Here is a 57,671-nt window from a genome sequence, read left to right as displayed (position 1 = left end):
GTTGTCTCACGAGGATTCGAACCTCGACAGACAGAACCAAAAACTGTAGTGCTACCATTACACCATGAGACAATCCGATTGCTTTACTAAAGCGATGCAAAGGTAAGAATAAAATCTTACCTTGCAAATTTTTTGATTATTTTTTTACTTTGCGATCAACAAATAATAATTTTTCTTACCTCTTTGAACCAATAAATACTTATCGTCAAGCAGTGAAGAACAATCAATTACAGTGTCAACCTCCGCTAGTTTCTCTTTGTTAAAACTTACACCACCACTTTGTACCAATTTACGCATCTCACCTTTTGAAGGGAAGATAGCGGCTTTTTCAGTACACAAATCAACAGCCTTGATTCCTGCGGCCAATTCATCACGGGAGATATCGAAATGAGGAACACCCTCGAATACGGCTAGTAATGTGTCCTCATCCAATTTCAACAAAGCCTCGTGCGTGGAGTTACCAAACAAGATATTGGAAGCCTCGACAGCGGCCTCATAATCTTCCAAAGAGTGAACCATAACAGTCACCTCTTTCGCCAAACGTTTCTGCAACGGACGCAAATGAGGAGCGGCTTCTTGCTCCGCTTCCAAAGCGGCGATCTCTTCTTGGTTTAAATCCGTGAAGATCTTGATATACTTGGCGGCGTCAGCGTCGCTTACGTTCAACCAGAATTGATAGAATTTATACGGAGAAGTATAGCGACGATCCAACCAGATATTACCGGATTCCGTCTTTCCGAACTTACCACCGTCAGCCTTCGTGATTAACGGGCAAGTCAAGGCATAAGCCTCCCCTCCCAACGTACGGCGGATCAATTCCGTACCAGTCGTGATATTACCCCATTGATCAGTACCACCCATCTGTAGGCGGCAACCCTCATGCTCATACAAATACAAATAATCGTAGCCTTGTAGCAATTGATAAGAAAACTCGGTGAAAGACATACCTACACTAGATTCGCGACTCAAACGTTTCTTCACTGAATCCTTAGCCATCATGTAGTTCACGGTAATATGCTTACCGATATCACGGATAAAATTCAAGAAAGAATAACCCTTCATCCAGTCATAGTTGTTCACCAACTTAGCGGCATTAGGAGCGTCGGAGTCAAAATCAAGGAACTTAGCCAATTGTTTCTTGATGCAATCCTGATTGTGACGAAGAGTAGCCTCGTCCAGCAAATTACGCTCGGCAGACTTCATAGACGGGTCACCGATCATACCGGTAGCGCCACCCACTAAAGCGATAGGACGATGACCGGCACGTTGGAAATGCTTCAGCATCATCACACTTACTAAGTGTCCGATATGCAAAGAGTCTGCCGTTGGATCGATCCCCACATAGGCCGATGTCAACTCTTTCTGCAATTGCTCTTCCGTCCCGGGCATCATATCAGCGATCATGCCCCTCCATCTTAATTCTTCTACAAAATTCATCGTATTAATTTATATCGTATTACATTAATATATTTGTCACTTTATCTCATACGAGGCAAAGGTACGACTTTTTAATTGAGAATCGAAAATTGATAATTGATAATTATCCGTTTAGGTGGAAGATAGAAACGTTTTTAGCGATTTGAATCCGCAGCTTTTCTTCCGGAATATCCAACGCTTCCGCTACATTTTGGTAGACCCCGCGGATATCAATCGATTTATCATCGGTCTCCAAGAAAAGGAAATCAGGCCATGCGGCACGCAAAGCCGATGGATTAAAACGATCTCCAAAGGAGAGATAAAACCCCAAGCGAACCAATTGGGAGGCAAGTTCACCATTACCTCGAAAGCCATGGATAATCCAAGGCATCTCCGGTTTCACGGCCTTTTTACAGGCAATGAGATCCGCCCACGCTTTTACGCAATGGATAATTAATGGCTTATGTGTTTCCTCCGCTAAATTGGCTTGTGCCAGAAACACCTCTTTTTGCAAATCCATTGGAGATTCGGCCAGTGTATCAAGTCCAGCCTCTCCGATCGCCACGACTCCCGAACCAGACACCAATACCCTAAGTAGGTCCATCTGCTCCTTTACATTATATATATACCACGGATGGATACCATATGAGCGAATAACCGTATCAAGAAGTGGACCCGGCTGCATATCACCCATTGGACTCACGATCCTATTTATAATCGCGATATCCTCCTTATGGAAAGGCATCTGATGCGTATGTATATCATAATAACCCATGGCGTTACGGAACCGGATCATAACCGCTCCCACCCCAAGGATGGCAACGAAGTATTCGTTTAACCGCAAGATACAATCCTTTCACAGGACCATATTTCTTCAAGGCTTGCACCGCATATTCGGAACAAGTGGGCGTATACCTGCACGAAGCCGGTGTCATAGGAGAGATACAATATTTGTAGAAATAAACCGGCAATAAGAGTAATGTGGTAAAAAAGCGTCTCATTATTCTTTATCCCGAAGGATATGGATCGCTTTCTTCATTGCCTTTTCCATCACAGCGTACGGATGGATCTCTTTATCGAGGTACAGGAAAGCGATTAACATGCCCTTATTCTTCGCTTCCAACGGTTCCAGTAAATCATATTTACGAACCCGGTAAGCCTCACGTACCTGTCGTTTGATCAAGTTACGCTTTACGGCTCTCTTAAATTTTTTCTTCGGTACACTCACTAAGAAGGAAGCACGGGCAGGCATCTCTTCCTCCATCGGTAAATAAACGACCCGCAGTGGAAACGCCACGAACGATTGTCCTTTTTCGAATAATAGGTCAATGTAACGTTTCCACGACAGGCGTTCTTCTTTTGAAAGGGTATACCTTTTTGTCGTCATTATTTTTTACCGTCTTGCTGTTTTTTCAGATATAAATCCAAAGCAGCAGTCATAGAAGGGGCTTCCACCGTGGGAGCCTCAACGTCCAAACGCAGACCCGCATCTTTAACAGCCTTTGCCGTAGTAGGGCCAAAGCAGCCGATCTTTATATCGTCTTGCTTGAAATCCGGGAAGTTCTTCAATAAGGAAGAGATACCCGACGGACTAAAGAAAACCAACATATCATAATCGAATTTCTCGTCCTTCGCGAAATCATTGCTCACCGTACGGAACATCACCGCTTTCGTATAGTTGATTTTCTTCGCGTCTAACAAAGCGAATAGATCATCTTTATGTACATCGGAAACAGGTACTAGGTATTTCTCCTTCGCATGTTTGGCGATAACAGTCACCAAATCATCTGCCTTACCGGTCTGACCATAAAAAATCTTACGTTTTCTATAAACGATATACTTCTGGAGATAAACAGCGATCGCCTCTGTCATACAGAAATACTTCATCGTTTCCGGGATAGCCACACGCAATTCCTCGCATAAATGAAAGAAATGATCGATAGCCGTACGAGCCGTAAAAATAACGGCGGTATGATCCAAAACCGAGATTCGTTGCTGCCTGAACTCCTTGGAAGATAAAGGTTCAACCTTGATGAACGGGCGGAAATCTATTTCCACACCGTATTTTTCTGCAATATCGAAATATGGTGATTTCTCCGATGCAGGCTTCGGTTGTGATACCAATAATTTTTTAATATTCAATGCCATAGAGTACTTGACTCGATAAAGTTATACAAATAAATAATGCCTTCATACAGAAAAACTAAAGGCAATATTTCTTGGCCGCAAAGGTACAAACTAATATATAAAAAACTGCTATTTTTCCTGTGAAATATCCGTATGGTCTTATAAATTATCACAAAACGACACAGAATATAGAAAAATACAAACAACAAAACAGGAATCTGTATACTGCTCCCCACGAATACCAACCAAAGTGCCGGAATGTATAAACAAATCCCCCACGCTCCTATAATAGCGTTATAATTAGTCTTCCAAAACTTGTATTTCGGAGCGTCCGTAAAAACAACCCCCAATAAATAATAGAAACAGCGCTTACACCAATAAAACAGTATCAATACCATCATTATCAACCCAATAGATATCAACACCGTATTTTCTAGCAAATGGTTGAAATACCCATATGCCCTAGCGATAGCAAAAAGGCAAACGCTACAAAGAAACAAGGCTTGAAACGTCATGAAATTCCGGAAGAGCCATTCGCTCCCCCTCGTTACCTCAAATAAATTTTGACGTTCTTTCACATATACCACATCACGCATCATCTTCAGGAATAAACGATAATTGGTACGGAACACCAACGCAAAACACATAAATAAGACGAACAAAAGGCTAAAGACCACATCGTCCACCAATTGTCCGTCCCACAAACGAATCCCTACATATCCTTCAAATGTACCCATGTGCCGCTATTATCGGCACAAAGGTACATAATTATTTCAATAAAGCGCTTCCTTAATAATCTCTCCTACCGTAGGATGCGGGAACACAAACGACTTTAACTCATCCGATTTCATCCCCTCCTCAATAGCGATTCCGGCGATCACGATCAACTCCGAGGCCGGATTACCCAACATATGGGCACCGATCAACGTCTCATCCTCCGACAAGATCAACTTACAAACACCATTCCCCATCTCATTCTCCGCGACAAAACGCCCAGAGAATGCCATCGGTATTTTTTTCACGGTATACGAAATACCTTCTGCCTGCAACTCCTCCTCTGTCTTCCCGACACCGGCGATCTCCGGATTCGTATAAACGACACCCGGAATAGCCTTATAACTCATCGGGCGCGATTTGCCCAAGAGATGATCCACGGCCACCTCCGCCTCGCTAACTGCCGTATGCGCCAGTAAGGAAAAAGCGGTAATATCACCACAAGCATATACATTTGGCAGGGAAGTCTGCATGTACTCATTCACCTTCACCCCATTACGAAAAGTCTCCGGAGCCAGTGTCTCCAAGCCAAAACCTTTCGTAACCGGACGACGCCCTACACTCAAAAGGACCTTATCGCCATGTAACGTGAATGTCTCCCCGTCTTTCTCTACAGAAACCTCGGTTCCATGCACCCCGGTCACTTTATGACTTAGATAGAACTTAATCCCCCGTTTAGCGTATTCCGCTTGCAACATTTCGGACAGCTCACGATCCATCGGGCCTAATATCTTATCCAACATCTCCACGACATGTACCTCTACCCCAAGGCTATTGAAGAAAGAAGCGAACTCCATACCGATCACGCCTCCACCGATTATCACCAAAGAGGCCGGAAGCTCCTTCGATTGCAACGCCTCCCGGCTCGTCCAATATTCCGTCTCCGCCAATCCGGGTATAGGAGGAATTACCGTTTCCGATCCCGTACAGATCAAAAGGTTCGCAGCCTCGTATAGCTCTTCTCCGGCGGCGATCGTAATCGTCCCGTCGGCCGCACGTCCTTGGATACAAGCTTCCGCCGTAACCATCACCACGCCATGCTCCGTCATTTTCATACGGATACCGGCTGTCAGCTTTTTCACGACCTTATTCTTACGGGCGATGATTTTCGGGAGATCAAAAGAAGGATTCTCCGCTTTCACCGCATACTTGGAAGCATGCTTGATATTATCATACGTCTTAGCGGAATAAAGAAGCGTCTTTGTCGGCACGCATCCCTCATTCAAACAAACCCCGCCCAATGCGTTTTTCTCAAAAAGAATCGTGGAAAGCCCACCCTGCGCCGCTCTCTCCGCGGCAGTATAACCGGCAGGACCTCCACCGATTATAGCGACATCGTATTTCATACTATTAGATCTATTTAAGTTGTATATTAGGATTAATCTTTCTCAATTGTTTGATAAAATCAGCCCGGTTGGTCGGAGATATGAGCATCCAAGGTTTCCCATTGCTCCATATGATCAGCCGATCCAACGAAAGGGCGTAGCTTGACACCGGCATCACGGTAGATTCCAACGCCTCTATATCAGCGATAGCGATCTTCTTCTCCGGGAAAATACTACAATGCGCTATCAACATATCATCTTCCGTTATCCGGTAATACGTATTAAAGAAAACATGAAGCACCCCCAACGCAGCGACCATCATACCCACTATAGCCGATATATTGGTACGCAAAAATGCAGCCACGCAACCGATTACCACCATGATAATCACCAGATGATACCACCATCCCACTTTTGATTTATATTCTCTTTCCATTTTCCGAAATTTGCCGCAAGTTAACGAAAAACGTCAAACAAAAAGAAAATTGCCCAATCTTTCCCATAAAAGAAAATACGCTGTCACTTCTCAGCAACAGCGTATCCACTTAAACCGGTTAATACAAATCATAAGATTGTAGTCGCCTTTTTTATTTTAATTCTTCCAATACCGTATAGGATTGTAATACGTTATTCTTATCATATTGTTCCGTACGCACTAAGCCTACATTCGGGCTGTACCACTCATACCCATACCCAGTGATTGTCTCCTTTGATTTAGGGGAACGTGTAGCGATATTATATTTTACCTTAGCGCAATCGAACGTACCGGCAGGAGTTGTTATGCTTTCCGTTTTAATAAACTCACGGTCCTTAATGGCCATATCCTTACGATTCTTCCGATTCTTCTTATCGTAGATCTTTACGGAAGCCTCGTCGAAATACACGTTATTCTTATCGAAATTAGCCGCATACGGATTTGGGTAATTTATAAAGTTCTCCGTGATATCCACATTCGTATTCATTTCCGATACCACTCCCGGATAAGAGAGTGTCTCTTTCGAGTCGAGGAAAAATTCTCCATTCTGGCAGTATGCCTTGATATCTCCTTTGTTCACGATCGTACCGGAGGGATTAGTATATACGTAGTCCGCTTCCACCTCTTGGCCGGAAGGCAATGTTTCCACCTCATCCACTTGATAACTCATAACAGATTGTAAGTTTCCCTTTGCGTCATATCCTTTACGGACCCATACCGTTCCCTCTGTTTGCGGAAAGAAGAACGTACAATCTTGCGCCATCGCTCCTCCCGCGATCAATGAGATTAAAGCCGTGTATAATATTTTCACCTTCATAATTTTGACGTTTAATTAATTCACTACTAAATACATGCCGGATATCCAATGCTTTGTTAAAACAGAGTGAACCCCTAAATGTTCAGAAGGTAAAAATTAAAAATAGCCAAAATATCTTTCTTGACAATACATTTAACCATAACTATGAAGTAATCTATTACATATTTACATGAAATATACCAGTTTATAAAGGATATGTTGTAATTTTGTAATTAATATAGACATTAAACAAGCATAATGGAACTGGAAGAAAATAAGATATCAATCTCTACAATCAAACAATACCTACAATTAATAATACATGATTTGGGTAAATTTACTCATCTAGAGTTTCTGACCTTGAAAGGATGGTTACTATATTCACTTTCTTTAGTGACTATCCTTTGTATACCTTGTATGGCTATTCTAATTATTACAGGTCTCATATCCGGAAATATTCCATTGGACCTACTGATCGCAATCTCATTGATTCCCTTCATATTTATTTTACCTCTGACATTGACATTGACTTTTATCAACAATTATAAGAGACCAAAGACATTAAGAAAATACATACTTCAAGGATTGGGACTCTATCTTTGGGATAGTCCACCCAAAAAGGTCAGCCAAACAGCATTCGAATGCATAAAAGAGGGAAAACTTTTCAGAATTGAGGTTTGCCTTTTAAAGAATGAAGGAAAAGAAGATTGGTTCACTTGCATGATTATTCCTTATTATATACCTAAATCAATAAAAGACAAAGAACAGCATATCGAAAATGTGAATCGCTATCTGAGCGAGAAATGTATTTTTGAGATAAAGCAAGACATGGCTTTTTTCACCATACCAGTCAAAGTCTTTCCGAAGTTAGACCTAAATAAAAGTATTGAAGAACTTTTGTACGCTATGAGACGTTTTGATTTGCGTACATCCACATTCTATAATCCCACCGCAATATTAAATAAAGTACCAAACACCCTCGAGATACTTGCCATGACAGTATTTGATATGGAAATTGATGAAAAATGGATAACCTGGTCTAAAAATATGATAAAAGCAGACTTTGTCAACAAGAACATGCAAGACTTCGCTTCTCAGATACCTTGTATAGATAATCAAAAGGATCTAAGGAAAAGAATGGATATTCTTATATGTGAGTTCAATTTAGATATTAACAAAGAATACATACTTTTGAACTATCTTCGATTTCTCTTATTTGAAAATTATCACAAAAGAAGAACTGTCTTAGAAGTAATCCAATGCTTAAGTCAACTATATATACATTCCAAAATATCTTTACTGCGTGACTTCGATTTATTGTATAGGGCTAAAAAAGAAATTGATGAAACAGGAAAGCAAGTTTCTTGGACAAGGGATACCCTAGAACCTAAAAACATTGATAGTTATATAATAAACTATTTGGATACATTGTCAAAAACAGGGATTCTATCCATGTAAGCATTTGTATACGACTTACCAATCCAACCCGCCTTTGGATATCCCCTAATTATAAAGGAAATTCATATATCTTTTTACCATCCAAACTATAGATGAAAAACTTTTCACCTACCCTAAACATCTTGGATGAGGTATGTAAATAAGCTTTCTTTTCACCCTTTGAATTAACCCACAATGTTTTGTCTCCCAAGAATATCAAATTATCCCCATTTGGTAAATCCCTGAATGGACGTAACCTAGACAAAGGATAAGTTTGTAAAACATTCAGTTGTTGGTCTAGCTCAACCATTTCATTCTTATCTGTAACCAAACAATAAATCGAATCCGGGCGTTTATATCGCTGATAAGATGTACTATCCTCAAAATCCTGCAAGAAATAAGAAGAATTGGTAAGATATAATAACTTCCCGTTTACTTCGGTATTCCATGATACCTCACTCAATAAGGAATCCCCAGATAACGAGTATTTCCGGATATGATCGGAAAACAACACCATCAGAGCATCCTCTTCCCAATTTATATCAAACTCCTCCACCATCTCTTTCTTATCCGAGAGCTGGCGAAACCAAACCTTCTCCCCCTTTCGTTTATCGAAGCAGGCGATAAACGGCCAGCCAACCTTCAGTCTTAAGTATTCGTGAGCATAAGCCTCAGAAGTATCAAAAATAGTATTTCGATACCCTGTTCCCATATTAATCATATAAAGGCTATCTCCTCTCGCAAACAAATGAGAGCGAGATCCCATTCCATCAGGTATCGGATACCCCCATTTAGGTTGCAACTGCCGATCCAGACAAAACAAATTCTCCCGGCTTGCCACGTAAAAAACCGTGTCGTCCGATAAAACATTCGATACCAGTTCCATCACCTTCTTCGGCCCGGTAGGCACTGCTGCAAAACCGGTTAAGACACCCGTCACCACACCGAGCGCACCAAGAGCGACGGCCTCTTTATAATCACTTGCCCCAGTCGGCATGGCATAACTCGGCCCTTCCCCATTTCCCATGTGAACCAGATGAATCCCATCCGAGACAATCAATCGAGTAGAGTCATCCAGTAAACCACTCTCATTCCATCCATATACATGGCTCATTTTCCGGCTCCACATCTTTTCTCCCGTCGCAAGGCTATGGCCTTCCAACTCGTTAGACACCCCGTTCATATAACTGCCTTTATAAGCCAAAAACATCCGGTTCTTAGCGTCCACACAATAAGGAATCATTTTCTTTTTCTTCCAAACCTCATTACCTGTTTTCAAATCCAGCAACGATGTAGCCTTCCCCATTGTCACGAACAAAACTCCCTCTGAAGTCAACTTTGGATCTTGATTAAAATAATTGACAGGACGTTGCCATAGCATCCTCTGATCAGCCAAGGAGTAAACGGATATTCCCCCCTTATTTTTCAAGGAAGTCTCATTTTTCGACAAATTCCGATACCGGATAAAAAGCAAATTATCCGTCGAATCCACATCCACTCCAAGAATCCAGCCGGGTAAAGCCAAACTTTTAGCAATGATAACAGAGCCATCCTCATTGATACCCAATGTGTCCGACAAAAATGTTTGAGATTGTACATCTAATGAAATACAACAAACAAACAGCAAGAAAATTTTGATGACCCTCATATCTCCACAATAATTATTTGATACAATTTCACTTTTGATATTTTTCTAACGAAATACAAGTCACATTATTATAATTAGGTTGATCCATCATGACGAAACGTAAACAACTTTCCTGATCGTATTCTATCAATAGTGGGTTGTAAATCATGAGTTACCCGCACTTTGAACCGGCATCATCATCACCCTACTCGCCGAACCTGCGGCGGCTCCACCGATAAGCCTTCTATGATGATAGATATATCAACAGATTGTATAGTGTAACTACACTTATTAAAGTTCAGAAATAAGCTCGGCATCAGTACATATACAAAACTCAAACAAAAAAATAGGCTGTCTCATTTTCTATCACGAAACAGCCTATTTTTTAATATAGACTCAAAAACACCAAAATTTAATGTTACATTATTTTCTGGTATTACCTCGTTACGGCATAAATTCAAAAGCCATTCTACTATCTATTCTTTCATATTATTTATATTCACTGTTTCTTTTCATAACTATCCATTCCCTTGACATTTACGCATATACCTTCCATTTCTCAACCTATCAATTATAGAAACATAAGACATTACATCACCTTGTTCTAAATCCTTATACTTTTCCGTAAGTTTACCTACAAACAAAGGAGGTTCATTAATGTGCCATACATACCAATTCTCCGAAGGACTGACAAACTCAAGTTCTTTGTTTGGAAGAACTCGGACATCACTAGCTGTTCCAAATAGAACATCCTTATGACCTTCACCTATCTCTTTTGAGTTGCCAACTTTGTACCAAGCCCCATAAACTATCCCTGCACGTAAAACCGTATGGGCATAGAACTCTACCTCATCCATCACAATCTCCTCTATAATCGGCCTATAATCCATGGGATAATGGGTCTTGAAAACTCGTATTACAGAGCTATTCAAAGCTTCTATATCATTAATGATATATTGAAAAAATCTTTTATAACCATTATCTATTTCTACACAAAAAATATCTCCCATTTTTGTCACTATTCGTTTTGCCATATTATCACAAGTTTCTTTTTTGCAGTAAAGATAATATTTTTATAAATTAATACTTACCTATTCCATGCTTATCCCAAAACTTAGGTTTTATCTCATTTCTTAAATTATATAAAGAACCTCCATTCTTCTGCATTCCATATCGATTTATCAATTTCTGCTCCATTATTCTAGCATCTAACTTATTTAAGTTCCCAGTTCCTTGTATCGGTCTATAATCAAGTGTAGCCCTATTCGTCCCTGAATTCAAATGCTCTGAGAATCTAACTTCTGGCTTTCTGCTAGTAATCCCTATATAACGTACATCTCCATTTGCATCAACTCCTTGATAAACAGTATAAGTATTATGATCATTAGCCACAGATATTTTATCTCCTGTAGCAGTTAGATTTGGTCGCTCTACATTTACTGAAGGAGTAGATGCCTCCATCAACCTCATCTCCGGTGCCGGTCTTGTCGCCGTGTTCTTGAACGAGAAGATCGTCCGTCCGAATTTAACGTCCTTACCTGTCCAGAAGTTATTACCTTTCAAGGCGGCAACCATACCGTTTCCGATTCCACCTGTCAAGGCACCACCCAAAATACCCAAGCCATAATCCTTCAAGCTCATAAACTGGTCCCCGAAATACAACGAGTTACCCGCACTTTGGACAGGCATCATCACCGCCGTACTCGCCGAACCTGCGGCGGCTCCAGCCAAAAAGCCTCCGATTCCCCCGGCGGCACCTCCAGCAGCGGCAAAGGCCAACCCACCAGTCGCAGCCCCCAAACCTCCGGCGGCGGCTCCAATACCAAATGCGGCAAATCCATCCTTGAAACTATGAAGTTGACCCGATACAGCCTTATAGATCAAATTTGCTGTTCCTCCGATAACCGCACCTATTATAATATGGATAAACTCTCCATCCTCGTCCACATACCTCAACGGGTTGTTCATGGCATAGCTGTAACGATTGAAGTTCTGGGACAAGTCCGGCATCTGGACAAACGGATCAGGAGCGAGGAAACGACCCAGAGCCGGGTCATACAGGCGGGCGTTCATATTTACCAGACCAAACTCCTTAAGATGTTCATGGCCACTGTAGCCACGACCAAGGAACAACTCTACCTCCTGCCCCGAAGGGATGTAAACGTGACTGGATGAGTTACGTTGGCGACCCCATGCGTCAAAATTATAACTCGCGTATTTCGTCCCTGCCTCGGTGATGATATCCGTGATACTTCCCAGATAATCACGACCTATATAATAAAGTTTCCAGCTATTCGTATGATCCTTCACCAATACCGCCGAAGCGTCGTAGTAATTCTCTCCCGCCAAATACAGCTTCTCCTTATTACCCGAGGGAGTCTCATCGATCTCATAGCAATCCCCCAAATAATAGCGGGTCAACAAACGGCTACCCCCTTTAGCCACCTGCATCTTCACACGCTGCTGATTGCCGTTATAGGTAAACGAGGCCACGTTACCATCTTGCGTAATAGCGTTCGGACGCTTGAAAGAGGTATAGCTAATAACCTGTGTGGCGGAAGACATAATACCATTTGCCACGCTAGAGGAAGATATGGCGTAAGGCTTGCCACTTGTATTATATGCGAATGTACCACTGACATCCCCTTTGGTTAAGATATTTCCTTTCGCGTCATAAGTTGCCATAAGCCCTTTGTAGGAAGTCAGACGATTAAGATTATCATAAGAGAATTTCTCTTCTTGGGATACATTAATGTCTTTCCGGTAAGTCAAGTTCCGTTTAACAGGATCGAAAACATACTCCATATTCTGGAGGAATGTGGTCACCCCTGTTTTCTGTATCTTCCTGGAAGTAGGGAATCCATAACTGTCATATCCATAGGTACGAGATAAGGCACCGGAGCGTACCTCGGTAGGTAACCCCATGTCATTCTCTTTCGTGAGCTTAAATATGGATGTTTGGTTATTCAGCTTGGTCTCAACTAAATGACCATTCGCATAATTATAATTCTCGGTTGTCAAAACTCCGGATTGAGACGTATACTTAATAGAGCTTACATTTCCTCCGTTATAGGTATAATCCTTTCGTAAATATTTATTGTCTACCGCCGTCTCTGTCTGGCTCGACAGACGACCCAACGCATCATATACATAATCAATGGAAGTTCCGACAGAAGAAGAGACCTTCGTCAACTCATCGTAGCCATTATAAGTATATGTAGTCGTAAACTCTGGTAAAGTCGCCGTTTTAAGGCGATTATACGTATCATATGTGTAATTGATAACCTTATTATTTGCGTTCGTCTCTTTCAATAGGTTGCCGGATGCGTCATAAGCATAAGTTGTCGTACCAGAGCTAGGATCGCCCAAGCTAGTCCGACGGCCGAAACCATCATAACCAAATGAAGTAGTCACGTTACCCGGTGCGACGATAGAAGAAGGTTGTCCATCCGGACGCAGATTATAGGTAATCGTTCCTGCTGGGTCTACCACAGATATAAGATTGCCCAACGCATCATACGTCCGCTTGACAGAGATTCCATCCTCCACCGTTGTTATACTATTGCCGCTATAACCATGAGTCGTTTTTCTTCCGGAAGGTTCCGATATAGCGGTTAAGCGATCATACGTATCATAACTATAGATATTCCAAGCCGTAGCCGAACTACCGGCAAACGGACGAGAGACTTTTTGCACCCTTCCATAACTATCATAAATTTTATCCGTTTTTAGAAAACTGCCATTAAAACGAGTCTCGGCCGTTCTTACCTCTCTATTCAACGCATCATATACACTTTTAGTAGTAGGTTTACCCGTCACAGAACGGGTTATGGCATACAAAGCGTTTGTCCCTTCCTCCGACCATCCGTAAGATACAGTAGCGGTAGTATTATCAGGGAACGTGACACTTGTCTCCCGACCAAATGGATCATACGTATGCGCCGTAGACTTTCCCCGGTGGTCCTTCTCAGAAGACATACGCCCCTCCGTATTATAAGAAAACTCATTTGCAAGTCCTAATGGGTTTGTCACCTTTTTCAATCGACCGTTCGTATCATAAGCATATTCGGTCTTCAGCCCTTTATCCGAACCATACAAGAATAGCGTCTCTTTTGTGATATTACCCGGAGTATCATAAACATACTCGTAAGTTTTCGCTTTATTTCCATTCTTATAGAACACCTTGCTATTCGCATAGCCGTTCGTATGCGAAGGAATATTCATTCGCTCGGTATAAGTACTGCTATTACGAGTAGTAGTCACGCTCTGATCGGTCAAGAAACCAATAAGATATCCACTCTCTGCCGTATTGTTATAAAATGTGTTCGCCTTTTTTACCGTAATACCCCCAGTGTAAGTGATAGTCTCTTGCGTCGCATTTCCATAAGTATCATATACAAAAGCGGTAGTAGCAGTAATACCCTTAAGCAAGTCCTGCTCTGTCTTATTGCTTAAACGTATCTTGACCGTTTTATTGGCTTGAACATTAACGGCAAAATTATAGGTCGATTTCGCCTCAGGTGAAACCTCACTCTTCAATATGCCATATTTATAAGGATCAAAATATTGCTCCGTAAGCTGCCCTTTCAAATTCGTACGGAATATACTCTCAAATCCCCTAAACCCCAATCCTTGGCGGTGAATAACACCACCTCGGTACGTGAAAGTGAAATTATCAACCCGGTTACCTTTCATATAAGTACTGGAAAAGGCTATGACAGGAATAGACTCTTGAATGTCCACATACGGGAAAACAGCGTTCGCACCCTTAGCATAAGTACCGGAAGATATGGCCTCCTCATTCATCAACAGGTATGTGTTCTTTTCGACCACTCCCAAACTATTCGCCATACCCGTGGCCAAAACGCCTTTATTGTCATTCCTCTTGAATGAATATTTTGTAACCACTCCATTCTTCAAGCTGACCAATTGACTAAAATAATTATGACTGTTTATATTAGTCGGGATCAAGATTGATTTCGATGTATAATTTTGGGCACATTCAACCGAACCCACGTTATTTTTCTTAGCGAGGTAAGTGAAGAAACCGGAGCTATGATACCGGATCAAGTCTGTCATACCATCCCCGTTTACATCTTGTAGCAAAAAGCCATCCGTAGAAATCCCCGAGTTTTGAGTACCGGCAAACGTGGATTTATAAAATTGTCCATCTCCCATCGAGTTATAAGCGGCCCACGTATAGACTGGATCCTTTTTTTTCGGAGATACCAGCAAATCCATAAGCCCATCTCCGTTGATCTCCCCCAGCAACAGCGAGCGATCTTTTAGATCCACCTTTTTTAATCCGGTATAAGTAGAGACTTTTCGGCCCGTCCAAGTACTACCGGAAACATCAAAAGTATATATATTTACCCCGGAGTCATTAATAAGAGCGATGTCACTTTTCCCGTCTCCATCATAATCTAATACCAGAAGTCTATCTGTTTTCTGAAATGCGTCCTCAGGATCAGGCTGCTCCGTGCCTACAAAATTAACGTTATAGGGAAACAAGTAACTCTGATATAAGACCTTACCACTTTCCAAATCAAATATATAGCATTTAGAGGTCTTACTGGTCTCTCCAAAAGGATGATGGCAAGAGACCGCTAGTACTTCCTGTTTTCCATCCCCATTGAAATCCCCTGTATAATAAAACTTAGGATGTATGCTCTTTGCCCCATCCGCATCGGTCAATACGGTCGGGAAATTAAAAGTCCGTGTATATTTAGATACCAATCCCACAGTCAAACTGGCCCTATATACACGGAAAGTCACTTGATCATTATCACCGGAAACGCCATTGTTTACTTTTATGATATGCTCTTCTTGCTTTCCCTCCAAATCCGCACAAAAGATATCGATAAAATTAGCTCCGGTCGTAAGATTGGGCATGGGGGAAGCGTACTCGCTATTCAATCCGGCATAAAGATAGATTTTCTCTTCTCCGGTGAATTTATTGTCATATCTATTCTGGGAATGCTGAAAAGCCGTCGAATGTCTGTAATGCTCCCAATAGGGATTCTCATTAGGCAAAGAGATCAAACCATCTGCCCCCGACGCATAATCATACCTTCCTTTCACTACCTTGATACGAGCAGGATCCGTTGATTCATACCAATTATATAGCTGTGTGACAGAACCATTATCATAAGACCCATCTGTTATGCCTTCTCCATAGTAAAGCTTTATAGGGTTCAGAGATTGCCCGGAGGCGGAATAATCTATCTGGCTTAAAACTGAGCTATTGTTCTGGTTTTTATAGCTCAAGCTATACGTACAAAGCGCAGTAGAGCCTAATTTACTGATGATTTTAGCCAGCAAGTAGCTTTCCCCTGTCTTAAGCCCCCCTATAAAAGAGACCAAGGGGTCCGGTCGTGAGGCTTGATACTGAAATTCCACAGAGGCACCATTATAAGCAACTTTTGTCAATCTGTAATGGTTTTCTTGCTCGACATAAGTATATAGGATCTGATTATTTCGCAAGTCAGACAAAGAAACTATCGGATAAAAGATCTTATTGCTTGTATTTGAGGCATATCCAAATATGCCCTTGGTTCCATTAGGATAAAATACCTCAAAATATTTCACGACATCGCCGGACAAAAAAGCTTTTACTTTTATATTGCCTTGCTCGGACTCATAATTAATAGTTGTCGCATTCTCTGAGATCTTTATAAGACGCATCCCGTCTAACACGAACGCATCCGCTTTCGTACGTAAAGCTCCTTGGGGCTTACCATCATAATAAATATTCCTACTCGTACGCATGATCGATTGCACACCGCCAATACCCCATCCAATACCAACGATGCCATTTCCTTGCTGGCTATTATAAGCCAATGATAATTGGGGTTCAAATCCATTTATACCCGGATAAACCTGTATGGGAACCGTATAGGTTTTAGCTCCAGTCGGGGAAACACCTGTTTGTATCGGTATCTCTCCTACAGCTTTCGATTTATCTATTGTAACTGTAGTCGGAACGTAAGTATTATCAGATATGGCTTTAGGAACAAAAGCCTGAGGTTGCTGTGAAAACCTTTCCGGATTTTCTGCAGTTTTCGCTATAACCGGAGGATATAAAGCCTTCAATAAAGAATCCTCATAAGCCTTGTAATCACTTTCCTTCCAATCGAAAAATTGATTATTCTCAGCAACTCCTTGGGCACATAAATAAGAAGATGGGGACATAAACATGATAAATATCCCTATCGTATATAAATATATTAATTTCATCTATAAGTATACTTAAATTATATTTTGATCAATCCTCCTCTTGGTCTACGGGAACGGCCTCCAAAGATGAAGCCATCGCACTAAATTGCCGTGTTGTTCTATTTCCTGACGCATCATAAGTATAAGTAAATATCATTTGTTGGGATTGCCTAATATTCAAAATTCCGCCAGACTTTACCTCAAAAGGCCCATTAATCGTAATTTGCGCCGGAGCGGAAAGAGATAAATTACCATTACTTGCCACGGTTACATTTTGGACAGCCAACGTATTACAGCCCAAAACTGATACACTTGATGAAACTGTCTGATTTGTATAAGTACTCACACAGCTTCTCGTGTCAACCTCTTGTGATGATAACGGGGAAAATAAGCAAGTCAATACGATACATGTAAAAAAGACGATTCTCTCTTTCATATCAAAGAATTTATGATTCTGTTATTTCTATTTTTAATTCCTTGAGATTACAGACTTACATACTTCTTCAAAGTATCCGCTTTCTTCCCATCCACAAACAACGTATAAATAAACGTTCCATAACCAAGTTCCGAACGGCTTACTTCTACCACATTACTACTTCCATTATCCAACTTAATAACTTTCACGGGTTTACCTGTGACATCAAATATCTGTAGACTAGCAGACACAAACGTCGCCGGTAAGGTATAAGAGACAGATGCACCTTCCCTATTATATAATTTTGCGCCATCCACAGCACTTATATTACTTGTGGAAGTCGTGTTCGAACGTAATTGAGATTGTACCTCCGGCGATAGTAGAGCTTGCAAATTATCAATCACCTCATTCTGTTGTTGGATCGTTTGTTGCATCTCCTTGATACTTTCTACGATAAGCGGAATAAAACCTATATAATCTATAGACATCATCCCGTTTTCATCCGTTTGTACAAGTTCGGGTAATACCTTTTGTATGTCTTGAGCCAAAAAACCAATTCGTTTACGACTAGCCTCCGCTGCCTCTCTTCGATCTATCTCTGCTTGGATTTGTTTGTCTCTATTTATCTTTGCGATAGTAGCGGCATCCATAATCTCCTCTGAATCGGAGGAACTTCCCGATATCCCATTATCCAATGTGGCAGAGAACTTAGACTCATCCTGCTCCCTATTCTCCTCAAGTGTAGAGAGGTTGTATGAATAAGAGACCCCATTCACTTGCTCTAAAAGAGCTAATGGATTTTGCAGCGACTCTACATTTTCCTTCAAGCGAGCGTCTGAAGTTATATTCACTCCATTCACACGAAGATTCGTATTGAACACGAAATTAGTATTACTAGCCGGATTGTAATACGCCACGACATTGTTAGCATAACCATTTGTAGTCATATAAATACCCAATTTCCCATGCAACCAAAGTTGATCCGTATCCGTGGTTCCATATTCTCCAGCAAACACATTCCAACCTTGATTTGCATATTGTCCAAAATCACCAAATGTTAATTTCGAACCTGCGCGTGCATCCCCTATCCGACCATATATCTGCATAGAGGTTACATTTCCTAAGTCCTCATTATTGTCTTTTAAAAGGCCTGCTTGTACTCGTCCATTTGAAAGAACCCGGAGTTGAGCATTTGCGTTTGATACTAAACTAATTAAAATTAAGAAAGAAAAAAGTCTTGTTGTTTTCATATAAGTTGTTCTAAAATATAAATAGATAAACATTCAAATAATACTTCTAAGGAACCCAGTACCATATCCAAACAATTGCGTAAAAGAGGCTATTACGGATAGCGATCCTACACGTAAATCACATTTATTGCGGAACATTGCGTCTACAAACAATAAAAGGGCATAAATAATAAGAGGCACCAGAAACAAGCGGCAAAAGAATGAACTGATAACCAATAGACAGACTGAAAACGTGAATAATGCCGGTAAGCAATGTACCAGCTTCAATGAGCCGGGATGTTTCCGGTTCAACGCGATCCGGGCCTCCCCCGAATGACGCACCTGACGGAAGAACTGCATGAGATCCGTCCGCCTTTTATGATAAACCCATGCCGAAGGAAATAGCCGGGTCCGATAACCAGCCTCCATGATCCGTATGCTAAAATCAATGTCCTCACCATATCGCATGCCGGAAAAACCGCCCAGACACTCATATACATCCCGCCTTATTCCCATATTAAAACTACGGGGATAAAATTTATCCAACTTTTTCTTCCCGCCGCGGATACCACCGGTCGTCAGGAATGAGGTCATGGCGTAATTGATCGCCTTCTGGATCGGGGAAAACGAGGCATGCGCCTTATCCGGGCCACCGAACGCATCCACCGGATAATGATTCAACGAGTCGTGTATATGCTCAAGCCACGTGGAGGGTAGTACCACGTCAGAATCCAGTATGAGCAGATACTCGCCAAGCGCTTGCCTAGCGCCATGATTACGCGCCATACCCGGGCCGGAGTTCGAGATCACATAATAATGAAGATCCAATCGCCCTTGGTATCGCCCAACAATCTCTTTCGCCGGTATCTCCGAACCATCCTCCACCACGATAACCTCAAAATGGACATAGGTTTGCTTGCAAAGGCTTGATAACAGATCATCAAGCTCATCCGGCCTGTTATAAACAGGAATTATAATGGAGTATAATCGCATATCTTTTGTATAAAAAAGATTGAGGATACCCTCAACAGACAGTATCACTCAATCTTATCAAAAAAACTATAGCTTCAATAGAAATAAATATTATTGTACCAATAGCATACGTTTCGTTGAGATCAACTGTCCGTCTACTACCAAAGAATACATATACATACCTGCGACACCTAGATCAGAAAAGCTTACCATTATACTACCTTCTCCCCGGGTAGCGATATCGAATTTCTTAACTTGAGTTCCTTGCAAATTGCAAATAGAGATAAAAGCGGAACGTGCGGATGTAGGGATCGTAAAGGATATATTCGTGGTAGAATTAAACGGATTCGGCGTATTTTGATTCATTACCGCATTCGAGAGCAAAGACTTACTCGTCAAATTCTTGTTATTCTGCAAATCAGACAAATTAGCTTTTTCATCCAATTGCAATTCCAGTTGTTGGATAGTAGCGTCCAATTCTTTTACAGCCTGTACTAAAACGGGTATAACAGCCGTGTAATCCACCAAGCTATCACCTGTGGAACTTAACGTCACAATCTCTGGCATAACCTCAGCTACCTCCTGTGCCAAGAAACCAAAAGCTTTAGAAGGTACGGCTTCTGCTGATCTCAATTGCGATGTCTCACTTTTCCAATTGTAAGATACCGGTTTTAACCCCAATATGGTTCCTAATCCACTATTTAAGGGAGTGATATTGGTTTTCAACCGAGCATCCGAAGATTGATAAACCCCCTTTACTTCTATATAATTATACTGGGAGCTTTCTGAATCATAGAAAACGACCTTTCCTCCTGTTCCTGAGATACGAGGATTAGCGACCGCAACTTTTAATTTCAAAAATGTACCCGGATAATCACTCCCGTTATAATACAATTTTTGTCCCCACGTCTGTATGTTCGTGTACTGGGCTTGGACACTAAACGATACGAATAGGCATAGTATGCCTAATAAAGATACAGATCTTTTCATGATTTAAAGATTTAAGTTGATAATATCTATTTTAACACATCAAAATATCCAACCAAATAATTATTTCCTTTTGAGATAAATATCTTATAATCACCATTCAGCAAAAAATCTATAGAAATAGGATATTCTATCTCAGAAGAAACAGTTATGATGTCATTATAAAGTACATTTCCTTTTATATTTATAATTTTCACATTAAGTCCATCCAATAATTTATTAGAATGGATGTAAATATTATTTTCATCTATTGATAATGTAGGAGAAGATATTATAGAACGATCTTCCTCTTCTTCCCAAGATTGTTCAGTATCCTTCACTCTATTCGGATACACAACTGAAGAAACAAACATCAGAAATACTAATCCCAATATAAAACTTCTCTTTTTCATTATCTATTTTTATAAACAAAAATAGTCTCTATGAGAAATCTATAAGCAAAATAGGATTTACTTCTTATTTACTTTTTGTTTACAGCGATTAAGTTATTATAAATCAGCGATAAATTTATCCATCATTTCTGCGGTACCTTCTGTTCCATGAATCTTTTTATAGAGACGAATCCGGGATGCTGTTATTGCAGGAGTCGAGCGTCCAACTAACCTTGCAATGTCCTTCACGGGCATGGATATTTTTATCAAATAACAAATATGGAGTTCTAACTCTGAGATTTGCGGGTATAAAGCATATAATTGAGCGGTGAAATTTGAATAGGTTGTATCAATCTCTTTTCTCAACTCCTTCCAATCCTTATTCTGAATTTCCGTATCAGTATTATTACTTGTTTCATGAAATAACCGATAGACTTCGGATTTTCGAAAAGCTATTTCAAGCAAACTTTTTTCATTTTGAGAAGTAAGAATCTTTCGGTTTGATAGTTCTAATAATTCCTTTTGAGATTGCACAAGTTGCTTTTTAAAATTATCTCTTTGACACTCCGATTGCTGCAAAAGTTCCTCTAGATATGAAATTTTCTTATTATTATATTCAATACAATCCAAACTTTCCGCATATTGATTCTCTTTCAATAGACGTATTTTTTTCTCCTTTTCAATCGCTGCTTTTTTCTTCTTTTCTAACACATATATATAACATAGACTAAAGAAAATAATTAAAACAACAAATAATGCAAATTGATAATTGCGAATTTTTCTTTTTTCATTATCTATTTTCAATTGAACATTCTCCTTTTCTGTATGCTGATACTTATATAATGAGTTAACTTTTGCTACAGCTTCCGTTTTTGTTTGATTCTTAATTGAATCAGACAGTTCTATACATTTATACGCATAATTCAAGGCTAATTTACGGTCTCCTTCTTGGTTTTTTATTTTGGATAAGATTCTATACGTATTTTTTTTCATATAGATATTCCCATACTCATTTGCTTTCTCAAAATAATATAGAGCTGAATCTATTTGCTTATAGCTTTCATATATACAACCTAATCCAAAATATATATTTGCTTGATTCTTCATACTTGAAACCTTACTGAACAAATCTTTAGCCAAATCATATTTTCCCATATCTATATAGATGCTACTCAATTCCCTTAGTACATTATCTATTCTCGATTGATCATTTAATAACAATGCCTTCTCATAAGCAGATTGATAGTAGTATATAGCACTGTCTGTATCTTGCTTGGCGTTATAGATCCGAGCAATATTCCTCAATGCGATCACCTCTCCTTTTCCTTTATCATACATCTTGTATTCATACGATTTCCTATAAGCTTCGAGAGCCTCATCATACAAACCTTGATATGCCAGTCGATATCCCATCTGCTCATAAACCCGTCCTAATATATCATATCGCTTACTATCTTTCCCTATGTCCGCAGCATCTTGAAAAGCTCTCACCGCTCTTGGGGCATCTCCCATATCCCGGTATGTACTTCCTAGATAATAATATGCCTCCATTAATTGATCTGGAGTCCCATAGTCCTCATAATACTGAACTATTGATTTAATCAAAGAGTCTGATTCATGAGGAATATACAGCTTATCTTTAGCTTTAATCTTAAGCAAAGCATGGTACATACGTATATTTTCCGGCTCATTCATGATTGAGCTATCCAAAGAGGAAAGACAGAGTAATGCGCTATCCGGATGCTCCCACATAACAGATTCCGCACGAGATAGTTCCGCAGGTAATGGTTTTTCTTGGCGCATACAAGAAAAAAGGGTAGCGAAAATTAGCAAAGTCAGTCCTAGTGTTCTCTTCATTTAGATTATAGTTTACAACTTAAACGCAAGTTATAAAATTTATCCACAAATATCAATAAAAATATTCATTTGCCACAAAAAAATATCTTCTTTAAGCCTACTACTCAACTAAAAATCTTTTCCTTTAGTTTGGTATCCTTCAATAGCCTCTGTGCATACCCCTCCATTTAAATGAATTTTCAAATAATACTTCTCAAAAAACCGACTCCATATCCAAACAATTGCGTAAAAGAGGCTATTACAGATAACAACCCTACACGTAAATCACATTTATTGCGGAACATTGCGTCTACAAACAATAAAAGGGCATAAATAATAAGAGGCACCAGAAACAAGCGGCAAAAGAATGAACTGATAACCAATAGACAGACTGAAAACGTGAATAATGCCGGTAAGCAATGTACCAGCTTCAATGAGCCGGGATGTTTCCGGTTCAATGCGATCCGGGCCTCCCCCGAATGACGCACCTGACGGAAGAACTGCATGAGATCCGTCCGCCTTTTATGATAAACCCATGCCGAAGGAAATAGCCGGGTCCGATAACCAGCCTCCATGATCCGTATGCTAAAATCAATGTCCTCACCATATCGCATGCCGGAAAAACCGCCCAGACACTCATATACATCCCGCCTTATTCCCATATTAAAACTACGGGGATAAAATTTATCCAACTTTTTCTTCCCGCCGCGGATACCACCGGTCGTCAGGAATGAGGTCATGGCGTAATTGATCGCCTTCTGGATCGGGGAAAACGAGGCATGCGCCTTATCCGGGCCACCGAACGCATCCACCGGATAATGATTCAACGAGTCGTGTATATGCTCAAGCCACGTGGAGGGTAGTACCACGTCAGAATCCAGTATGAGCAGATACTCGCCAAGCGCTTGCCTAGCGCCATGATTACGCGCCATACCCGGGCCGGAGTTCGAGATCACATAATAATGAAGATCCAATCGCCCTTGGTATCGCCCAACAATCTCTTTCGCCGGTATCTCCGAACCATCCTCCACCACGATAACCTCAAAATGGACATAGGTTTGCTTGCAAAGGCTTGATAACAGGTCATCAAGCTCATCCGGCCTGTTATAAACAGGAATAATAATGGAGTATAAACGCATATCTTTTGTATAAAAGTCTAGCACAAATGTAGACTCATTTTCATACATAGTCAAGGAACACACATGGACAAATCAAGACCAGATAACACTGATAATCAATAAATTAAAAACACGCATATGGACATCCCCTGTTTTTAGTACTCTTTGAGATATTGATCTAGTAAGAAACTTACGTCGGAAGGTATTTGTTTGCTTTTTTTGATACGCTGTTTGATACGCTGTTTCTGTTTGGATACAGACTCGGGGAGAGAGTTCGCAAAAACAGCTATTTGGGAAGAACTGAACCCCATCTTGATTAAGCAGCAATATCGCTTATCTAATTCGGAGAAATCAGGGAAATCTTTCTCTAACCGTGTATAGAACTGATGGTATTGCAAGTTTGTCCAGTTTATGATTAATGACCAATCTGCATCCTTCAGATATTTAGGATGCTCTTTTAGGTCTTTCAATTTATCGAAATAAGGTAATTGCTCATCTAGTTTCTTATATGAGGATTTCAGTAGCTCTTCATATTTCTCTATCTCTTTATGGGACTCCGCATTTTGATCCAATAAACTTTTATTCTCTGAAACAATCTCGTCGATTTCCTGCTGTTTATTATTTAACGTGGCGATCAATTGCTCATTTTCTTTTATACGATTCTCATTCTCTCTTATCGATTCCTTGTAAATTCGTATTTGCTCTCTAGCATGCGCTAAAGATTTTTCCTTCCGCAATACACGATATTGATAGACTATTATAAGAATCAACAGAACCGCAGTGACAAACAAGCCGATTATCTCTTGATTCGTTTTTTCTAGTTTTAGCTGGTTATTTATGTTCAACAATCTCTCATGATCATACCGAGCCTGAATTTCAGCCAATTCTCCAGCATGATTTATTACCTGTAGCGAATCTGAGTAAATAAGATATTGGTTATTATATTCTATGGCCTCCTTGTAAAGTTTTTGTTCTACACATATATAATATAACACTTCATAGGCTTCACTTAGCGTATACAAATTGTCCGTTTCTAAAGATTTCTGAAAGTAGACCTTTGCTGAGTCTAGTTGCCCCAAACTCCAAAAAGCACTACCTATCTTGTAATATATTTGAGGAAGCTTATGTAAGGAAGATACTTGTAAACATAAGTCAAGCTCTTTTCTAGTGTAATGTAAAGCTTTTTCTCCTTGACTTAACTCATTATAAACAACGCCTAGCTCTCCCATAGCCATAGCTTCAAGTTCTAAATTTCCTAATCTTTTAGCATTTTCCAATGATTTACCAAAATAGAATAAGGCACTATCCATCTCATTTATATGCACATAAGTTCTTCCCAGCTCCGATAGAGCATAAGATATCCGTTCTCCATTTCCTGATCGTAATGCGTATTGATAAGCATCCTTTAATTGTACCAACGATTCTTCATAAAGATCTTGATAACGATACGTATTTCCTAATGATTGGCAGATCAGATAAGTAAAAAGCGGCTCATCCAACCTTGTCATTATATCTTTAGACTTTAAAAAGAGAGGTATCGCTTCCGTTAACTTTTTCTGATCCTCCAATAATTGTCCCTTATAATAATACGCTTGCGCCATCCTTTTCAAGTCATCCTCTTTCTCGAAATAATCCATCGCATCTTGAACCAACTTATCCGAGGAAGGGATATTCAACGAATCCGGAAGGCGTTTACCATATACCTTATCCCGGGCTTGTGCCAACAATAGCGCCCAAGTAGCATAGTTCTTTCCGCTAGAGAGTGATGATTGAGGCATAGAACGTAATATAGATAATGCGCTATCCGGATGCTCCCACATCACAGATTCCGCACGAGATAATTCCGCAGGTAATGGTTTTTCTTGGCGCATACAAGAAAAAAGGGTAGCGAAAAGTAGCAAAGTCAGTCCTAGTGTTCTCTTCATTTAGATTATAGTTTACAACTTAAACGCAAGTTATAAAATTTATTTTATAAATACCACTAAAATATTTGTTTTTCAATAGTGATTTTGAGATACGATCAGCCAGCAAGGAGACGCGGCACACTACGTATCTACTAGTTGTATTATGTATTTAAAATATTAGCATATAAGCATTTGCAGTTTTTATGGTAAAAAACAAAAGTTTATCAAGCAGAAAACTTTTGTTTCCCTATATAGAAACAAAAGTTTCTTCAGCACGAAACTTTTGTTTTCCCTAATAGAAACTACTTTTACATATATAGGCACTACGACACACGAACCTAAACGATAATTTGGTTTCTTGCGTTTTCTATCAAAACATGGTAGATAAAGAATGATAATTGTAGATATTTTCTATCTACAACCACTATATAAGATGTTTATTTATAAGGCATATAAGAAGGAATTGTAGATGTGGTAGATATTAAGTGTTTTTTATTAACTGGTAATTTATGGAACTCGATTATATAATCCAACATGTTCTTGTAACTTTGCAGCCATTTTAATTGAAATCCCGATTGAATATGAAGAACAAATACGAGGCTAGGCTAGGTACGGAACGTATGCTACCGCTGGTTTTCAAAATGGCGCTTCCGGCGGTAGCGGCCCAATTTGTCAACTTACTTTATAATATCGTAGATCGTATCTATATCGGGCATATTCCCGAGATCGGGACAAACGCTTTGGCTGGTATAGGGGTGACCACCTCCATCGTGATCTTGATCTCCTCTTTCTCCGCTATCGTGGGAGCGGGCGGTTCGCCGTTAGCGGCCATCGCTCTCGGACAGGGCGACCGGGAACGGGCCGGAAAAATAGTGGGAAATGGATTTATATTGCTTATCCTATTTACTATATTCACTTCCCTCATCACCTATACCTTCATGGAACCGATCCTGCTTTTTACAGGAGCATCAAAATATACGTTAGGATATGCGGTGGATTATCTCTCTATTTATTTACTGGGCACTCTGTTTGTCGAGATATCCACGGGCTTGAATGCCTTTATCAACGCACAAGGGCGTCCGTCTATCGCTATGTGCTCGGTTTTGATCGGGGCTTTATTGAATATCGTATTAGACCCTATCTTCATTTTCTGGTTGGATATGGGGGTAAAAGGCGCCGCGCTCGCCACGATCCTATCGCAAGCTTGCAGTGCCATATGGGTATTGAGCTTCCTTTTCTCAAGACGTGCCTCCTTGCCTTTGGAAAGGCGGTATATGAGACTGGACCGAAGAATCGTACTCTCGATGTTCGCTTTGGGAATTTCTCCGTTCATCATGGCCAGCACGGAGAGTCTGGTGGGTTTCGTCTTGAATAGTAGTTTGAAAAATTTTGGCGATATCTATGTGAGCGCATTGGCTATCTTACAGAGTGCCATGCAATTCGCCAGCGTACCGCTGACCGGTTTCGCCCAAGGATTCGTACCGATCATAAGCTATAATTACGGACATGGAGACAAACAGCGGGTGAAAGATTGTTTTCGTATCGTGCTAATCGTTATGTTCTCTTTCAACTTGATACTCATGCTATTCATGATCTTATTCCCCTCAACCGTAGCCTCCGCTTTTACAAGCGACGAGGAGTTGATCGATACCGTCCGTTGGGTCATGCCCATCTTCTTGGCGGGTATGACGATTTTTGGCTTACAACGAGCTTGCCAGAATATGTTCGTAGCGTTGGGACAAGCTAAGATATCTATCTTTATCGCCTTGCTTCGTAAAGTAATCCTCTTGATTCCTTTGGCATTACTATTACCTAATTTTATGGGGGTAACCGGCGTATATGCGGCAGAAGCCGTATCGGATGCCACGGCCGCTATTTGCTGTACGTTGTTATTTATATGGAAATTCCCGAAGATACTAGGGAAAATCAAGCAAAAAGAAGAAAGGGCTGCCCAATAACGGACAGCCCCCTGATAAAGCCTTAAAGATTAAAATGAATCGTATTAATATCCCGGATTCTGTGTCAAGTTAGGATTCAGGCTAAGGATATCGGCATAGATGGAGAATACCGTTGTATATCCCGTCTTATCCTCTTGATAATCCAGTGAGCTGGCGGAATGTTTCACGCCTACATAACGGTCTACCGTAGCCTCGGTAAACTTACCGAAACGGATCAAATCCTGCCGGCGTACGCCTTCCCACGCTAATTCAAGCATACGCTCGTCTAATAGCGTATCCAGCGTTACGTTTTGTAGCGGTTTGGCGCCTACACGGTTACGAACTTGGTTCACCTCATCGTCTCCATTCTGTCCCAGACGAATCTTGGCTTCCGCCTTCATCAGCAACGCGTCGGCGAAACGGAAGATCACGCAGTCATTTCCATGCAAGTTTCCACCATCCTGAGCATTTTGGTCGAACTCATATTTAGCCATACGAGCTCCGGCGGTCTTCACCAACAAACCATCGGAGGCATCCATATATACCTTCGGGGCGTTCGGCTCATATTTCAAAGGCACTTTCTGTCCGTCCCATTCCGTATAGATCGTCTTTCCATCCGGGCCGGTCACCTCGCCTGTAAAATAAGTAAGCTTACAACGAGGATCCTCATCCGCCGTACCGAACTTAAACACGTTCATCGCCTTCACCGTAGCGCAAGAGCCATTCCATCCGGATTGGCCGTAAGCGGTTGCATGATCATAATGGCGGGTACGTACCAAATTGTAGTCCTTAGCGTCCGGATAAGCGACCGGGTCCATAGGAACCGTGAAAATATTCTCAACCGAGGTCTCGTTCGCTACGGCGAAATTCTCCGAGAAGTTTCCCTGCAATTTATAGCCCAAAGCCTCCAACTTATCCACATAGGCGATCGTAGCTTCCCAAGCGTTCATCTCTTTACCGTCAACGGTAAACTTGATGTTCTTTCCAGCCGGACGATTGCCGTCCGTCCAATTGTCGTCCGCATAAACCTCCGCATTCAACGCCAACTTAGCCAAGATCATATAAGCCACCGGCTTGGTAATACGTCCGTAATACTCACCTTTTTGGTTACTGCGGTTATCTGAAAGATAAGGCAACGCCTCCTCCAACTCCGAACGGACAAAGTTAAATACAACGCTACGCTCAGATTGCTTTACCTCAGACATCGGTGTCGTAGAGGAAGTTACCAACGGAACACGAGCGAACAAATCCAACAACTCATAATAGAAAAACGCACGGACCGCACGGACCTCTTCCAGATAAACCTTGAAATATTCCACGTCCGGTTGTTCCTCGGCAAAGGCTTGCAACTTATCAACACTCTGGTTGCATTTTCCGATCTGCTCATACAAGAAATCCCAAGAGTTCTTGGTCAAATCATTCATCGTGCCCCAACGGTGTAAGAAAATATTCTGCCATAAACCGCCATCTTCCCAGTCGCCGATACGGCAAGGAAGCATAGCCTCATCGCTGGAGAAGGTATTCAAGTCATATACATGACGGTCGTTACCCATGATCTTGAACATATTATTGTACAGGCTCGCAACCGTGTTTACATAGACCAACGTAGGGCTTTGGAACGCGGTCTCCTCATCAAACGCGTCTGTAGGACGCTCTTCCAAAAAATTAGAACAGGAAGAAAATGCCGCGGCGGCAGCGGCTATCATAAAGCTATATATAAATTTCTTTTTCATGACTCTTTAAATGGATTTAGAAGTTAACACTCAAACCTAATGAATACGTACGGGATAACGGATAGAAACGTTTGTTATCCATACCTAGGTCATTATTATCTTTATCGACCGTCGTACTGTTAATCATCGGAGACAAGCCGGAGTAACCCGTGATCGTAGCCACGTTGTTCACCGAGAATGTCACACGGATATTCTTCACGTATTTCTCGATCTTCTTGCAATCGATGTTGTAACCCAACGTAATATAATCGATATTCAAATAATTGCCCTTTTCCAACCAATAATCAGAGATCGACTGGTCGTAGATCTTGCTTTCCGGAGCCTTAGCCAACGCGTTGTATGTAGGGAACTGGCTCAAGTTCATATAAGCTAGCGATGTACCGTTGAAGATCTTATGACCGAAAGCGCCGTTCATCTGCGTCATCAAGTCAAAGCGTTTGTAGCGGAAGCTGAAGTTCATTCCCAGATAATATTTCGGCATGGCTTGTCCGGCGATATAACGGTCGCCACCATCATTGGTATCCAAACCCTCTTTTCCATCGATCGTCTGATCCAAGTTGTAGATATAGCGGCCTTCGATAGCGTTTCCATTCTCATCCAAAGCCGGAGTCAAGCCCAAGCAACGAGGAATGTAGAACACTCCGACAGGCTGGCCTACCATCTGATAAACCACACGGTTGTTTCCTACGAAACCGGCACCACTCATACTGGACAGATCCATATATTGTTTCGCCTGCAACTCTTGTCCCATATAAGAACCGCTCAAGGAGTTCAATTTATTCTTCTGGTAAGAGAAATTCACGCCCATGTTGAAATCGAAATCCTTTGTCTTCACGATACCACCGCTTACAGCCAATTCCACGCCGGAGTTGGTCATCTCTCCCAAGTTCGCCAATAATTCCGGATATACGAACGGAGGAACCGGAACCGCGTATTTATACAACAGATCCGTAGTCTTGGAAGTATACCAATCGGCGGTCAACGTAAAGCGGCCATCGAGGATACCAGCGTCCACACCCACATCGAATGTCTTTTTCACCTCCCAACGCAAGTCCGGGTTCGAGTTACGTGTAAAGCCATAGGTAGCGGTAGAATTTCCATTGACGGAAGTCACACCGTTCGGGCTCATCAAAGCCAACGAGTTATAAGCCTCGATAGCATCTTGGTTACCGGTCAGACCATAACCCGCACGTAGTTTCAACTGGCTCAGCCAATCCACGTCTTTCAAGAAAGCCTCCTCATTCAACACCCAAGCGGCGGAAGCGGAAGGGAAGAAGCCCCATTTATTATTCATACCCAATTTAGAGGAACCGTCCGCACGTAAGTTCACGGTGGCGATAAAACGGTTGTCATACATATAATTGAAACGACCCATGAATGAGGCCAGACGATTCTCGTTTTGGAAAGAAGTCACGTCTCCGTATTTCACCGTACCACCCGCTTTCAGGTTGTTATAACCGAAGTAATCCGTCTCAAAGCCACGGGCACCGGCGCTAAATCCCGTATAATGATATTTTTGTCCCTCTACCAAGGCCAAAGCGTCGATATGATGTTTCTCATTCAAATCCTTATTATAGGATAACTGGATATTACCCATCAAGATATTCTGCTTATTATCCGCACGGTAACCATGAGCGTCGGAAGTTTGCGTAATCGCCTTCAAATCTTTCGGGATATACTTCATGTTCTCCTTCACGTTATACGTATAAGAGCCGAATGCGCTCAGTTTCAACCCGTCCAGAATCGTCCAAGTCAATTTACCGTGTACGTTCACGTAAGCGTTCTTCTCACGATCCTGTATCTCAAGGCGTCCCAGCGGGTTCTGGATCTCGTTCGCGTAGGGATCCTCATCCCATTTGCCATCCTCATTCTTATGCGTAGGGAAGGTTGGGTTGTAAGTAGCGGCCGAATAGAAAGTTTTCTCATAATCGTTCGTATAATCCACTTGCTTCAAGGAACCGAACATACCGAACTCGATTTTCAACTTATTGTTGAACATATTCTGGGAAGCGTCCAATTTAGCCGTATAATTCTTCATACCGCTATTCTTGATAATACCCTGTTGATCGATCACGCCTACAGAAGCACGATAATTCGAATCGTCGTTACCCGCGCCGAAAGAGATGTTATGGTTCTGCGTATAACCCAACTGCTCGATCTCGTCGAAGAAATTCGTATTACCTCCCATATCCAGCGGAGTCATGCCTAACGCCTTCGCCGTAGAGCGGAACTCATCGGCGGATAACATCTTCAAGTTCTTATAAACATTACTGATACCGAAGTTGCCGTTATAACTCAACGTCTTCATACCGTTCTTACCTTTCACCGTAGTCACTACGATTACACCGGCGGCACCACGTGAGCCGTACTGAGCGGTCTCGGAAGCGTCCTTCAAGATCGTGAACGTCTCGATGTCGGCGGGAGCGATTGCGTCCAACATGCTCAAATCACCGAATACGCCATCGATAATCACCAAGGGATCATTACCACCGGACAAAGAGGTCGTACCACGTACACGGATAGAAGGCTTAGAGGCAGGGTCGCCACCCGTCTTGGAGATTACCACACCGGCAACCTTACCTTTCAAGGATTCCAACGGCGTATTCACCACACCTTGGTTCATATCCTCTTTCTTGATACGCTCTACCGCACCGGAGATCGTACGCTTGCTACCGGTAGCGTAACCTACTACTACCACCTCGTCCAACGCCTCTACATCCTCGTCCAGAATGATATTCAGGTTCTGCTGTCCATTTACCGGGATCTCTTGTGATTTATAACCGATATAAGAGATGGTCAGAGTCCCGTCTTTCGGAGCTGCCAACGTGAAATTTCCGTCCATATCGGAAATCGTACCATTCGTTGTTCCTTTCACAAGGACACTAGCTCCAATAATCGGATCGCCGAATTTAGAGTCTTTCACTACACCTTTTACGGTAATGTCTTGAGCATAACTGCTAAAGGAAAGAAAAAGTCCCAAAAGAAGTAGGAACAGACCTCTTTCCCGCAAAGAGAAGAAATGCTTTTTCATGCTTTACAATTTAAGATTACTAAATTAATTTTATTTATTTCGTTTGCTTGATAAAACAACCAAGAGGGGGAATCCCCCCCTTCTCGGACATAAAATAATCTTACAGGAATAAAGGGCGGGTAAAAGCGGGCCTAGTTGTTATATAATAAATTGATTTGATCATAAAATAGAATACTTTTGTTACATTTGCCTCAATCTTTTATCTAAAGTGGTATGTGTGAGCAATTGTATCTAACGGATGATCGTCTTCTTTTCGATAAGATCAGAGGGGGCAACGCAAAGGCGTTCGAATACGCTTTTCGCAAGTTCTCTCCCCGTTTAGAGGCATTTGCCCAGAAATACACCAACGATACAAACGAGGCGGAGGATATCGTACAGGATGTATTCTTGAAACTATGGGAAAGAAGGGAGTTGCTGGATAACATCTCGCTGGCCTCTTTTCTTTTCATGATGGTAAGGAATAGTTGTCTAAACTATTTAAAACACCGTCAGATAGCCGATTCGGTACAGCAACGGATACCGGATACCGAGACTGCCGAGCGATTATACGCAGCGGATTTCGTACCCGACCCTTCCTCCTTGCTGATCCAAAAGGAACTGTCCGACTCGATCGATCAGATTATGGAGGAACTACCGCCCAAATGCAAGGAAGCGTTCGTTCTCAGCCGTCTGAATGGCTTGAAAAACCGGGAGATAGCGGAACATATGGCTATTACGGAGAAAGTGGTGGAGAAACACATTACCCGTGCCTTGAAACGATTCCGGGATGGATTAAGGCGTTATGCCTTATTACTGGGAACGCTCCTTAGTCTTTGGAAATGGTAATAAAGATTTAGTAAAACAGGAAAATGGAGAATAAACGATTCGAACATATAATTACACGGTATCTGAAAGGCAAGGCGACCCCGGAGGAAGAAGCGGAGTTGCTTCAAGCCATCCATGCCTCAAAGGAATGGGAGGCCGCTTTCCGGAAGCGAACCGCCGAATGGAATCCTTTGGAAGAGACTGAAGCCGATCCGGAAACGGACCGGAAATGGAATCGGATCGCTTCGATCATCACGCCCTCGGAATCTCAATCGCAAACCGAAGAGGCACCGGTTATTTCTTTGGTCTCAACTTCTTCCCGAAGAATATGGTTCTCGATAGCAGCGGTGGTCTTACTATTGCTTGTATCCGGAGTTACCGTCTATTTCTTGAATCAAGGCGGAAAAGCGGGAACAGGAAATGCCGAATGGCAAACGATTATAGCTGAGCAAGAGGATCGTTCGATCCTTTTACCCGATGGTAGTTCCGTTTATTTGAGAGAGAATTCCGAGCTAAGCTATCCGGAGGTATTCGCCTCTTCCGTACGAGAAGTGAAAATCAGAGGAGAAGCCTTCTTTGAGGTTACTCCCAATAGCGAGCAGCCTTTTATAGTTGATGCTTCCGGCTTATCGGTCAAGGTACTGGGAACCTCTTTCAGCGTACAGACCTCCGATCAAGGAAACGAGATCTCCGTGATCTTGGTAGAAGGAAAGGTGAGCCTGAATAATGCGCATGAGAAAGAATTGGTACAGTTGCATCCGAACCAAAAAGCCGATTATTTCGTGAATGACGAACATTATACGGTAACGGAAGTTGATAGTGAACGGCTTACCTCGTGGAGAAAAGGGATCATCTTTTATGATAACGCTTCCTTAGATGAAATCGTACGCTTGATCGAACAAACCTATAAGGTCTCACTCATGTACACACGTCCGGAAAACGATGATCAACGTTTCTCCGGCGCTTTTCTAAAGACACAAAAATTAGAAACCGTATTACAACAAACCAATAAACTCACGGGTACGAACTTGATTCTTATTCAATGAAGAGATACGCGCCACTGCTGTTAACCTTTCTTTTTCTCCCGCTGCTCTTCTCCTGCTTCGATCTGGAAGAAGACCTATACGACCAGCTGGAGAAAGAGGATTATTATACGGATTATGAATCCTTAATGGCCTCCGTACTCCGTCCTTATGAGCATGCGAAATGGGCGGAGACTAATTTCTCTTTCTGGCTGCAAGAGTTATCGGCGGATCAGCTCGTGATCACCCAAAAACGAGAGCATTGGGAAGACGGGGGCGTATGGCGTATGATCCACCAACATACATGGGACACGTACGAGAAAAACAGTGAGCAAATGTGGAACGCTTGCTACGGAGGTATCGGATATTGTAATAATACATTGGCGGATATCCAAGAGTTATCATATGATAACTTCGGACTCTGCGAGTCCGACAAGCGGCAGCATATCGCCGAGCTTACCGCTTTACGGGCTTATTTCCAACTTTTACTTCTGGATGCGTTCCGCATCCCCGCGATCTCCCTCACGACAGAGGAAGAGGTCGGTTCGGCTACCCCACAAGAAAATTTCCACTTTATAGAAGAGAGCTTATTAAACGCCATCCCCGATTTACCCAAAGCACCCTCTAAGAATTACGAGGGACGTATCACCCAAGGAGCGGCGGCCGTATTATTGATGAGGCTCTATTTTAACGCGTCTTGGTATATCAATATACCGATGTGGGAACAGACCGGAGCGCTTTGCGAACGGATTATCAACGGAGAGTTCGGCACTTACTCTCTCACCTCGGAATGGACTGATTTATGGAACGCAGGCAATCAAGATTGTCCGGAACTAATCCGGTCTTATCCCCAGTCCCGGCAAGTAGGGTATGATGATTTTTACTATCTGTTTTTTATGCACTACCAAGCGCCCGAACGATTCGGCTGTGGCAAGGATTTGCCGGCGGCCTATAATGGTTGTCACCTCAGTCCCTCTTACGATCCATCCGGCAAGCCCTACCCTTATACGTTAGGACGCACGTTTTCCAAATTTCCTGATACGGATCTCCGGAAGAAGAACTTCAAGGTACTCTCACAAGGCATTTACGAGGGATTATTCCTCTTCGGACCCCAACAGATATACAATAGCGACCAGCTTCAGTATGGCGCCGAGGAATGGGGAAACTACCCCCTCATTTTCATAGATCAAGTAGCACGTTATTCCGACCATCTATCCGATACGGAAAAGAAAGCACTCACAGATAAACAATTATCTTCCGATACGCCGTGGATCATACGAGATAAAAGATTCACCTCCCTCGCATCCAATATCAAGACCGGCGAGGAGAATACAGGTATCCGTATCGTGAAATATCCGCTTTATCCATCCGGAGACGTGGGGCTGATGGCGAATAATCTGGTAGTGTTACGGCTGACAGAGGTTTATTATACGCTGGCGGAAGTTTCCTTTCGTCTGGGTAATCCAGCCAAGGCCGAGGCGATCTTGAACCAGATACGCAAACGATACTATGCGCCGGAAGACTGGGAACAAGTACGCTATCCGGAAGATGGCTCCGTCCTTACCGCACAGGAATTATTGGATGAATGGGGACGTGAATTTCTAGCGGAGAAACGAAGACGTACCGATTTAAACCGGTTCGGCCTATTCACGACCGGTATCTGGTGGGATAAGCAACCCTCCGATAGTTATCGCCGGTTCTATCCGATACCTGCCCGGGCGATATCGGCCAATCCCTTATTGAAACGCTCGGAAGGATATATCTATTAACCGTTTAATTCACCCTATGCAAATCAAGATATACATATCATTCTTAATAACGGCTCTGTTCCTTTGCGTCCCGCATACACGGGCCCAAGAGATCGAGGTTCCCATCACCTTGAATGAACATGGGACTCAATTAAGGGATGTATTGCGGAAAATAGAGCAACAATCCCCTTATCTTTTCCTATACAACGAGACTCAGTTGGATATGAAACAGAAAATCAATGAGAAAATAACCTCGCCGGATATCCGTAAAATACTAGACCGGCTATGCGGACCGATCGGGATACGCTATGAGATCATGGACGTACAAATCTTGTTGATGCCTAAGATCGATACGGGGAAGCCCAAGCCCTATCCAGTCCCGGTTACGGGTTATATCACGGATGAGAAAGGGTCTCCCATGGAATTTGTCTCGGTAATCGACCTTCTTTCCGGTAAAGGAGGACTAACGAATGAGGAAGGGTATTTCCGCTTCTTTACGGATAAGGATTCGTGCCGGCTACAAATCTCCCATCTGGCCTATAAGCCGGAGCTAAGGACGGTGGGGCCCGATAACCGTCATTTACAGATCCAATTGATACCGGCCGTCTTTAATTTGGACGAGGTGGTAGCGATCGGCTACGGAACCTTGGCACGCAAGGAACTGACATCAGCCGTGGGTTATGTATCCTCGGAACGGTTCTTATCCGGGAAGGTCAACAATCCCATCCAAGGCATCAAAGGATTGATCGCCGGAATGAGTATCTCGGGATCTTCCTTGTCCGATATAAACTCGATACCGGATATACAGATACGGGGCGCCGGGTCTATTTTGGCCGGAAACAAGCCGCTAGTCGTGGTAGATGGGGTACCCGGAGTATCCTTGAATAGTTTATCACTAGCCGAAATCGCCTCCATATCGGTATTAAAAGACGGATCTTCCGCCGCCATTTACGGATCGAACGGGGCTAACGGAGTGATCTTGATAACGACCAAAAGCGGTAAAAGCTCGGATAAGTTGCAGGCCAATTACCAAACCTACCTAGCGGCCGCTCACGAATATAATAGACCTCGTGTCCTTTCGCCCGAAGCCTTTGTAGCAGCCGGGAGAGACGCTGATCTAGGGTACCATACGGATTGGCAAGCCGCTTTGATACGCTCCTGCCCCTTGGAACAAAATCATGATTTATCCATTCAAAACGGATGGAAAAGCGGGGCGTTCCGTATCTCCATGAATTACAGGGACGGACAAGGGCTAGACATTGTATCCTCCCGCCGGGAATACGCCTTACGTACCCATATCAGCCAAAACCTCCTCTCCGGCTATCTGGAGCTAACCGTATCGCTCGCTTACAAAAAACAACATTTGCGCCTAGGTAACCATACAGCTTTCCAACAGGCGATGCTAGCCAATCCTACCGCCCCGATCTATACCGATGAGGAGGAGACGGAGTATCTCTATCCTTCCGGTTTCGAGCGGGATAATCCCGTAGCCTCACTAAAAGAGGAAAACCGGCAACAAGAGAACCAGTTTATGACCGGCTCGCTAACCGCACGGATCAACTGGAGCAAACCTTTTTACTCCACCATTATGCTCGCCGAGAACCGGGAAGAGAGTGAGGAAAATGTCTATTGGACCTCACGGGCCAAAGAATCCGTAGACAATAACCGGAAAGGGCGAGCGGATCGTACCTCTTCCAAATATGTAAACCGGACGCTAGACTGGACCAATCATTACGATAATACGTGGGACCAGCACATGGTCAAAGCGATGATAGGCTATTCATTCCAACGTTGGGATCATTCGGGAATGAACGCCGGAAATGCCGACTTTCCTACCGACTTCTTCACATGGAACAACATAGGCACCGGTTCTTACCTTACCGATGGAAAAGCAACCTTAAGCTCATTCAAGAATTCCAGCAAGTTGATTAGTGTCTTTGCCCGGTTTAATTATTCCTACCGGGACTTATTGATGCTTTCCGCTTCGTTTCGCAGGGAAGGTTCCAGTAAATTCGGGGCGAATCATAAATGGGGCAACTTCCCTGCCCTTTCGGGTGGTATACGCTTGAGCGAGTTACCCGCCTTCCAAACGGAATGGTTGGACGATCTTAAATTCAGAGTTGGTTACGGGGTATCGGGCCGCCATAATTTCTCCCCTTACCAATCGCTAGAGACGTACGCCGGAGCGGGTAAAGTCATGGTAGACGGTAAATGGATACAAGTATTCGGGCCTAGCAATAATCCTAATCCGGATTTACGCTGGGAAAAAAGTCTGCATACCAACATAGGCGCCGAGGCGATCTTACTTAACTCCCGCCTCATGCTCTCCTTGAATCTATTCAAACGTACGACAAAAGATCTCCTGTTTGTCTACAACGCGATCAAGCCTCCCATGATCTATGATAATATCACGACAAACGTAGGCACTATCGACTCCAAAGGATTGGAATGGGAAATGAACTGGCTACCCGTGCGTACCAAGAACTTTCAATATTCGGCAAGCCTCACCGGTAGCCTATTGAGCAGTACGCTGAAAAGCCTTTCCAACAACCAGTTCAAGCTAGGCTATACCTATCTGTATGATCTTCCCACCCCCGGATTACCCGGCCCGGCTATCCGCTTGGAGGAGGGAAAGCCAATCGGCTCCTTTTTCGGTTGGCGCTATGCCGGAACCGACGCCGAGGGTAATATCTTGGTATGGAGCAAAGACGGGAGAAAGATCCCGACCACGGAACGAACCGAGGAAGACAAGAATTTTATCGGCAACGGCGTACCGAAAGTGCAGCTCTCTTTCAGCCATACGTTTACTTGGAAGAATTTTGATTTACGATTGTTTTTCACCTCTTGGCTGGGGTACGACCTGTTGAATCTGAAACAAATGTACTACGGGCTACAAAACGTACCGGTTACCAATCTTTTAGAAGACGCTTATACCCGTAACGACGCCATCAAGGGAGACAAGATCTATTGCGATTATTTTCTTGAGAACGGTAATTTCCTGAAATTAGAAGAATTGACCTTGGGATATAAAATTCCTCTCCCAGACAATAAATGGATTCAATCGTTACGCTGCTATTTCTCGGTAAATAATGTATTTACACTTACCGGATATACCGGAGGCGATCCCGCTAATATCAACGTGAATGGCGTAGAACCCGGTATCGAGACCACTTCCATCTATCCTGTAGCCCGTACCTTCACGCTGGGATTATCCGTCCAATTCTAAAGACCTCCACTGCAAGCCGGGTTGCAGTAACACAACCCGCAAGGCTCTATCCGGGAAACCTGTAGTCAATATTTATTTTGTACGAAAAGCAAGCGCAAAAGGAACAACCTAATCAGTTAATCCCTAACTTTGTGAGCCTAAACAGTAGAAAACATGGTACAAAGATTCGATTACTTAGTGATAGGCTCAGGAATCGCCGGTATGAGTTTCGCTCTGAAAGTAGCCAATGAAGGCAAGAGCGTAGCACTTATCTGTAAAGCCGGACAAGAAGAAGCCAACACATATTTCGCGCAAGGAGGTATCGCTTCCGTAACCAACTTGAAAGTAGATAATTTCGAGAAGCACATAGAAGACACGATGATCGCCGGCGACTGGATCAGTGACCGGGCAGCCGTGGAGAAAGTCGTGCGCGAGGCCCCTGCCCAGATCGAGGCGCTTATCCGATGGGGAGTTAATTTCGATAAGAAAGAAAGCGGAGAATTCGATCTGCATAAAGAAGGAGGACACTCCGAGTTTCGTATCCTGCACCATGCCGACAATACGGGAGCCGAGATACAGACGAGCTTGATAGAAACGGTAAACAACCATCCCAACATCGCCGTATTCACGAACCATTATGCGGTAGAGATTATCACCCAGCACCATATGGGCATTATCGTCACCCGCCATACCCCCGGTATCAAATGTTTCGGTGCCTATGTATTGAACGAGGATACGGGCGAGGTACATACTTTCTTGTCAAAGATAACCGTTATGGCGACAGGCGGTTGCGAGGCCGTTTACCGGAATACGACAAACCCGCTGGTAGCTACCGGAGACGGTATCGCCATGGTTTACCGCGCGAAAGGCTCCGTAAAAGATATGGAGTTCATCCAGTTCCACCCGACCGCCTTGTATCATCCGGGCGACCGTCCCTCTTTCCTCATCACCGAGGCGATGCGCGGATATGGAGCTGTATTGAGAAACCTTGGCGGCGAGGAGTTCATGCATAAATATGATCCCCGTCTTTCCTTGGCTCCCCGTGATATCGTAGCCCGTGCGATCGATAGCGAGATGAAACAACGGGGTGAAGACCATGTCTATTTGGACGTGACGCACAAAGATCCGGAAGAGACGAAGAAACACTTCCCCAATATCTATAAGAAATGCCTCAGCTTAGGGATCGATATCACGAAAGATTACATCCCGGTAGCCCCTGCGGCCCATTATTTATGTGGAGGTATCAAGGTAGACCTAAACGGGCAATCCAGCATCCGTCGCCTATATGCGATCGGAGAATGCTCTTGTACCGGCCTGCACGGTGGTAACCGCTTAGCTTCAAACTCATTGATCGAGGCAGTTGTATATGCCGACGCCGCGGCGAAACACTCATTAAGCGTCATGGATCGCTATGAGTTTAACCAAGATGTACCGGAATGGAACGATGAGGGAACGATCACCAATGAAGAGCGTGTATTGATCACCCAAAGCATGAAAGAGGTAAACCAGATCATGGAAGCGTATGTAGGTATCGTTCGTAGTAACACACGTTTGATCCGTGCGTGGAACCGTCTGGATATTTTATATGAGGAGACAGAGAGCCTTTTCAAACGTTGTAAGGCATCCCGTGAATTATGTGAGTTGCGTAATATGATCAATGTAGGTTATTTGATCACTCGTCAAGCGATGGAACGGAAAGAGAGCCGGGGATTACATTATACGATTGATTATCCGCCGGTTAAATAATTGAAAATTGAGAATTGAAAATTGAGAATTAACATAGTTAGTAATTCTCAATTTTCAATTCTCAACTTTTAATTATCAATAGTTCTGTTTCATCGGTTCGAAATAAGCTTGCGGATGAGCGCATGCCGGACAGTTAACCGGAGCTTTCTTGCCCTCGAATACGAAACCACAGTTGCGACATTGCCACAAGATAGCCTCAGCTTTCTCAAATACCGTACCTGTTTCTACATTATTCAATAACTTACGGTAACGATTCTCATGCTCTGCCTCTACCTTAGCGATCATCTTGAAAGCTACAGCGATAGCGGGGAAACCTTCTTCCTCTGCGATCTTAGCGAACTCAGGATACAATTCAGCCCACTCCTCATTCTCACCAGCTGCCGCGGCGGCCAAGTTCTCAGCGGTTGTTCCGATTACGCCTGCAGGATAAGAAGCGGTAATCTCAACCATTCCACCTTCCAAGAATTTAAAGAAACGTTTAGCGTGTTCCTTCTCTTGCTCGGCTGTTTCCATGAAAACACCTGCGATTTGCTCGTAACCTTCTTTTTTAGCTACGCTAGCGAAAAATGTGTAACGACTTCTTGCCTGAGATTCTCCGGCGAATGATTTCAATAAATTCTGCTCGGTACGTGTACCTTTAATACTTTTTTCCATAATGCTAATTTTATGTAGTAAATTAATGAGTCTGTTTTTTATATCGTTTTTCTTATGACCGATCAAAAGTAAGAATTTGTTTCCAAACATCGATTACGCAAACATTAAATAATATCTATCTCTCAATAGATATCACTTATTTATCAAGGAAAAACTTCTCCTCCTTTATACAATGAAACAACAAATCCTCCTAAATTGTTTACACAAAACCGGAATGCGTCTTTAGATTTTTTGCATCTTCTTTATTTTATTAACTTTGCATCCTCAAATCAAACAGGCAAGAAGAAAAATGAAGAACAAATTTGATTTTCAGCCCAAACTCTTTACGGCGCTGAGAAATTATTCCAAAGAGAGGTTCATGACGGATCTCATGGCGGGTATAATTGTCGGCATAGTTGCCCTACCACTCGCCATCGCTTTTGGTATCGCCTCCGGGGTAAGTCCGGAGAAAGGGTTGATCACGGCTATTATCGGTGGATTCATCGTCTCCCTTTTAGGAGGCTGCAACGTACAGATCGGCGGACCTACCGGAGCGTTTATCGTGATCGTTTATGGCATTATACAGAACTTCGGTATCGAAGGGCTTGCCATCGCTACCGTCATAGCGGGTATTATTCTGGTATTGATGGGCGTGTTGAAGCTCGGTACCGTGATTAAGTTTATCCCCTACCCGATTGTCGTAGGTTTCACGAGTGGTATCGCTATCACTATCTTCACGACACAAATGAAAGACTTATTTGGATTGACTATGGATAAAGTCCCCGCCGATTTCATCTCTAAATGGATCGCATATTTCGGGGCGTTCGATACGGTTAACCCTTGGGCATTCGTTATCGGTATCATTAGTATCCTGATCATTACGTTAAGCCCGAGGCTAACGAAGAAAATTCCGGGTTCCTTGATCGCTATCGTCATCATGACGATCGTTGTTTACATTATGCGTAATCATTTGGGTATTACAGGTATCGAGACGATTGGAGACCGGTTTACTATTAACGCTTCCTTGCCAGCCCCGGCTCCGATCACGTTTAATATGGAAACTATCAACTTATTGCTTCCCTCCGCCTTTACGATCGCTATCCTTGGGGCTATCGAGTCTTTATTATCCGCTACGGTAGCGGATGGTGTGACAGGCGACAAGCATAATTCAAATACGGAACTAATCGCCCAAGGTGCGGCGAATATCATCGTTCCTATTTTTGGCGGTATTCCCGTGACCGGCGCCATCGCCCGTACAATGACCAATATAAATAATGGTGGACGAACTCCGGTTGCCGGTATTATTCACGCCATCGTATTATTATTGATTTTGCTTTTCCTCGGACCGCTTACCAAACACATTCCAATGGCTTGTCTGGCTGGCGTATTGATCATCGTATCCTATAATATGAGTGAGTGGCGTACGTTCCGTTCCTTGATGAAAAACCCGAAAAGCGACGTATCCGTCTTGTTGGTGACTTTCTTCCTGACGGTTATCTTTGATCTTACGATCGCTATCGAGATCGGCCTTCTGATCGCCATGTTATTTTTTATGCGCCGTGTGGCTGAGACCACGCATGTATCCGTCACCACGGATGAGATCGATCTTTCCGACGAGGGCGAGATTCATCATGACGAGGAAGTCCTCTCCCTGCCTAAAGGTGTAGAGGTATACGAGATCGATGGTCCGTTCTTTTTCGGCGTAGCGAATAAGTTCGACGGCATCATGAAAAGTATGGGAGATAAACCGAAAGTCCGCATCATCCGTATGCGTAAGGTTTCGTTCATAGATTCTACCGGTCTGCATAACTTGGAAAGTCTTTTCCGTCTTTCCGAGGCAGAGCATATCCATATGATACTTTCCGGGGTCAATGAACATGTACACCGTGTATTGACAAAATCCGGATTCGATAAGAAGATTGGCGCAGAAAATATTTGCAGTAATATCAATGAGGCAGTAGAGAAAGCGAAAGCTGCCGTACAAGACTAAGATACTATCAGACAGTGGGAGACGCAGCATGCTGCGTCTCTACAACTGGATATTTATTCCGGTAAATAATACCAGTCCTCTGGTAAGACAGCTTCCTTTATTTTACGGCTGGAAACCCCGACCTCCAAGGCCTCGCCCATATAATCCTCGAAATACAAAACACGTAATTCGTGGAAACCAGCGTCTAACGCCACCTTTCCTTTCGCTATACGAGCGTTATGCGAGCCATCATTATCAACAATAGCTTTCCCGTCTATAAATAGTTTGGAACCATCATCCGAATACGTATAAAAGCGATATACACCTTTTTCAGGGATATTTATCAACGTACGGAACTCATAAGCGAAATGATCCTTGGCCGGAGCCTCCTGAATAGAGATATTTTTCATCGTACCCTCTTTCACTTTTGTCCCGGAAACGATCTGATCCGTATGTTTAAATTTACCTTCATAATAGGTATAAGCTACCCCGTGCTTTTTAGGTTCTACCGTTTTGGCGGGTAAGAATTCCATCGTTTCCTCATCCTTAGAGGTCAGGCCAGACGGATAATAATACGTATATTCCTTTCCGGACGAGGTACGAATCCATGAATCAAACTCAAACTTGCCCTCACGCAATTCAATGATACGGCCACCCCGCTCGAAATCTCCATAAGCGTCCCATCCGGATACACGCCCGAAAGCTAGCCCCACATTATATAACATTCCTATATAATCGTTATCATGATCGTGCCCGGCAAAAGTAGCCATCACATCCTTCATTTCCACCAAGGAAGCGAAGAAGCCCGTGTTGATCTTGGGAGAGGCGATTCCCTCTTCTTTCTGTCCTAATGTAGTCTCCGCCCCAACGATCTCATTATATTCCAACAGAGGAATATGGAAAAAAGCCAAGGCTGGCAACGGTTTGCCGCCATTTTCCTTGGTATAGCGCATACTTTGCTCACGATACCAATGGATCTGGTCGAAATGAATCCAATCATACGTGCCATAATCCTTCAGCGTAGGATAATCGTTGGAGTCGATACAATACAATAAGGCCGCCGGTTTCTTTCCGTCCGAACTGTAGACCGGTACCACATAGTTTCCGGCTCCATGGATATCACCCGGTCCCTTCTCGCCCATAAAATAAGGTGATTTACTAAGCATGGCATAAATCTCGTCCTTGGGGACGATCTCCGCGTCATGATTTCCCATCATGACCGTAAACGGTATCTTGGCCTCCTCAAAGATCCCGATCACCGACTTCCATCCTTCCAAACCGGGGTTTGCTGTCACCACGTCGCCCGTCAGCATTGCCACATCCGGATTCTCCGCCTTTAATACGGATTGTATCGTAGCGACTGTCTTAGCGCATTTAGATGATTTCTGATCCCAATGAATGTCTGTAAATTGGACGATCTTGAATTTCCCATCCTTGAAAGCAAGCTGTTTTTGTGCGAATAAGCTCATCGGGGCGCAAAAGCACAACAAGGCTATCGCTAATAAAAAAGTCTTTTTCATGTTCTTCGATTTAGTAATTGGGGGCTAAGTTATAAAAAAAAGAGAGCGATGTATAAAAACAGGCTCTCTTCTTTATGTTAAATGCCACAATGAAACCCTTGCTGTCAAACAAAAGCTATATACATATCCGCAAGCCGGGTTTTCCTGTCAAAATGCGGGATCTCTTTTACTATTTTCTCACAATCCTCAAGGCTCATTCCTCCTTTAGGTTCCCCCCAGTACCAAAGTTTAGGGGTATTCTGTTTTTTACTTGTTGACTCCATAATTCTCGTTGTTTTTATCGTAAGACAGGAAACGCTCAAATACCCCTATCCTCAAAATATATAAAAGATTAAAATAATGTGAATTTATATCCAACCGACAACCCCAATTTCAAATCCCGGTCATTGACACAATTCTGGAAATAGTTCACTCCCACATAAAATCTTTTTACCTCTATACCGGCCGCCGCCGTAGCTCCCAGATTCCAATATTCACCACTACCGGTGTAAGCACCCGCATTTAATCGGAGATTCACTTTATCGCTCAACGGAATATGAAAAGAAGCATACACGGGTACAAAAAAATCAATATTCCAATCATCTCCATATGAAAACGAATTCCCTGCGGTATGCAGCAACAATCCCGTTTGTATAGAAAACAACCGTGATTGTGGAAAGTTTATATACGCCCCCGTCTGAAGCCCCCATCCATCTCCTCCTAGTATTCCGGTACGAGCTTCTATATCAGCGGCCTGCGATCGACCAAAAGATAAAAGCAATATTAACAGAACAAACAACTTCTTCATTACTTACAAGGTATTAATATTAATATTTAGATTGAATAAAAGTTCGACATATCATGATATAGAACTCCCATTCAATCTAAATATTGCTTCTATATCATTATTCGGCTCCAAGTTAGTGTATTCCGAATATAGCATCTTTTATGACGATCGAATCTTCCGAATTCTCTATATTATATAGGATGCCTTCCATCTTCCCTTCAATATAAGGGGTACCACTTCCCTCATGAAAACGAATACTATCCACTTGTATCCGAAATGAAGATTTCAGTGGATGATACACTATTTTAGCGTCATCTTTCGTGATCCTAACAGTAGATTCTATCTCTTCATTCAATAATTTACCCTTATCGATCAGATATTCTCCTTCTCTCAATGGAATCAATGAGATCCTCAGCATAGGATAAGGATAGTCAGAGATATGCACTCCTAATGGTATCTCCCAATAGAAACCGCTTAAATCGGTATTTACCTCCTGCCAAAAATTTCCATGATCAATAAAAGAATGAGAGTTCGACTGATTAGCTATAGAAATATCTTGACTATTCACCTTTCCTTCAAAGTACCCCAAATAGTAAGGAGTTTCTTCAAAAGAAATATCTTCACCTTTATTACAAGATATAGACAAAAATAATAACATACTAAATAAAAAATAGATTACCTGTTTCATATTACAATAATTTTATATAAATATAATTCTTATTTATCAATTACCTACTTTAACAGAATCAGTTCGTACATTCTATCTTAAATATAGATATTATTTTTAAGATTATCTCTACATATTACAGTCAAAAAAATATCAAACCACAAAAATTAATTATATTTTAATGGACTTAGTGCTAATTGATACCATCCAGTCCTATATTTATCTGTATAGTCAGGTTTCCAATCCCTTCCAGTTGATAAATTCTTCTTTGATTTTAGAATTTTATCTTCAAAATTAACAATAACTTGACCTAATTCATCACTAGCTAAACTTTTAGTAACTGTATATGAAACTGTTTTTGATGTAGTTGCTGTAGCTCCAAATTTTAAACCAATCTTTACTTTTTCTCCAAAAGATGGATCAAATCCAAAATTAGTTGCAAATGTAGCTGTTGAAGATTCTACACTTTGAATAGTTTCACTAATATCTAGTTCTTCTATCGCTATTTTTATTATTGCACCATAATTCTCTATATTCCATTCGAATAATGGAAGGTCCAAAGCTATTCCATCTGTTAACTCTATTGATTTAACTTCGAATTTACTACTAAGCGGATCTTTTGGTGTTATTTTAAACAATGCAGATGGTTTAACTATAAAATTGTTAATATATTCATTACCTATACCAGCTTGATTTGCAACATACACTTTTACTATAAATTCAAGTGATCCGTCTGTCCATGGTGTAAGAATAGTACTACCTCCGGGACGACCACCTCCTGTTTCTTGATGAGTATTTCCATCAATTCTAGGATCTTCACTTTGATCACAAATTTTGTTCATAACTGTACGTGGATCTCCTAATAATTTAAAATACACCAAACTTTCCTTAAAATCTCGATTGAAAGGTCCTTTTGGCTGTTGAGGAGTCAAGCCATAATATATATAATCTCTCGGCCATTCATTTGTTGCAGCAAATACGTCGTAGGCTTCATAAACCTTTTTCATATTTTCAGGTATTGATCCTGTGCGATCTCTAGTATCACCACTAGAAAAATTTCTATTCTGTATGACTGAAGAAGCATTCTCTGTATTATCAAATACATCACTAAAGAATACAATATCAGGATTTATAATACTCATCGGTGACAAATTCCTTTGAGCCTTATTTACAGAAACCACTCTTTCATTTAACTTCACTACTACAATAGGATATTTAGGAATTTCATTTGATGGTATTAAGAATTCTTTATTTACTCCATAGCCCATTACATCATTACTATTTTTAACTCTTAAAGCTGTATATGGAACTTCACTCTCCACATTCCAAAGTTCAGCAGAAAAACTGTTATCAGGCAATTCTGGTACAAATATAGTTAAGGTTGAAAATAATTGTTTTATTTTTTCTAATCTAGTTATATCCATATACAAGCTCATTAATTCATCAACCGTTTTTCCAGAAGTTAATCTATAAGAATTAATAGATAAATATAATACATCATAATCATAATCAAACATCTTTAAAGCTTCATTTTTAATAATACGCCTTAATTCTATTGAAGAATCTAAACTATAAGCTAATGCCTTACTAAATTCTTCTAATAATTCATGATTTGTTATTGTATCACTACTAACAGTGGTAATATTACGGCTTACTTCATTTCTTGGTAAACTATAATCTATTTCCTCTACACAAGACATTAATAATAATACTGATAAGGAAAACATTATTTTAATTATTTTTTCATAATAACTATTATTTATAATTAATATTTTAATTAATAAAATCTATAGAAATAAGAATCCATATACATTGTTATAACCATCTGTTATTTGCAACACACCTTTTTCTTGATCTTTTAAAGGTATTACCAAAGATGGCATAGTACTCGTTTGTACCATTTCATTATAGATCACTTCTCCCGTAGAACTAGTAACGATAACACGCACATTACCTACATTTTCATGGAAGTTCACTATCAGTTCTCCACTAGCTTCTTCAATAGAAGCGTCCATAGGCAAATCTACGAGAATAGATTTTTTTGAATGCTTCCAGTTACCATCTAAGTGAACCCGCCTACCAAAACAGGGAATAGCACTTAACAAAGACATTACTACAAATAAAAATTTAAATAATTTCATTTCTCATCTCATTTTTTGATTTGGATGCGAAGAACAGGCTAATAGCTCGAATAACAAAGAAAAAGGGCTAATAAGTGACGGACAAACTCAATTTATAATTTACTGATAATTAATAAATTATAAATTCATGAATAGGACAAACATTTCATGGATATATACATATATCTATCTAATAAACAAAAAGTTACATCATATTAATAATATAGGTATACAAATCTAGCTCCTCCCCTATAATTCCTAGCTTCTGACGTACACGTTGGCGACGCTTATTTACAGAATCCGGCTGAATGTTTAATAGAATAGCCTCACTGATCGTATCTAAATGAAATAAAACTAAATAACAATAGCGTAAATCCGCAAGAGTCATATTGAACTCAGAGAATTTCTTTTCTAAAGATGGGTAGACCTCATTTGCTTGAGTAATAATATCTCGCCAATATTTTTCTGAAAGAGGGGATTTTGTCGTACCAGGAATTACTTTTTGGGATAGTTTAATCACTTTCCTTGCTATCATAGATGATAAAAACAGATTATTACGCTGTTCTGCGATTCTCTGGATAATGGATTTTTCTTCTTGTTTCGTTCGTTCATATCGCTCCTCTAACTTCGCTCTAGAATCAGATATATTGAGTAATTCATCTTTTTTTGATAACTTATCGAATAAATCCTGAAGCTCAAGTTGTTTTATATTCAAGCTATTCTGCAGTTTCAATAATTCAATATTCTTTTGCTCAATATCGATTTGCTGGACATATATTCTCTTATTTTTCTTATTCATTTGCAACTGATAAACGAATAACAATAATAGACAAACAGTAATAGAAGTAACAAGAAGTATAAAAGTCCATTGTTTATCCACCTTTAATTGGGTATTTGCTAACGATATTTTTAAATGATTATACTCTTTTTCTGTCTTTACGATATTCGCTTTATTTTGTAATGCTAAGATAGAATCTGCGGCTTCATTATATTGCTCTAAATAGGTTAAAGCATTTTCTATATTACCTTCTGCTTTTTCCAGTTCATAATAATTATAAATTATGGAGATATGCGTATTTTCATTTAGGGTTGGTATGATGTTCGCTTGCTCTAAACATAGGCGAGCATTCTTGAAATCTCCTTCTTCTATATAGACACCAGCTAAAGCGGAATAGTCTGGAGCATTATCCAATTCAGAAACATTTATTGATTTCCATAAGTATTGCTTAGCGAGTTCTATATTGCCTAACACACTATAAACATTTCCTATCCCATTGGATATATATCCTATATCAGAAGAATCCTCTAGTTCCGCTATAATAGTATCAGCTTCTAGCAAATATCTCAACCCGACCTCTGACGAATCCGCAAAAACATACATACGTCCCACATCCCGCAAAGCGAAAGCTGCGCTCCGCATATTTCCGACCTTTCGAAAGTACTGTTCCGCTTTTTTATATTTATCTTTTCCTAATAAATAGTCACCGTCAAAATGATACAAGTCTCCCATATAGCTACAAATATACCCGGCTTGATTATAGTCATGACAACGTAAAGCGATATCCAACGCCTGTAAATAAGCCTTCATAGCCAGCTCGTTATCCTTATCCTCCACATACGAACGCCCCAAGTACAAACCGATCCTCGCTTGCTCCTGCCCCGTTCCGTGCGACTCGTAATAGGCTTGCGCACGCCGCAATTGCTGTACGTAGGGCAGATCCGTATATAACGTGTCCGCCACTTTACCGGATAGCATACACCAACGAGCCAATAATTTATCACTCAAATTATCGGGCACGGCTATGCTATCTAATAGGATAAGGGAACTATCCGGATCGGATTTCAACAAGGATTCCGCACGATCAATTAGATATGTAGCCTCGCTCTCATCTTTACAACCTATAAAAGAGAGCGTGGATAATAGTAATATCAGAATAAGCAAATGCCTCATCGGTTCCTATCTTTAGATTCTATGCGCAAGATAGGCATATTTTTCATCAAACCTTAAAGAATAATTGATTATTAGGCTTATTGTATAAAATTCTTATCGCTTGGATATCTCCATCATCTTTTTGGAAAAACACGTACGTGTTTTCATAAATTCTCGTACGTGTTTCCGAAAAAAGACGTACGTGTTTTTCCGAAAACATGTACATGTTTTTATACATCTGATTTTCAATATACTAAAAACAGTATTCCCGAAGGCAGGGATATTGTAGGAAATTCCATTATCTTTGGACTTTCATTGGTAACTTTTTAATCTACTATCAATATGGCACAACAATCCGGAAGACTATTATCCCTTGACGTGATGAGGGGAATTACGATCGCGGGGATGATTTTGGTAAATAACCCCGGGTCATGGAAGTATGTATATACGCCTTTAGAGCATGCACGTTGGAACGGCCTCACTCCCACCGATTTGGTATTTCCGTTCTTTATGTTCATCATGGGGGTCTCCATGTTTTTCTCGCTTAGGAAATATAACTTCAAGCTGTCGAAAGAAAGCGTGACGAAAGTATTGAGACGCACGGTATTGATATTCCTCGTGGGATTAGGGCTGAATCTGTTCGGGCATGTTTGCTACAATGGATTTACCGATTTCCAGAATTTACGTATCCTTGGGGTGATGCAAAGGTTGGCGCTGGCATACGGCTTCGGGTCGTTGATAGGATTAGCGATTAATCATAAGTATATTTTGCAGGTAGCCGCTGGTATATTGATATTTTACTGGGCATTACTAGGTTTCACGCATAGTATGGAAATGTCGGAGGATAGCATTATAGCGATCGTGGACAGAACTTTATTCGGTACATCGCATATGTATCACGATGATATGGCAGATGGTACACGGATCGCCTTTGATCCGGAAGGGCTCTTGAGCTGCATCGGTAGCATAGCGCATGTATTACTCGGTTTCTACGTAGGAAAGGTAATACAGGATTGTAAAAAGAACAATGAGTTGATTATCCGTAATATCTTCATTTTCGGTACGATTATTCTTTTTGCCGGTTTCTTACTAAGTTACGGCTGCCCGATCAATAAGAAGATATGGAGTAGCACGTTCGTCTTGGTAACTTGCGGATTCGCCTCCTTATTCCTCGCTTTATTAATCTGGATCATCGATATAAACGGGAAGAAGAAATGGACGTTATTCTTTGAGTCGTTCGGTATCAACCCGTTGTATCTGTATGTACAAGGGGATATATTGGCCGTATTGCTGGGAATGAGCGGTATCTCCGCCTTTATGTATATGGATCTGTTCAGGCCGGTATTCGGCGATTTCGGAGGATCGCTGGCTTGGGCTATCTTCTTCGTGGTATTAAACTGGATACCGGGATATTTCTTGTATAAGAAGAAGATTTATATAAAGCTATAAAAGCAATATTCATATAGTAGCCTCGTAGTGATCGAGGCTACTATATAAATGAGAAATACCCCATAGAGACGGGTTTCTTAGAGCCTTCTTATTTCCTCCTCAGCGGCTCCTTTTCCCTTATACTTATTTTTGGTCGTATTAAACTTATAGCGAACGGTCAGTCGTACCTCACGGCTATCGGTTACATTATTCACCGTCAGATCCATGTGTTTGTTATAAATCACGTTGCCATCTTTACGCCCATGCGTAAGATCAATACCTTGTAGATTAAAGGAAAGACGGTCATCAAAGAAAGACTTAGTGAGCGAGGCATCCATCATAAACACGTTCTTGTTGATATAAATATTTTGGAAATCACCTTTACCCTGAAAAAACAAATCTACATGTAGTGTCCATCCATAAGGAAATTGAATTCCATTGTTAAACCGGCCGATAAACAACGGTCTATCCATAGAAAGCATCCTACTATTATGCTCAATATCCATCCATTGTTTCTGTAAACCTATCGTGAGTTGAGGATGCCACTTCTTTATAATAGGAGACGCTATCAAAAACACCGATACGTTATCAATCCGGTCATAATTACGATGCGTAATGATCGTTATAGCGGGATTTTTCTCATATTGATCCGTCATATAAAGAATAACGTCTTTTTCTCTCTGGTAGCTCAACATAAATTGAAACCAATCATAACTGCCTGATAAAGTGATATCGTGTAGGTTTGTAGGTTTTAACGCCGGATTACCGTTCATATAGGTAAACCGATTGATATAGTTCATATTACTTGACAATTGAGCGTAAGTAGGGCGTTTCGTTTTCGTCGTATAACCAAGTTGGGTTTGTAGTTTTCCTATTTGCGTGGATAACGAGACATTTGGAAAAAAATTATCATAGGAACGTTCTGTTGAAACATGTTCATAACGCAAACCCATATTTAGGTAGGCGATACGGATAAACTTACTATATTCAGCGAAAGCTCCCGCACGATCTTCCCGGATATGGCTATCGGTTGTAGGAAGGATTTCCTGTGGATTAGTAAATAAGTCTGTACGGCGGGTACTGGTAAACTCCGAGCCTAGGCTCAAATTACCACCTGCTAATGGATAGGAAGCAATCAATTTAGCGGCGTATAACTTATTGTCCACATTATTAGTGGAGGTCACGATACGACTTTCTTGCTCTTGACTGTTTTCTATTACCTCATTTCCTGTCCTCGCTTCGCTCCTTAGCATATCCGCATTGAAATCCAAAGAAAGCTTCCCTACGGCTCCCGAATAATAAACGTTGATTTGGTGAGCTGGATGTTTCACGGTCGTACTATAACTCTCGCTCAATAAATAGTCATAGAAATCATCATTGGCATCAATCCGACTTTCTGTTTGTCCCCCTATTTTATTTTCTGGAGAGGCAGACATTATATAACGGACACCCAAAGAATGGTTATCGTTAACTTGATAATTCACTCCCAGCTCTCCCCGGTAATCATTATCCAATGAATGCTGCTCCATCCGATTCTCTTGCCGCCAAAGCGTATCGACATATACTTGCTGACTTACATTATTGATGAGCAAATAGTTGTTATGCACATATTGAAACATAGCAAATACATCCAGATTATTATGACGGTAGTTTAAATTCAATTGTTCCGTAAAATCCGTGTTTTGCGACTGTCCCCAAGTAGAGCGAGCCTCAAAGCTCATCCCTTCACCTTCACGCTTTATAGTCTTAATACGGATAACCGATTTCACTTCCGCCCCATAACGTGATCCCGGATTAGTAATCACCTCTATTTGACGAATCTCAGAAGAGCTAAGACGATCCAGTTCGGAGAGATCCCTTACTTCACGTCCATTGATATATATAACAGGAATACCTTTACCGAACACCTGAAACTCCCCCTCTTTGCCTTGTATGCCGGGAATATACTTCAATACGTCGTTCGCTGTCCCGGATTTGCTTAGCAGGCTGTTTTCTATGCGGGTTGTCAAGGTACCGTCTTTGATCTGGAAATCCGGTCGTTTCCCTATGACAACGGCCTCATCCAACAAGATCGCCTCATCCGACAAAACGATATTTTCCATATTACCGGCTCGTGTATCTCGGTAGATGGTTTGATAACCGATCGAAGATACTTTGATCACATAAGTTCGTATAGATATAGAATCTCCTGTTTGAATGCGAAAACTACCACTCTCATCACTAACCGTACCTTGAAGGAAAGAAGAATCCGGAACAGATAACAATACTATATTAGCAAATTCCACGGGTAAACCCTGACGATCCGTAATTGAGCCGGTGATAAATTGCGCCGATCCATTGACAGCCACAAATAATAACAACATAACATTAATAAGAATCTTTTTTACTACTGACTTTTCCATATCGCTGATTATTTTTGCAATTGATTTTTCAGCAAATATAAAGTGGGTAAAAAAGCCAGTCAAACAATAGGGATAGATGTCAAGATTTGGTGATAAAACATGGAAATCTGTGCCTTATCACAAGTTTTAGGGATAAAATACAACCTAGTTTTCCTTATTAAGAAAACTCTTAAAGTCTTTTAGATAGGTACGTGAGACAGGAATCTCTTGTTGTGTATCCTCCAAATTCAAACGGTAGCCTTGCGCATTACCGTTTATGTTCATGATTTTATTCACGTTTACGATATAAGCCCGGTGACAACGGACAAAACAACCATATTTCTCCATCATCTCATCCATTTGCTTGATCGTGGAACGGAGAAGTTTATGCTTCATATTCCCTTCCTCTCTATAACAGACATCTACATAATTACCAGAAGATTCCATATACATAATATTATCCGGAAGTACGCAAATCGATTCTTTTGTATCGCCGGACAGGGTTATGGCATCACCCCCTTTCTCTTCTTGTATATTTCGTTCGGATAATAGTTTATTCATCCTTTTCGCTTCTTGCAAATTACGTTTCAAAGCATTATTCTCTATAATGAAAAATCCGAAAATAAGGGGAATAATAACAATCGTGATCGCCGCTGACACATCTATAAGCAACATTTTATAAAAAATAGTCGTATCTAAATCACTCCAAAAGTCCATTCGCATCAAGAAGTAATAGTCATAAATGAAACAAGCGAGTCCCAAAAATAACAAAAAGCAGGAACAATGTAGTAAGTTTTTACCAATAGTCCATCGTTCAGGATCATAAAAACGTTTGAATAATTTAGGAAACAAGACAAAAGCGACAACAGAGAATATAAATGTCAAGCCTACGAAACACCATAATACCCAAAACTGTATCACGCTATTTAGCCGATAGTGAAAAGGCTCGAAAATAGCGAGTATTAACGCCACTACCATCGAGTTTAACAGAACGATCACCCATGGTCTATCTATAGCGTACATAGGTTTATTAAGATATTCCTTCAAATTCATATTCAATTCTCACATGTAGTTAAAGATAAAATTTTCACAAAGGTATGCATTTGGATATAAAAAATCCCCTAGATCAAAATCTTTTGACCTAGAGGATTAATCTATCTATTACTCTACGTTATAACCGGAGATAACCACCTTCGGGGTCTCGCCTCTCGTATCTACATCTTTCCAATGGATGTTGATCTCTTTCTTCTCGCCCGGGAGCAATGAGAAATAGTTATCGCTATAGAAAACGGGGAGGAATTGCTCGCCATCCTTCTCGCCCACTACATTCACACGGATCATCAGAGCCGGGGTGGATGAAGTATTCTCTAAGGTAGCGGTAGCGGTCCAAGTACCGTCATTACCCTTATTAGTTGTCACGTTGGATTGTAAAGTAACCTTTGGCATCTCACGCAAAGCTTGGTAGTTGCCTTCCTCTACGCCACGCAGATAGAAGTTATCCGATACGATCTTACCGTTCTCGGTCAACGTCAACTTGACGAAATGAGCGCTGGATACGCTAGCTGGGAAATCCAGTTTCATACATTTGTTGGTCGTATCTTCCTTACTATCCACGGAAACCTCGTTTTCCCATGAAATAGAACCGTCCATATTGATGATTTGAGCCTTTGCCGTCAAACCATTACGTACGCCGGCGCTATAGTTCACTACCTCGATCTCGTCCGTAACCGGATTCCATTGAATGTGCAGAGGCTCGGAGGCCTTCTTGCAACCAAAGTAAGCGGCGGTAGGCTCGAAATAATAATCGTAAGTCTGCCATACCATAGAAGGCCATGCCGGATGCGTCATCCACAGCAATAATCCCTTACGGTTCAAGCTTCTCGATTCGAACATACCCCGGTAACCATCATAGTTTACCCACTGAGCCAGATCGGCGAATTCCTTGGCGTTGTTCGGCTTACCGAAGCCCTTTTCGATGATAGCGTTGAAAGAAGCGCAAGACTGGGCGCCTTCCATCGTATAATCATGTTGCCCCCATTGAGCGTTTTGCGGCCAAAGCGCTTCCGGAGAGAAAGTACGAACCAAGCTCTCGTAATTCATCACGTTGGGCATACCCCGCTCACTATGGAACTTATCACTACCATTCTTCAAGCTAAAGTATTCTTTAACAGGAAGCGCACGGTACGGGCCATGGCCACTTACCACCTCATCCGCCGAGCTGGAGATATAATGTAAGCCCGGATGATCCTCTTTCACGATACGGCGTAAAGCCTTGTCGATCTGCTCCGGCGGGAAGCCCTCGTTGCGCCCGCAATAAATACCGATAGAGGCATGGTTACGGAAACGTTTCACATAATCCTCTGCGTTGGCGATAAACATCTCCGGATCATAAGGATCGGGTCCGTCGGAAGGATTCGCCAACCAGAAATCTTGCCAGATCATGATACCATGACGATCGCAAGCCTCATACAATTCCTTGTCGCCGATTTGTCCTACCCAGTTACGCATCATCGTAAAGTTCATATCGGCATGGTAAGCCACGGCGATGTCGTACTCACGACCCCGGTAATTCAGGTTAGACTCACCGAATCCCCAGTTACCGCCACGGCCGATAAAACGACGCCCGTTGATAAAGAGACTCAAGATGCTATTATTCTCGTTGAAGGTCATTTGTCGGATACCTACCTTGAAATCCTCAGAGTCGGATACCTTATCGCCTACCTTAAAGGTGAAATTAGCGTCGTATAAATAAGGAGATCCGTACCCTTTAGGCCACCACAGACGTGGGTTCTGAACCTTCAATTGGCTGAAGCTATTTGGATCGAAAGTAACCGTCTTCTCCTCGTTTGCGGCCAATTCTACCGGTTGCTCGAAAGTGATATCGCCGATCTTTCCTGTCAATACACCCTTTACTGGAGCGGCATCATGGTTCTTCACGATCACTTCCGGAGTCAAGGTAGCGGAAGTCGTATCCGGCAACGGTAATACAACCTGTACGAACGGGTCT

The 57,671-nt window shown here is 41.7% G+C and carries 42 protein-coding genes (1 of these 42 only partly in view); 9 read left to right on the top strand and 33 right to left on the bottom strand.

Features of this window, described 5'->3' with window-relative positions; translation table 11 throughout:
• Window positions 1-144: 144 nt before the first annotated feature.
• From tyrS to DWX84_RS04885, 9 genes are all read right to left on the bottom strand, one after another.
• Window positions 145-1,437: a tyrosine--tRNA ligase gene (gene tyrS, locus DWX84_RS04925; RefSeq protein WP_122145508.1), complete on the bottom strand. Its 1,293-nt coding sequence runs from the start codon at window positions 1,435-1,437 to the stop codon at window positions 145-147.
• Between the two features lie 103 nt (window positions 1,438-1,540).
• Complete coding sequence (locus DWX84_RS04920) at window positions 1,541-2,212, bottom strand: TatD family hydrolase (RefSeq protein WP_057326766.1); 672 nt, start codon at window positions 2,210-2,212, stop codon at window positions 1,541-1,543.
• Window positions 2,196-2,417 (bottom strand): membrane protein insertion efficiency factor YidD, encoded by a 222-nt coding sequence (yidD, locus tag DWX84_RS04915; RefSeq protein WP_005863660.1) that lies wholly within the window; start codon window positions 2,415-2,417, stop codon window positions 2,196-2,198. Before yidD ends, DWX84_RS04920 begins: the two co-directional genes overlap by 17 nt.
• Entirely contained in the window at window positions 2,417-2,803 is a 387-nt protein-coding gene (gene rnpA / locus DWX84_RS04910; protein ID WP_036630613.1) for a ribonuclease P protein component, read from the bottom strand. Before rnpA ends, yidD begins: the two co-directional genes overlap by 1 nt.
• The gene (locus DWX84_RS04905; protein ID WP_029257164.1) at window positions 2,803-3,558 is read right to left on the bottom strand and encodes a uroporphyrinogen-III synthase; all 756 of its coding nucleotides are present in this window, start codon (window positions 3,556-3,558) and stop codon (window positions 2,803-2,805) included. Before DWX84_RS04905 ends, rnpA begins: the two co-directional genes overlap by 1 nt.
• Window positions 3,555-4,280, bottom strand: coding sequence for a DUF4271 domain-containing protein (locus DWX84_RS04900; protein ID WP_005860300.1), 726 nt, complete (start codon window positions 4,278-4,280; stop codon window positions 3,555-3,557). The genes DWX84_RS04905 and DWX84_RS04900 overlap by 4 nt, the downstream gene beginning before the upstream one ends.
• Window positions 4,281-4,316: 36 nt before the next feature.
• A complete protein-coding gene (gene lpdA / locus DWX84_RS04895; RefSeq protein WP_122377437.1) occupies window positions 4,317-5,663 on the bottom strand; it encodes a dihydrolipoyl dehydrogenase in 1,347 nt (448 codons plus the stop codon).
• A 10-nt stretch (window positions 5,664-5,673) separates the two neighbouring features.
• Window positions 5,674-6,078 (bottom strand): PH domain-containing protein, encoded by a 405-nt coding sequence (locus DWX84_RS04890; protein ID WP_009016772.1) that lies wholly within the window; start codon window positions 6,076-6,078, stop codon window positions 5,674-5,676.
• Window positions 6,079-6,229: 151 nt separating this feature from the next.
• Complete coding sequence (locus DWX84_RS04885) at window positions 6,230-6,934, bottom strand: hypothetical protein (protein ID WP_005860303.1); 705 nt, start codon at window positions 6,932-6,934, stop codon at window positions 6,230-6,232.
• 237 nt (window positions 6,935-7,171) lie between these two features.
• Here DWX84_RS04885 and DWX84_RS04880 point away from each other — a divergent pair, with 237 nt between their 5' ends.
• Window positions 7,172-8,371: a hypothetical protein gene (locus tag DWX84_RS04880; RefSeq protein WP_008778963.1), complete on the top strand. Its 1,200-nt coding sequence runs from the start codon at window positions 7,172-7,174 to the stop codon at window positions 8,369-8,371.
• 49 nt (window positions 8,372-8,420) lie between these two features.
• On the opposite strand, the gene DWX84_RS04875 is transcribed toward DWX84_RS04880, so the two are convergent.
• From DWX84_RS04875 to DWX84_RS04825, 11 genes are all read right to left on the bottom strand, one after another.
• On the bottom strand, window positions 8,421-9,929 hold the full coding sequence (locus DWX84_RS04875) for a PQQ-binding-like beta-propeller repeat protein (RefSeq protein WP_233524016.1): 1,509 nt from the start codon (window positions 9,927-9,929) through the stop codon (window positions 8,421-8,423).
• Between the two features lie 566 nt (window positions 9,930-10,495).
• Window positions 10,496-11,011: a hypothetical protein gene (locus tag DWX84_RS04870; protein ID WP_022193033.1), complete on the bottom strand. Its 516-nt coding sequence runs from the start codon at window positions 11,009-11,011 to the stop codon at window positions 10,496-10,498.
• Window positions 11,012-11,057: 46 nt separating this feature from the next.
• Window positions 11,058-17,213 carry an RHS repeat-associated core domain-containing protein gene (locus tag DWX84_RS04865; protein WP_121962021.1) on the bottom strand — a complete coding sequence of 2,052 codons (6,156 nt, stop codon included), beginning with the start codon at window positions 17,211-17,213 and terminating at the stop codon, window positions 11,058-11,060.
• Window positions 17,214-17,241: 28 nt separating this feature from the next.
• Window positions 17,242-17,628, bottom strand: coding sequence for a hypothetical protein (locus tag DWX84_RS04860; RefSeq protein ID WP_008778959.1), 387 nt, complete (start codon window positions 17,626-17,628; stop codon window positions 17,242-17,244).
• 47 nt (window positions 17,629-17,675) lie between these two features.
• The gene (locus DWX84_RS04855) at window positions 17,676-18,713 is read right to left on the bottom strand and encodes a tail fiber domain-containing protein (protein WP_224201869.1); all 1,038 of its coding nucleotides are present in this window, start codon (window positions 18,711-18,713) and stop codon (window positions 17,676-17,678) included.
• Window positions 18,714-18,890: 177 nt separating this feature from the next.
• Window positions 18,891-19,829, bottom strand: coding sequence for a glycosyltransferase family 2 protein (locus DWX84_RS04850; RefSeq protein ID WP_122377436.1), 939 nt, complete (start codon window positions 19,827-19,829; stop codon window positions 18,891-18,893).
• A 90-nt stretch (window positions 19,830-19,919) separates the two neighbouring features.
• Window positions 19,920-20,798 (bottom strand): tail fiber domain-containing protein, encoded by an 879-nt coding sequence (locus DWX84_RS04845; protein WP_005863685.1) that lies wholly within the window; start codon window positions 20,796-20,798, stop codon window positions 19,920-19,922.
• A 26-nt stretch (window positions 20,799-20,824) separates the two neighbouring features.
• Window positions 20,825-21,187, bottom strand: coding sequence for a DUF3244 domain-containing protein (locus tag DWX84_RS04840; RefSeq protein ID WP_005863687.1), 363 nt, complete (start codon window positions 21,185-21,187; stop codon window positions 20,825-20,827).
• 96 nt (window positions 21,188-21,283) lie between these two features.
• The gene (locus DWX84_RS04835; protein WP_122377435.1) at window positions 21,284-23,023 is read right to left on the bottom strand and encodes a lipopolysaccharide assembly protein LapB; all 1,740 of its coding nucleotides are present in this window, start codon (window positions 23,021-23,023) and stop codon (window positions 21,284-21,286) included.
• Window positions 23,024-23,202: 179 nt separating this feature from the next.
• The gene (locus DWX84_RS04830) at window positions 23,203-24,141 is read right to left on the bottom strand and encodes a glycosyltransferase family 2 protein (protein WP_122377434.1); all 939 of its coding nucleotides are present in this window, start codon (window positions 24,139-24,141) and stop codon (window positions 23,203-23,205) included.
• 134 nt (window positions 24,142-24,275) lie between these two features.
• Window positions 24,276-26,045 (bottom strand): tetratricopeptide repeat protein, encoded by a 1,770-nt coding sequence (locus DWX84_RS04825; RefSeq protein ID WP_121960721.1) that lies wholly within the window; start codon window positions 26,043-26,045, stop codon window positions 24,276-24,278.
• A 560-nt stretch (window positions 26,046-26,605) separates the two neighbouring features.
• Between DWX84_RS04825 and DWX84_RS04820 the strand changes: the two genes are divergently transcribed.
• Window positions 26,606-27,982, top strand: a complete 1,377-nt coding sequence (locus DWX84_RS04820; protein WP_121960722.1) for an MATE family efflux transporter — start codon at window positions 26,606-26,608, stop codon at window positions 27,980-27,982.
• A gap of 44 nt (window positions 27,983-28,026) precedes the next feature.
• Here the strand turns inward: DWX84_RS04820 and DWX84_RS04815 are convergent, their stop codons facing one another.
• The gene (locus DWX84_RS04815; RefSeq protein ID WP_036616454.1) at window positions 28,027-29,694 is read right to left on the bottom strand and encodes a RagB/SusD family nutrient uptake outer membrane protein; all 1,668 of its coding nucleotides are present in this window, start codon (window positions 29,692-29,694) and stop codon (window positions 28,027-28,029) included.
• A 16-nt stretch (window positions 29,695-29,710) separates the two neighbouring features.
• A complete protein-coding gene (locus DWX84_RS04810) occupies window positions 29,711-32,725 on the bottom strand; it encodes a TonB-dependent receptor (protein WP_005863703.1) in 3,015 nt (1,004 codons plus the stop codon).
• 213 nt (window positions 32,726-32,938) lie between these two features.
• Between DWX84_RS04810 and DWX84_RS04805 the strand changes: the two genes are divergently transcribed.
• From DWX84_RS04805 to nadB, 5 genes are all read left to right on the top strand, one after another.
• Entirely contained in the window at window positions 32,939-33,550 is a 612-nt protein-coding gene (locus DWX84_RS04805) for an RNA polymerase sigma-70 factor (protein WP_008778949.1), read from the top strand.
• Window positions 33,551-33,573: 23 nt separating this feature from the next.
• Entirely contained in the window at window positions 33,574-34,575 is a 1,002-nt protein-coding gene (locus DWX84_RS04800; protein WP_008778948.1) for a FecR family protein, read from the top strand.
• Window positions 34,572-36,320, top strand: a complete 1,749-nt coding sequence (locus tag DWX84_RS04795) for a RagB/SusD family nutrient uptake outer membrane protein (protein WP_048926956.1) — start codon at window positions 34,572-34,574, stop codon at window positions 36,318-36,320. The genes DWX84_RS04800 and DWX84_RS04795 overlap by 4 nt, the downstream gene beginning before the upstream one ends.
• A gap of 16 nt (window positions 36,321-36,336) precedes the next feature.
• Window positions 36,337-39,525, top strand: a complete 3,189-nt coding sequence (locus tag DWX84_RS04790) for a SusC/RagA family TonB-linked outer membrane protein (protein ID WP_229103475.1) — start codon at window positions 36,337-36,339, stop codon at window positions 39,523-39,525.
• A 153-nt stretch (window positions 39,526-39,678) separates the two neighbouring features.
• Complete coding sequence (gene nadB / locus DWX84_RS04785; RefSeq protein WP_008778946.1) at window positions 39,679-41,250, top strand: L-aspartate oxidase; 1,572 nt, start codon at window positions 39,679-39,681, stop codon at window positions 41,248-41,250.
• Window positions 41,251-41,325: 75 nt separating this feature from the next.
• Here nadB and rbr read toward each other — a convergent pair whose 3' ends face one another.
• Window positions 41,326-41,904 (bottom strand): rubrerythrin, encoded by a 579-nt coding sequence (gene rbr, locus DWX84_RS04780; protein WP_008777696.1) that lies wholly within the window; start codon window positions 41,902-41,904, stop codon window positions 41,326-41,328.
• Window positions 41,905-42,193: 289 nt separating this feature from the next.
• Here rbr and DWX84_RS04775 point away from each other — a divergent pair, with 289 nt between their 5' ends.
• Window positions 42,194-43,873 (top strand): SulP family inorganic anion transporter, encoded by a 1,680-nt coding sequence (locus DWX84_RS04775; protein WP_005860327.1) that lies wholly within the window; start codon window positions 42,194-42,196, stop codon window positions 43,871-43,873.
• A gap of 53 nt (window positions 43,874-43,926) precedes the next feature.
• Here DWX84_RS04775 and DWX84_RS04770 read toward each other — a convergent pair whose 3' ends face one another.
• The 7 genes from DWX84_RS04770 to DWX84_RS04745 all read right to left on the bottom strand — a co-directional run bounded on the left by DWX84_RS04770 (window position 43,927) and on the right by DWX84_RS04745 (window position 50,723).
• Complete coding sequence (locus tag DWX84_RS04770) at window positions 43,927-45,372, bottom strand: PA14 domain-containing protein (RefSeq protein ID WP_048926955.1); 1,446 nt, start codon at window positions 45,370-45,372, stop codon at window positions 43,927-43,929.
• Between the two features lie 104 nt (window positions 45,373-45,476).
• Complete coding sequence (locus DWX84_RS21600) at window positions 45,477-45,635, bottom strand: hypothetical protein (RefSeq protein WP_005860331.1); 159 nt, start codon at window positions 45,633-45,635, stop codon at window positions 45,477-45,479.
• Window positions 45,636-45,703: 68 nt separating this feature from the next.
• A complete protein-coding gene (locus DWX84_RS04765; RefSeq protein WP_005863718.1) occupies window positions 45,704-46,159 on the bottom strand; it encodes a hypothetical protein in 456 nt (151 codons plus the stop codon).
• Window positions 46,160-46,271: 112 nt separating this feature from the next.
• Window positions 46,272-46,826 (bottom strand): DUF5025 domain-containing protein, encoded by a 555-nt coding sequence (locus DWX84_RS04760; RefSeq protein ID WP_008778943.1) that lies wholly within the window; start codon window positions 46,824-46,826, stop codon window positions 46,272-46,274.
• A 146-nt stretch (window positions 46,827-46,972) separates the two neighbouring features.
• Window positions 46,973-48,532: a hypothetical protein gene (locus DWX84_RS04755; RefSeq protein WP_008778942.1), complete on the bottom strand. Its 1,560-nt coding sequence runs from the start codon at window positions 48,530-48,532 to the stop codon at window positions 46,973-46,975.
• 60 nt (window positions 48,533-48,592) lie between these two features.
• Window positions 48,593-48,946, bottom strand: coding sequence for a DUF3244 domain-containing protein (locus DWX84_RS04750; protein ID WP_048926953.1), 354 nt, complete (start codon window positions 48,944-48,946; stop codon window positions 48,593-48,595).
• Window positions 48,947-49,130: 184 nt separating this feature from the next.
• Complete coding sequence (locus DWX84_RS04745) at window positions 49,131-50,723, bottom strand: lipopolysaccharide assembly protein LapB (protein ID WP_232054468.1); 1,593 nt, start codon at window positions 50,721-50,723, stop codon at window positions 49,131-49,133.
• 474 nt (window positions 50,724-51,197) lie between these two features.
• Here DWX84_RS04745 and DWX84_RS04740 point away from each other — a divergent pair, with 474 nt between their 5' ends.
• Window positions 51,198-52,304, top strand: coding sequence for an acyltransferase family protein (locus tag DWX84_RS04740; protein WP_122377433.1), 1,107 nt, complete (start codon window positions 51,198-51,200; stop codon window positions 52,302-52,304).
• 77 nt (window positions 52,305-52,381) lie between these two features.
• On the opposite strand, the gene DWX84_RS04735 is transcribed toward DWX84_RS04740, so the two are convergent.
• From DWX84_RS04735 to DWX84_RS04725, 3 genes are all read right to left on the bottom strand, one after another.
• Entirely contained in the window at window positions 52,382-54,685 is a 2,304-nt protein-coding gene (locus DWX84_RS04735; protein ID WP_122377432.1) for an outer membrane beta-barrel family protein, read from the bottom strand.
• A 144-nt stretch (window positions 54,686-54,829) separates the two neighbouring features.
• Window positions 54,830-55,687, bottom strand: a complete 858-nt coding sequence (locus tag DWX84_RS04730) for a LytTR family DNA-binding domain-containing protein (RefSeq protein WP_227713825.1) — start codon at window positions 55,685-55,687, stop codon at window positions 54,830-54,832.
• A gap of 138 nt (window positions 55,688-55,825) precedes the next feature.
• Window positions 55,826-57,671 carry the 3' portion of a discoidin domain-containing protein gene (locus DWX84_RS04725; protein WP_122377431.1) on the bottom strand. The gene runs 1,778 nt beyond the window's last position, so only the last 1,846 of its 3,624 coding nucleotides appear in the window; its start codon lies off the right edge, out of view; its stop codon occupies window positions 55,826-55,828.

The organism is Parabacteroides sp. AF21-43 (assembly GCF_003635435.1).
Taxonomy (GTDB): domain Bacteria; phylum Bacteroidota; class Bacteroidia; order Bacteroidales; family Tannerellaceae; genus Parabacteroides; species Parabacteroides distasonis.
The sequence above is the reverse complement of the archived record's forward strand: the minus strand, read 5'-3'. Positions and strand labels throughout refer to the sequence as shown.

What these genes read in the sequence shown, in the direction of transcription:
- DWX84_RS04755 (WP_008778942.1), bottom strand. Translation starts at nt 48,532, where the DNA reads ATGTTTTCCTTATCAGTATTATTATTAATGTCTTGTGTAGAGGAAATA.
- DWX84_RS04740 (WP_122377433.1), top strand. Translation starts at nt 51,198, where the DNA reads ATGGCACAACAATCCGGAAGACTATTATCCCTTGACGTGATGAGGGGA.
- DWX84_RS04835 (WP_122377435.1), bottom strand. Translation starts at nt 23,023, where the DNA reads ATGAAGAGAACACTAGGACTGACTTTGCTAATTTTCGCTACCCTTTTT.
- DWX84_RS04830 (WP_122377434.1), bottom strand. Translation starts at nt 24,141, where the DNA reads ATGCGTTTATACTCCATTATTATTCCTGTTTATAACAGGCCGGATGAG.
- DWX84_RS04805 (WP_008778949.1), top strand. Translation starts at nt 32,939, where the DNA reads ATGTGTGAGCAATTGTATCTAACGGATGATCGTCTTCTTTTCGATAAG.
- DWX84_RS04750 (WP_048926953.1), bottom strand. Translation starts at nt 48,946, where the DNA reads ATGAAATTATTTAAATTTTTATTTGTAGTAATGTCTTTGTTAAGTGCT.
- rbr (WP_008777696.1), bottom strand. Translation starts at nt 41,904, where the DNA reads ATGGAAAAAAGTATTAAAGGTACACGTACCGAGCAGAATTTATTGAAA.
- DWX84_RS04735 (WP_122377432.1), bottom strand. Translation starts at nt 54,685, where the DNA reads ATGGAAAAGTCAGTAGTAAAAAAGATTCTTATTAATGTTATGTTGTTA.
- DWX84_RS04865 (WP_121962021.1), bottom strand. Translation starts at nt 17,213, where the DNA reads ATGAAATTAATATATTTATATACGATAGGGATATTTATCATGTTTATG.
- DWX84_RS04790 (WP_229103475.1), top strand. Translation starts at nt 36,337, where the DNA reads ATGCAAATCAAGATATACATATCATTCTTAATAACGGCTCTGTTCCTT.
- DWX84_RS21600 (WP_005860331.1), bottom strand. Translation starts at nt 45,635, where the DNA reads ATGGAGTCAACAAGTAAAAAACAGAATACCCCTAAACTTTGGTACTGG.
- tyrS (WP_122145508.1), bottom strand. Translation starts at nt 1,437, where the DNA reads ATGAATTTTGTAGAAGAATTAAGATGGAGGGGCATGATCGCTGATATG.
- DWX84_RS04840 (WP_005863687.1), bottom strand. Translation starts at nt 21,187, where the DNA reads ATGAAAAAGAGAAGTTTTATATTGGGATTAGTATTTCTGATGTTTGTT.
- DWX84_RS04920 (WP_057326766.1), bottom strand. Translation starts at nt 2,212, where the DNA reads ATGATCCGGTTCCGTAACGCCATGGGTTATTATGATATACATACGCAT.
- DWX84_RS04845 (WP_005863685.1), bottom strand. Translation starts at nt 20,798, where the DNA reads ATGAAAAGATCTGTATCTTTATTAGGCATACTATGCCTATTCGTATCG.
- nadB (WP_008778946.1), top strand. Translation starts at nt 39,679, where the DNA reads ATGGTACAAAGATTCGATTACTTAGTGATAGGCTCAGGAATCGCCGGT.
- DWX84_RS04765 (WP_005863718.1), bottom strand. Translation starts at nt 46,159, where the DNA reads ATGAAGAAGTTGTTTGTTCTGTTAATATTGCTTTTATCTTTTGGTCGA.
- yidD (WP_005863660.1), bottom strand. Translation starts at nt 2,417, where the DNA reads ATGAGACGCTTTTTTACCACATTACTCTTATTGCCGGTTTATTTCTAC.
- DWX84_RS04810 (WP_005863703.1), bottom strand. Translation starts at nt 32,725, where the DNA reads ATGAAAAAGCATTTCTTCTCTTTGCGGGAAAGAGGTCTGTTCCTACTT.
- DWX84_RS04900 (WP_005860300.1), bottom strand. Translation starts at nt 4,280, where the DNA reads ATGGGTACATTTGAAGGATATGTAGGGATTCGTTTGTGGGACGGACAA.
- DWX84_RS04890 (WP_009016772.1), bottom strand. Translation starts at nt 6,078, where the DNA reads ATGGAAAGAGAATATAAATCAAAAGTGGGATGGTGGTATCATCTGGTG.
- DWX84_RS04825 (WP_121960721.1), bottom strand. Translation starts at nt 26,045, where the DNA reads ATGAAGAGAACACTAGGACTGACTTTGCTACTTTTCGCTACCCTTTTT.
- DWX84_RS04770 (WP_048926955.1), bottom strand. Translation starts at nt 45,372, where the DNA reads ATGAAAAAGACTTTTTTATTAGCGATAGCCTTGTTGTGCTTTTGCGCC.
- DWX84_RS04800 (WP_008778948.1), top strand. Translation starts at nt 33,574, where the DNA reads ATGGAGAATAAACGATTCGAACATATAATTACACGGTATCTGAAAGGC.
- DWX84_RS04760 (WP_008778943.1), bottom strand. Translation starts at nt 46,826, where the DNA reads ATGAAACAGGTAATCTATTTTTTATTTAGTATGTTATTATTTTTGTCT.
- DWX84_RS04815 (WP_036616454.1), bottom strand. Translation starts at nt 29,694, where the DNA reads ATGAAAAAGAAATTTATATATAGCTTTATGATAGCCGCTGCCGCCGCG.
- DWX84_RS04885 (WP_005860303.1), bottom strand. Translation starts at nt 6,934, where the DNA reads ATGAAGGTGAAAATATTATACACGGCTTTAATCTCATTGATCGCGGGA.
- DWX84_RS04775 (WP_005860327.1), top strand. Translation starts at nt 42,194, where the DNA reads ATGAAGAACAAATTTGATTTTCAGCCCAAACTCTTTACGGCGCTGAGA.
- DWX84_RS04820 (WP_121960722.1), top strand. Translation starts at nt 26,606, where the DNA reads ATGAAGAACAAATACGAGGCTAGGCTAGGTACGGAACGTATGCTACCG.
- DWX84_RS04880 (WP_008778963.1), top strand. Translation starts at nt 7,172, where the DNA reads ATGGAACTGGAAGAAAATAAGATATCAATCTCTACAATCAAACAATAC.
- DWX84_RS04860 (WP_008778959.1), bottom strand. Translation starts at nt 17,628, where the DNA reads ATGAAAGAGAGAATCGTCTTTTTTACATGTATCGTATTGACTTGCTTA.
- lpdA (WP_122377437.1), bottom strand. Translation starts at nt 5,663, where the DNA reads ATGAAATACGATGTCGCTATAATCGGTGGAGGTCCTGCCGGTTATACT.
- rnpA (WP_036630613.1), bottom strand. Translation starts at nt 2,803, where the DNA reads ATGACGACAAAAAGGTATACCCTTTCAAAAGAAGAACGCCTGTCGTGG.
- DWX84_RS04730 (WP_227713825.1), bottom strand. Translation starts at nt 55,687, where the DNA reads ATGTACGCTATAGATAGACCATGGGTGATCGTTCTGTTAAACTCGATG.
- DWX84_RS04870 (WP_022193033.1), bottom strand. Translation starts at nt 11,011, where the DNA reads ATGGCAAAACGAATAGTGACAAAAATGGGAGATATTTTTTGTGTAGAA.
- DWX84_RS04795 (WP_048926956.1), top strand. Translation starts at nt 34,572, where the DNA reads ATGAAGAGATACGCGCCACTGCTGTTAACCTTTCTTTTTCTCCCGCTG.
- DWX84_RS04855 (WP_224201869.1), bottom strand. Translation starts at nt 18,713, where the DNA reads ATGCAGATATATGGTCGGATAGGGGATGCACGCGCAGGTTCGAAATTA.
- DWX84_RS04850 (WP_122377436.1), bottom strand. Translation starts at nt 19,829, where the DNA reads ATGCGATTATACTCCATTATAATTCCTGTTTATAACAGGCCGGATGAG.